We start from the raw sequence: 50,293 nt of genomic DNA, 5'->3' as shown, positions 1-50,293 counted from the left end.
TGGCTCCCCCCCGCCCGTTGTGGTGTTCTCACAAAAAACAACCCACCCCACAAACAACCACCCACTGGGGGGGGGGGGGGGGTGTTTCTTCTCCCCCCCCCCCCCCACTTCAGGTGCCCGTAACAGGCGTGACGCCTGTTGATCTCCTACTGGTCGCGGTACATCTCGGCGACGAGGAAGGCCAGGTCGAGGGACTGGCTGCGGTTCAGACGGGGGTCGCAGGCCGTCTCGTAGCGCTGGTGCAGGTCGTCGACGAAGATCTCGTCGCCGCCGCCCACGCACTCGGTGACGTCGTCACCGGTGAGCTCGACGTGGATGCCGCCCGGGTGCGTACCGAGACCCTTGTGGACCTCGAAGAAGCCCTTCACCTCGTCGAGCACGTCGTCGAAGCGGCGGGTCTTGTGGCCCGAGGCCGCCTCGAAGGTGTTGCCGTGCATCGGGTCGGTCACCCAGGCCACGGTCGCGCCGGAGGCGGTGACCTTCTCGACCAGCTCGGGCAGCTTGTCGCGGACCTTGTCCGCGCCCATGCGCACGATGAAGGTGAGCCGGCCCGGCTCGCGGTCCGGGTCGAGGCGCTCGATGTACTGCAGCGCCTCCTCGGCCGTCGTCGCCGGGCCCAGCTTGATGCCGACAGGGTTGCGGATCTTCGACGCGAACTCGATGTGCGCCCCGTCGAGCTGACGGGTGCGCTCGCCGATCCACACCATGTGGCCCGAGACGTCGTACAGGTTGCCCGTGCGCGAGTCGACGCGGGTCAGCGCCGACTCGTAGTCGAGGAGCAGCGCCTCGTGCGAGGAGAAGAACTCGACGGTCTTGAACTCCTCCGGGTCGGTGCCGCAGGCCCGCATGAAGTTCATCGCGTTGTCGATCTCACGCGCGAGCTGCTCGTAGCGCTGGCCGGACGGGGAGGACTTCACGAAGTCCTGGTTCCAGGCGTGCACCTGGCGCAGGTCGGCGTAGCCGCCGGTGGTGAAGGCGCGCACCAGGTTCAGCGTCGAGGCGGACGCGTTGTACATCCGCTTCAGGCGCTCGGGGTCCGGGATGCGGGACTTCTCGTCGAAGTCGAAGCCGTTGACCGAGTCGCCCCGGTAGGTCGGCAGGGTCACGCCGTCGCGGGTCTCGGTGCCCTTGGAGCGGGGCTTGGAGTACTGGCCGGCGATCCGGCCGACCTTGACCACCGGCACCGAGGCGGCGTACGTGAGGACGGCGCCCATCTGGAGCAGCGTCTTGAGCTTGTTGCGGATGTGGTCGGCCGACACGGCGTCGAAGGCCTCGGCGCAGTCGCCGCCCTGGAGAAGGAACGCCTCTCCCTTGGCGACGGACGCCATCCGGGCGCGCAGCTGGTCGCACTCGCCCGCGAAGACGAGCGGCGGATACGACGCGAGGTCCGCGATCACATCGCGCAGAGCCTCGGCATCGGGGTACTCGGGCTGCTGCGCCGCGGGCAGGTTTCGCCAGGTGTTGCCAGCGCTCGCGCTGGACTTAGCGTTCACGGTCACCCGGACAACATTACGGGGTCGTGTCGGGCGTCCCATCCACATGCTCATCAAGTGAGACGAACCGCGCTCGATCGGTGACTCTCCGGGCGGGCGCCGCGACCGTTCGCGGTGCCCGCCCGGAGACGGGGACGGGGGTCCTAGTCCACGTCGAGGCGGTCGCGGTCGATGGAGATCCGCACCCCGCCGTGGGTCTCGGTCGTGTCGCCCACGTACTGGTGGACGCGCTGGTGCTTGGACCACAGGGTCGAGGGGATCGAGGAGTCGGACGTGCTCGACACACGGTTCCAGCGGGCGAAGTGGATCACGTCGGGCAGGGTGACCCGGCTCTTGTTGGCGATCAGGTCGGACACCAGGGACGAGGTGTTGCCGTACGCGCCGGAACGGTAACCGAGCGCGTGCAGCCGCACGGTGTACGCCTGGAGGTAGGCGAGCACCGAGTCGGTGACCTTGCCTCCGGGCTCGTAGTGCTCCAGGTCGAGGTAGAGCACCGAGCCCTTGCCGAAGCCCAGCGCGGCCGCCTGCTTGACGGCGTCGTCGGCGCCCGCGGTGCCCTGCGACACCGGGCTGGTGATCGCCGCGCAGCCGCCTCCGCAGCTCCCGCCGTCGGAGGAGGGCTGCCGGCCGACGTACAGCGGGAAGAACCGCCAGCCGTTCGTGTACTGCGTCCGTACCCAGCCTGCGGTCAGGTGCTGCTGGGCGCAGGCGCGGTTGATGCCGCCGATGTAGACACCGATGGCGCCGTACGGGGAGTCGTCGCGCCAGGCGTTCATCGCCGACTGGCTCGGGGCGGTGCAGGCGTCGAAGCCCTCGCCGCGGAAGGAGGTCGCGTCCTTCGGCAGCGCGGTCACCGCGCGCTGCTGCGCGGGGTCCTCGCGCCGGGCGGTGGCGACGGGCAGTCCGGCGCTGCTCAGGACGTCCTGGATGCGCGCGCGGTCGTATCCGTAGGCCGCGGTGACGGCGATGCGGTCGGCGGTGGCCCGGTAGGTGCGGGCCACCGGGTTCTCGGTGACGGCCCTGGGGGCCACGGGGGCGGGCTGGACCAGCAGCGCCTCGGTACGGCCGCTGGCCCTGGCCGGGCAGTTCTGGTCGGTGCCCGGGGTGCCGAGGTAGACGGCGTGCCGGTCGAAGCGGACACAGGTGTCGGGATGTTTCCTCAGGTCCACGATCCGCCAGGAGTCGGGAACGGTGAAGATGTAGCCGCGGTAGGCGACCTGGGTCAGGTCCTCGGTGTCGCCCGTGCGCGGGGCGGAGCTCGCTGGGACGAGCGGTCCGGCGGCGAGGGCGGCCGCCGCGAGGAGCACGGTCAGGGCGCGGGCGCCGGTCCGGCGGGGATGGGACGAACGGCTTGCGTGCATGGTTCTCGTTTCTCGGTACGTTCGGGCTGTCTGGCCATCCATGGCCGGTGACCGGACGGTAGGAACGCCCCGGGGGGCCGTTTCACGCTGTTGCCCGCCCCTCACCGTCGGGTAAGGTGCGGCGCATGTTCGCGCATTCGAACCAGAACTGGTGGTGGACCGCTCATCCGGCGGCCCGCTGACTGCGCGTAGACACACGACTTCGCGAAGGCCGCCCGAGGGGCGGCCTTCGGCGTTCGCGGACCCGGGCCGTTCCTCTCCGAGATGCACGATTCGAGAGAAGGACCGCACCCGATGAATCTGCTCGACCTGCTGGACGATCCCCGTCCCTTCGCCCTGCTGCGCCGCCGCACGCCGGGCCGCGACCACGACATGGTCGAACTGCTGCTGGGGCCGGTGCGCGAGGTGGAGCGCCTCGCCGACATCCCCGACGAGGGTCTCGCGCTGATCCCGTTCCGGCAGATCCGGGAGCGCGGTTTCGACGTACGCGACGACGGCACCCCGCTCGCGGTGCTCGTCCCCGAGGAACGCCGTGAACTGCCGCTGGCCGAGGTGCTGGCCCAGCTCCCGGACCACGACGTACGGGTCGAGGGCGGCGGCTTCGACGTCGGTGACGAGGAGTACTCCGGGATCGTCGAGCGGGTGCTGCGCGAGGAGATCGGGCGCGGTGAGGGCGCCAACTTCGTGATCCGGCGGACGTACGAGGGCCGCGTCCCGGGGTTCGGACGGGCGGACGCCCTGGCGCTGTTCCGCCGGCTGCTGACCGGCGAGCGGGGCGCGTACTGGACGTTCGTGGTGCACACCGGAAATGCGCAAGGGCCCGAAGGGCCTTCCTTGGAAGGGCGGGGGCGGGAGACGGGTGGGCGGACGCTGGTCGGGGCGAGCCCGGAGGTGCATGTGCGGATGTCCGCCGGGACGGTCGTGATGAACCCGATCAGTGGGACGTACCGCTACCCGGCCGGGGGGCCGACGCCCGAGGACCTGCTGGCGTTCCTCGCCGACGGCAAGGAGATCGAGGAGCTCTCGATGGTCGTCGACGAGGAACTCAAGATGATGTGCACGGTCGGTGACATGGGCGGGGTGGTGATCGGGCCGCGGCTCAAGGAGATGGCCCATCTCGCGCACACCGAGTACGAGTTGCGGGGCCGCTCCTCGCTGGACGTGCGGGACGTGCTGCGGGAGACCATGTTCGCGGCGACCGTCACCGGCTCGCCCGTGCAGAACGCCTGCCGTGTCATCGAGCGTCACGAGGTCGGCGGGCGCGGCTACTACGCGGGCGCGCTGGCGCTGGTCGGGCGGCAGCGGGAGGACGGGCCGGACGGCGGGCCCGGGGCGCAGACCCTCGACTCCCCGATCCTCATCCGCACCGCCGACATCGACGCGGACGGCCGGCTGCGGGTGCCGGTCGGCGCCACCCTCGTACGGGGATCGGACCCGGCCGGCGAGGTCGCCGAGACGCACGCCAAGGCGGCGGGTGTGCTCGCCGCGCTGGGGGTGCGGCCCGGCCGGCCGCGGCTGGGCGACGATCCTCGGGTGCGGGCGTCGCTGGACGGACGGCGGGCCTCGCTGGCGCCGTTCTGGCTGCGGATGCAGGAGCGGTCCCGGGACCTGGCGGGGCACGCGCTGGTCGTGGACGCCGAGGACACCTTCACCGCGATGCTCGCGCATGTGCTGCGGTCGTCCGGCCTTGAGGTGACGGTGCGTCGCTACGACGAACCGGGGCTGCGCGAGGCGGTCCTCGCGCACGAGGGCCCTGTGGTGCTCGGCCCGGGTCCCGGCGATCCCTCGGACGGGGCGGACCCCAAGATGCGTTTCCTGCGCGGGCTGACCGCCGAGGTGCTGCGTGACCATCGGCACGGTGTGCTCGGTGTCTGCCTCGGGCACGAGCTGATCGCGGCCGAGCTCGGGCTGGAGATCGTCCGCAAGGACGTGCCGTACCAGGGCGCGCAGACCCGTATCGACCTCTTCGGGCGGGCCGAGACCGTCGGCTTCTACAACAGCTTCGTGGCGCGCTGCGACGACGAGGCGCTGGCGGAGCTGTCCGCGCACGGCGTCGAGGTCAGCCGGGCCGCGAACGGCGAGGTGCACGCGCTGCGCGGTCCCGGCTTCGCGGGTGTGCAGTTCCACCCGGAGTCGGTGCTGACGCTCGACGGGGCGGCCGTGGTGCGGGAGCTGACGGGTCAGCTACGGGGCACGAGCACGTTCTCCGAGCGGCGGCCCTCGGTGTAGTCGAAGACGTTCGCGGCGGTCGCGTCGACGATCTGGCCCACGGCGTCCCGGGTGTAGTACGCCTGGTGCGAGGTGACCAGGACGTTCGGGAAGGTGACCAGGCGGGCCAGGGTGTCGTCCTCGACGGTTTCGAGGGACTTGTCGAGGAAGAACAGCCCGGCCTCCGCCTCGTACACGTCGAGGCCGACGCCCGTGAAGCGGCCCGCGCGCAGTTCGGCGACGAGGGCCTGGCTGTCGATCAGGCCGCCGCGGCTGGAGTTCACCAGGATCGCGTCGTCCTTCATGGCGCGCAGGGCGTCGGCGTCGATGAGGTGCTGCGTCTGCGGCATCAGCGGGACGTGCAGGGTGACGAGGTCGGACTCGGCGAGCAGGCGCTCCTTGGAGACGTACCGCATGCCGAGTCCGAGGCACGCCGGGTTCTCGGCGATGTCCCAGCCGAGCAGGTTCATGCCGAAGCCGTGGGCGATCCGGGTGAAGGCCTCGCCGATCTTCCCTGTGCCGACGACCCCCGCGGTGCGGCCGTGCATGTCACGGCCCATCAGTCCTTCGAGGCGGAAGTCGAAGTCGCGGGTGCGGTTGGCGGCGCGCACGATACGGCGGTTGACGGCCATGCCGAGGGTCCAGGCGAACTCGGCCACCGAGTAGGGCGAGTAGGACGAGACCCGGGCGACCGTCATGCCGAGGCGCTCGGCGACGTCGAGGTCGATGTTGTTGAATCCGGTGGAGCGCTGGGCGACGAGCTGGGTGCCGCCGGCCGCCAGGGTCTGCAGAACGCGATGGCCCAGGGCGCAGTTGACGCTGGTGGACACGGCCTCGTAGCCGGCGGCGATGGGCGCGGTGTCCTCGCTGAGGAAGACGTCGAGGCTGCGGACCTCGTGGCGTCCCTCGAAGGCCTTCTCGAGCAGGGGCTTCTCGTCGGACTGGACGCCGAACGCCAGAATCTCCACCGGTCTCTCCCGTGCTGGGGTACGGGCCGAATATACGGCCCGTACCCCCGGAGCCGCTCGGGCGCGGCCGGGTGCCGCCGTCAGCCGAAGAACACCCCGACCTCCGTGTACAGGCCGGGGTCGACCGTCTTCAGCTTGGCGGTGGCCTCCGCGATCGGGACGCGGACGATGTCGGTGCCGCGCAGTGCCACCATCTTGCCGAAGTCGCCGTCGCGGACGGCCTCGATGGCGTGCAGCCCGAAGCGGGTGGCGAGCCAGCGGTCGAAGGCGCTGGGGGTCCCGCCGCGCTGGACGTGCCCGAGGACCGTGGTGCGGGCCTCCTTGCCGGTGCGCCGCTCGATCTCCTTGGCCAGCCACTCCCCGACGCCGGAGAGCCGGACATGCCCGAAGGAGTCCAGGGTGCCGTCCTTGAGGACCATGTCGCCGTCCTTGGGCATGGCGCCCTCGGCGACGACGACGATGGGCGCGTACGAGGCCTTGAAGCGCGAGGTCACCCAGGCGCAGACCTGGTCCACGTCGAAGCGCTGCTCGGGGATGAGGATGACGTTCGCGCCGCCGGCCAGGCCCGAGTGCAGGGCGATCCAGCCCGCGTGGCGGCCCATCACCTCGCAGACGAGGACGCGCATGTGCGACTCGGCGGTGGTGTGGAGGCGGTCGAGGGCCTCGGTCGCGATGTTGACCGCCGTGTCGAAGCCGAAGGTGTAGTCGGTGGCGGAGAGGTCGTTGTCGATGGTCTTCGGTACGCCGACGACGTTGATGCCGTACTCGTCGCCGAGCCGCGCGGCGACGCCCAGGGTGTCCTCGCCGCCGATCGCGATGAGCGCCCCGACCTCCTGCTTGGCGAGGTTCTCCTTGATTCTGCGGATGCCGTTCTCTTGCTTGAGGGGGTTGGTGCGCGAGGAGCCGAGGATGGTGCCGCCGCGCGGCAGGATCCCGCGCACGGCGGGGATGTCGAGCCGTACGGTGTCGCCTTCGAGCGGCCCCCGCCAGCCGTCCCGATAGCCGACGAAGTCATAGCCGTACTCCTGCACGCCCTTGCGGACAATGCCCCGGATGACGGCGTTGAGCCCGGGGCAGTCGCCGCCTCCGGTCAGTACTCCGACCCGCATGGAAAGTCCCTTCGCCACGTTTGGCTGTCGGACTCACGCTAATAGTGATCCACGTCACTTCGGCATGGTGCGGACGGGCTGTTCCGGTGAATTGTCGGGTGGTTGATCAATAGATCACCCGGAAGGTGGCATCCGGGGCGGTCACGCCCCGTCCAGGCCGCGCTCTATGGCGTAGCGGACCAGCTCGACGCGATTGTGGAGCTGGAGCTTGCCCAGGGTGTTCTGGACGTGGTTCTGGACGGTGCGGTGGGAGATGACCAGGCGTTCGGCGATCTGCTTGTAGCTCAGGCCCTTGGCGACCAGGCGCAGCACCTCGGTCTCCCGGTCGGTGAGCTGCGGGACCCTCGGCTCGTCGGTGCCCGTGGCCGGAGCGGGTTCCGAGGCCAGCCGGCGGTACTCGCCGAGGACCAGACCCGCGAGGCCCGGGGTGAACACGGGGTCGCCGACGGCCGTCCGGCGCACCGCGTCGGTCAGCTCCTCCGCGGACGACGACTTCAGGAGGTAGCCGGTCGCGCCGGACTTCACCGCCTCCAGCACGTCGGCGTGCTCGCCGCTCGCCGACAGGACCAGGACGCGCAGGGACGGGTCGGCGCCGACCAGTTCCTTGCAGACCTGGACACCGGGCTTGGCGGGCAGGTTCAGATCGAGGACGAGGACGTCGGGTGCGGCCGCCAGCGCGCGGCGCACGGCCTGTTCGCCGTCGCCGGCGGTCGCGACCACGTCGAACCCGGCGGCCTCCAGGTCCCGGGCCACGGCGTCACGCCACATGGGGTGGTCGTCCACGACCATCACCCTGATGGGGTTCTCCCCCGTCCGCGGCTGGTCCGCGGTCCCGCCCGTCATCGTCCTACCGTCGCCTTCGTCATCGTGTACTCGCCTTCCCCCGCGCGTCCTTCGGTACCTTCAGCTCGACCTCGGTGCCCTGTCCCGGGACGGAGATCAGCTCCGCCGTGCCGCCCAGCTCGCGCAGCCTGCCGCGGATCGAGAGCGCCACTCCGAGCCGCCCCTCGCCCTCGGCCTGCGCGAGCCGCCCCTCCGGGATGCCGGAACCCTCGTCGCGGACCGTCACGATCACGGCGTCCGGTTCGTCCTCGACCAGGATCCAGGCGCGGGCGTCCTCGCCCACGTGCCTGCGGACATTGTCCAGGGCGGCGCCCACGGCCGCGGCCACTTCCCGCGCGGCGGGCGGGTCGAGCGGCACCGGCGCGCCGGGCTCCGAGAGGGTCACGCGCGCGGTGGCGTACGGGGCGAGCAGGGCGCGCAGATCGAGCGGACCCCGGGGATCCTCGTCGTCCGGTTCGTCGACGGCGCGCACCAGCGCGCCGAGCGCGGCGTCCTCCGACACCCGGGAGACGGGCACCAGACCGCCCGACACCAGCGTGCGCAGCGCGGCCTCCTGTTCGCCGGCCATCCGGCCCAGCTCCGCGGCCTCGCCGCCGATCGCGCTGCCGCGCCGCTGCACCATGGCGAGGACCTGGAGCACGCCGTCGTGGATGTCCCGGGCGAGACGCTCACGCTCCCGGGTGGCCGCCTCGATCTCCAGGGCGCGGGCGAGGGTGCGCTCGGAGGCGCGGGCGACCTCGACGACGTAGCCGATGGCGATGGAGGCGACCCAGACGAGGATCACGTTGTGCACGGTGTCCCGGGTCGGGGCGCCGCGCTCGACGATGTTGGCCGCGGCGACGAGCGTGGAGGCGAAGGCCGCCCAGCGCCAGCCGCCCTTGATCGCGAAGGCCAGGACGGCGCCGGCCGTCCAGATCGACGGCAGCGTCGGGCCGCCCGCGTCGATGCGCGAGGCGGAGTCGGCGACGCGGGTGAGCAGGATGCCGGTCAGCGCGACGGTGAGGTCGGCGGCGAGGAACCGCTTGGTGCAGTTGGCCGCGCCGGAGACTCTGGGGAGCGTGGCCAGCGTCCAGACGAGCAGGAACGCGAAGAACGCGACGGCGACCCACGGGCGGTCGAACTTGTCGTACGTCGTGGCGAAGAGCCCGATCGCGTACAGCACGGTCAGCACCCGGTAGCCGGTCAGGGCACGCCACAGCGGCTGCTCGACCGACATCCTCATGACTCTCTCGCGCTTGGCCATGCCCCCCACCCCACCCTGCCCCGCCCCGCCTGCCGACGTCCCTACGGACGCTCCGGGGAGCCGGACCGTTGCCTGTCGGCCGACTCGGTCTCCCCCGTGTCCCCCGAACCGGCCGGCGGACCGGCCTGTTCCACGTCCTGCTCCGCGGCCTGCGCCTCGGGAACGGCCTGTACCTCGTCGGGAACGGCCTGTACCTCGTCAGGTACGGCCTGTACCTCGTCGGGAGCGGCCTGCTTCTCGGCCTGGGGCTCGGTCTGTTCCCCGGCCGTCTGCTTCTCGGCCTGCTCCGCCTGCTCCTCGGCCTGCTTCTCCGCCTGCTTCTCGGCCTGGGCGAGTGCCGCCCTGGCCGCCTTCTCGGCGTCCTTCTCGGCCTTCGCCGCGTCCGCGATCTGCCGCTTGGCGGCCGTCGCGTACATGTCTACGTACTCCTGCCCGGACAGCTTCATGATCTCGTACATGACCTCGTCGGTCACCGCGCGGAGCACGAACCGGTCGTGCTCCATGCCGCTGTAGCGGCTGAAGTCCAGCGGCTTGCCGATGCGGATGCCCGGACGCATCAGCTTGGGCATCAGCTTGCCCGGCGGCTGGATCTTCTCGGTGTCGATCATCGCCACCGGGATGACGGGCGCGCCGGTGGCGAGCGCCACGCGCGCGAGGCCGCCGGGCTTGCCTCGGTAGAGGCGGCCGTCGGGCGAGCGTGTGCCCTCCGGGTAGATGCCGAACAGCTCACCGCGCTCGATGACGTCTATGCCGCTCTTGATGGCCGCCTCGCCCGCGCCGCGCGCGCCGGAACGGTCCACCGGGAGCTGGCCGACGCCCTTGAAGAAGGCGGCCGTCATCCGGCCCTTGATGCCCGGGGTCGTGAAGTACTCGGCCTTCGCGATGAAGGTCACCTTGCGTTCGAGGACCGCCGGCAGGAAGAAGGAGTCCGAGAACGAGAGGTGATTGCTCGCCAGAATGGCCGGGCCCTCGGCGGGGATGTTCTCGAGGCCTTCCACCCAGGGTCTGAAGGCGAGCTTCAGCGGCCCTCCGATGGAAAACTTCATTGCGCCGTAGATCACCCGCGTGCCTCCTGTGTCGTAGATCAGACCTTAACCCGGAGCACCGTAGAAGGACCCGACGACCCTGGTCGGTGTCAGTACGGTCGCGTACGGTGAAGCACATCCGGAGTCGTTTTCCGCCCAACTCATGAACAGGAGACCGAGGTGCCGGTCCTTCCTGGAGCCGAGCCGTTCCGCCACGACGGCGGAGAGGTCGGCGTCCTTCTCTGCCACGGTTTCACCGGCTCCCCGCAGTCCCTGCGTCCCTGGGCCGAGTATCTCGCCGACCGCGGTCTGACCGTCGCGCTGCCGCTGCTGCCCGGGCACGGCACCCGCTGGGAGGACATGCAGCTCACCGGCTGGCAGGACTGGTACGCGGAGGTCGACCGCGAACTGCGCGCGCTGCGCCGGAACTGCTCGCGGGTGTTCGTCTTCGGGCTCTCGATGGGCGGCGCGCTGGCGCTGCGGCTGGCGGCCAAGCACGGCGACGACGTCGACGGCATCGTGGTCGTCAACCCGCTGAACAAGGTGCACGGCCCGGCCGCGCGCCTGCTGCCGGTCCTGCGGCACCTGGTTCCGTCGACGAAGGGCATCGCGAGCGACATCGCGAAGGAGGGCTCCGAGGAGATCGGCTACGGCCGGGTGCCGCTGCACGCCGCGCATTCGATGCGCCGGCTGTGCGCGGTCGTGGACGCGGAGCTGCCGCAGGTCACCCAGCCGCTCCTGCTGCTGCACAGCCTCCAGGACCATGTCGTCTCCCCCGCCGACTCGGCGCGCATCCTCGGGCGGGTGTCCTCCACGGACGTGACGGAGATCGTGCTGGAACAGAGCTACCACGTCGCGACGTTGGACCACGACGCGGACCGGATCTTCGAGGAGAGCCACTCCTTCGTCGTCCGGCTCGCGCCCGGTGCCGGCAAGGAGGCCGACGCCGGTCGGGTGGGCGGGCAGGAAGGGACGGCAGCCGGTGACTGAGCACGACGCGGACCGCGGCGATTCCGAGGAGAAGGGCGTGCCCGTGGGCGAGCCGCTCGACGGTGCCCGCGGCGAGGGGCTCGGCGACGCGCTCACCGAGTCCGCGGGGGACCCGCTCGGAGAGACGACGTCCGGTGACGCCCGCGGGAAGTCCGCCGACGACGAGCAGAGCGTGCCCTTCGACGAGGAGGCCGCCTGGAAGTCGATCGTCGAGGGATACGGCGAGGAGCCGGCGGACCCGCCCGGCTCGCGGCCCTTCCGGTCGATCGAGGACCTGGCACTCCCCGAGCCCGGTCCTGACACCGGCTCCGAGACCGGCGGCGCCGGCTCCGGGGACGGCACCGGCGAGGACGACGCCCCGGCTCCGGGAGCCGGGTCCGAGCCGGCGGCCTCCGGCGACCTGCCCTCCGCCGTCAAGCCGCTCGGCAGTTCGATCTCGTTCGCGCCCGGTGTCGGCGGCCCGCGGGACTACCGCTCGCCCGAGCCGTCCGAGGACGACTTCGACGAGGACGACGAGGGTCACTTCGTCCCGCCCGAGCCGCCCCCGCTGCCCGCCGCGGACACGACCGCCAAGTTCGCCTGGCTCGGCGTGCTCGGCGGCCCCGCCCTGCTGCTGCTGGCCGTCCTGTTCGGCTGGGACATGACCTGGTGGCTCACCACCCTCGGCATCGGCGGTTTCCTCGGCGGCTTCGCCACGCTGGTGACACGCATGAAGGACGACGACGAGGACCACGAGGACCCGGGGCGCGGCGCGGTCGTCTGACCGCGGCGGGGCGCTCCGGGTGGGGCAGGTGGTTCCGGGTGTGGCGGGACGCCCCTGGTGGGGCAGGAGCTTCCGGTGTGGCGGGACGCCCCGGGTGGGGCGGAACGCTCCCACCTGCTCCCTAGGACGCGGGCACTCGGAGGGCGGCCAGTACGGGCAGATGGTCCGTGGCCGCCCTCAGGTCCGCTTCGCTCACGCCGGGGAGACCGAGCGGCACTCCGCAGCCCAGCACCTCGATGCCGGGCGTGGCGAAGAGGGCGTCGATGCGCCGGTCGGGCCCCGCGAACGTCCAGGTGTGCTCCCCGCCCCAGGGCCGGGTCGCCCAGCCGTCCTGGAGCGCGCCCGCCAGACGGCGGAACGTCGGTCCCGCCGGGCCTTCGTTGAGGTCGCCGCCCGCGACGGCGTGCGGGGTGCCGAGACCGGCGAGCCGGTCGAGGAGCATGCCGCCCTGCTCGTGGCGCTCGTCCTTCCGGAGCGACAGATGGCAGCTCAGCACGCCGAGCCGGGCCCCCCCGAACCGCACGACCGCCGTGGCGAAGCCCCGGCGGTGCTGCCCCGGGGTGAGCGGGAGCAGGACGTCCTCGGTGCGCTCCACGGTGGCCCGCAGCGTGCACAGCAGCGCGGGCCCGGAGGCGGTGGCGCCCCCCGACAGGATGACGAGACCGGAGGCGGCGGCGAGACGCGCGAGCTTCTTGCGCCAGCGGAAGAAGCGGGGCGCCTCCTGGACCAGTACGAGGTCCGGGGCGCAGGCGCTGATCACTCGGGCGAGCGCGGCGGTGTCGTCGCGCATCGAGCGGATGTTGTAGCTGAGCACGCGGATCACGGCTGAGCCGTCGGCTTCGGTGCGGGACGCGGGCAGCGGACTGGCGGAGGACCTGGTCGGCATGGCGATCAAGATACGCGCCCGAAGCCCGCGGAAAGGGCCGAAGAGGCACATGCCTCGCCTTCGGGCGGCAGAAGGGGCGGACACGGCCGCGCCCGCCGTCCTGTGCGGGGGCGGCGGGCGCGATCGTGCGAGACGGGCAGGACCTACATGATCGGGTCGGGCTCCCGGGCCAGGTCCGCCGCTCCGACGAGACCCGCCTTGTTGCCGAGCTGCGCGGCGATCACTTCGGCGACCGGGCGCCAGTTGCCGCCGACCAGCCAGCGCTTGTACGACTTACGGATCGGGTCGAGGACCAGCTCGCCCTCGTCCGACAGGCCGCCGCCGACGATGAAGGCGGACGGGTCGAAGAGCGAGGCGAGGTCGGCCAGACCCGCGCCGGCCCAGCGGGCCAGCTCACGGTAGGAGTCCACCGCGACGTGGTCGCCCTGCCGGGCGGCCATGGAGATGTGCTTGCCCTCGATGCCGTCGGGGGTGCCGTCGCCGAGCCCCAGGAGGACCTCCGCCGCCTCCGGGGTCGCGTTGGCCCGCTGCTTCGCGTACCGGACGAGCGCGCGCCCGGAGGCGTACTGCTCCCAGCAGCCCTGCGAGCCGCAGCCGCACAGCAGTCCGTCCGGGACCATCCGGATGTGGCCGAACTCGGCGGCAACGCCGAAGTGGCCGCGGCGCAGCTTGTTGCCGATGATGATGCCACCGCCCAGGCCCGTGCCCAGGGTGATGCAGATGACGTTGCGGTGACCCTTGCCCGCGCCGAACTTGTACTCGCCCCAGGCGGCCGCGTTCGCGTCGTTCTCCACGACGACCGGCAGGCCCACACGCCGCTCGACCTCGGCCTTGAGCGGCTCGTTGCGCCAGTCGATGTTCGGCGCGAAGTAGACCGTCGAGCGCTGGCGGTTCACATATCCGGCGGCACCGATGCCGACACCGACGATGTCGTGACCGGCGCGCGCGCCCTCCACGGCCGAGGCGATGGCGTCCACGATGGCCTGCGGCGTGGTCGGGGTCGGCACCTTGTGCGTCGAAAGGATATTGCCTTCCTCGTCGACCACACCGGCCGCGATCTTCGTGCCGCCGATATCGACGCCGATGGTGAGTCCCATGAATCCCTCAGTTTCGGTCGAGCCCCGCTACGGCCAACCGTACCCGAGGGGTGATTAGTCCAGGTCGATGTGTTCGCCCGGACCGGACTCGTCGTCACGGGAACCCGTGTCCCGGGTGGTCCAGCGACGCTCCTGGTTCTCGACGGCCGAGCGGTAGGCGGCGAGCAGTTCCGAACCCGCGGCGGCGAGGTGGTCGAAGACCTCGGGGTTGCGCTCCAGCACCGGTTCCACGGCGGCCTTGGCCTGCTGCACGACCTGGCTGACCATCTGCTGGGCGGTGCCGGAGGCGACCGCGCCGAACAGCGGCGACTGGAGTCCGGAGAGCTTGTCGGCCACGGCGTCGACGAGTTTGCGCAGTTCCTCGGCGGCCGAGCCGGGCGGCGGGCCCTGCTCGGCGCGGCGGCGGGCCTTCTCCGCGGCGAGGTCCTCGGCGCAGGCCGTCGCCCACGCGTCGTCGTCGGTGGCGTGCGCTTCCTCGACGTGTACCTCGTCGACACGTACCTCGTCGGCCGTCTCCTCCTGAGCGGCCTCGGACGGTGGGCGCTCTTCGCTCATGGCGGGACTCCTGCCTACGTTTTCCTTGCTTTCGACGTTACCCGAACGGGGGTATCCCGTTCACCGTGCCGGTGCCCCGGATCGCGGCGCGGTCACTTCTCGCGCGGCCAGAGCCCGGGATCCGGCGTGAAACGGACCCGCAGCTCGCCCTCGCGCAGTGCGGCTCCGGCCACCGTGCAGCGGCGGAGCGCGGACGGCAGCGGGACGATCCTGCGGAACTGGCCGACGGTCACGACGAGCTCGTCGCCGCGCCGGATGAGGTCGAGTTCGTCGCGTATCGCGCCGGGCAGCGGAATGTGCCACACGAGCACGCCGTCGTCGGCGAGACGGTCGGTGACGGGCCACTCGACCGGGGTGGGCGCGGTGTTGACGCCGGGCACGGGGAGCCCGGCGAGGTCGTCGGTGCCGCGCGGGTCGTGGCCGCGGTGCGGGACCTCGTGGACCGCGTACGTCTCCCGCCACTCGTCCAGGGCCTTGCGCTGCTGGGCCGCGAGGGCTCCCAGCCAGGCGTCGTTGGTGGCGCCGGGCAGCACCCGGTTCGCCACGAGGCCCTCGACGGGCAGTCCGCGCAGGGCGAGGGCGGTGGCGGCGGTGCGGACGGCGTCCGTGCCGGCCGGTCCGGGTTCGGCGACGAGCCGTACGGTCGTGGCGCGGTCCTCGACCACCGCCTGCACGGCGGCCAGTTCGATGTCCCAGCGCCCCGCGGTCTCGTACAGCCACTCGGCGGGCATGGGAACCCCCGCGAGCCGTCCGAGGACCGGGCGCAGGGCTCGGGCCGCCTGTCGCTCCGGCGGGAGCAGGCGGCGCAGATAGCGGCGGAGCTCCTCGGGCAGGGCGAGGAGGGCGAGGGCCTGGGGGGCGGGGGGCAGGTCCACGACGAGCAGGCCGTACGACTCCGACAGTGCGGCGTCGCGCAGGGCGCGCAGGAGGGCGAGTTCCTCGGCGCCGGGGAGGGGGGTGACCTCCTCGGCGTCCAGGCGGGAGGCGCCGAGGAGGTCGAGGGCGGTGGAGGCGCGGCGCTGGAAGGCGGTGAGGTCGTCGCGGAAGCGGGCGGCGGCGTCGGGGCGCCATGCGGTGAGGCCGGGGGCGGCTTCCACGGGGTCGGGGCCGGTGGGGACGCCGAGGACGGCACCGAGGGTGTCGGTGCGGTCGGCGGTGAGCACCAGGGTGCGGGTGCCCTCGCGGGCCGCCCTCAGCGCGGTGGCCGCGGCGACGGTGGTACGGCCTGTGCCGCCTTGGCCGGTGATCAGGATGGTGCGCATGGGGGTGAACGCTACCGGGGCGGTGGCCTCGGCGGATTTCGGGTTGCCGTCCGGTGGGTGGGTCGGGGCCGTGCCGGTGCATCAGCCCGTCGCCGTTGGGTGAGGCGTGGGCGTCGGTGGCGACGGGCATCGATGTACCGGCACGTCCCCTCGCGCCGCATTCCGACTGCGGGTACGTCGTGGTGGCCGCGCCGACCCCTTTGGCGTTCGCCCGGCTGCGGGTGCGTCGTGGTGGCCGGTCCACATTCCAGCCCCGGGCAGCAGTTTCAGCCCCTCCGGCGTTTGAGGAGCGGGGTCCGGGGCGGAGCCCCGGGTTCGGGTCGGGTAGGGGCGGAGGGGGCGAAGACGTGGTTGTGGGGCCGCTGGACCTGGGGCGGGATGAGACGCCGGGCAGACCGGGCCGGGGTGTGAGGGTGGGCCCCCTTGGGGGACTAGGCCGTTTCCTCTACGCGCTTCTTCAGGCCGGCCAGGGCGCGGTCGATGATGACCTTCTCGGCCTTGCGCTTGATCATGCCGAGCATGGGGATCTTGACGTCGACGGTCAGCCGGTAGGTGACCTCGGTGGCCCCCTCGCCCGCGGGCTTGAGAAGGTACGAGCCGTCCAGCGACCGGAGCATCTGGGACTTGACCAGGGTCCAGGAGACCTCGTGGTCCCCGGTCCAGGTGTAACCGAGGGTCTGGTCGTCCTTGATGGCGCCGGCGTCCATGACCAGACGGACCTGCTCGGCACGGCCGAGGTCGTCCGACTTGAGGACCTCCGCCTCCTTCACCTCGCCCGTCCAGTCCGGGTAGCGGGCGAAGTCGGCGATCACCGCCATGACGTCAGCCGGTACCGCCTCGATCGTGATGCTCGAACTGGTGTGTTCCGCCATCGCGGTGGCTCCTCCAGATGCGGTCCGGTGAGGGAGGTTGGTGCGCACGTGTGTGCAGCGTGAAGGCTACCGCGCACGGCCGCGGGCGCCGTCACCCCACCTGGTCTTCAGCGCCGTCGCGGCGTCACCACTCCAGCACCCAGGGGCGGCCCGACCCCGCGAAGTGCCCCACATTGACGCATTCCGTCGCCCCGACACGCATCCGTCGGGCGAGGGGCTGATGGACGTGGCCGAAGAGCGCGTAGCGGGGGCGCGTGCGCCGGATCGCGTCCAGCAGCGCGCGGGAGCCCCGCTCGAAGCGGCGCGCGACGGTGTCGTACACGAGCTCCGGCACCTCCGGCGGGATGTGCGTGCACAACACGTCGACCTCGCCGACCGCCTCGATCTTGGCCGCGTACTCCTCGTCGCTGATCTCGTACGGCGTCCGCATCGGCGTCCGCAGCCCCCCGCCGACGAACCCGAAGACACGGCCGCCGATCTCGACCCGCTCGCCGTCGAGCACGGTGGTGCCCGGTCCGGCGTACTCCGGCCACAGCGTCGGCATGTCGACATTGCCGTAGGTCGCGTACGTCGGATTCGGGAACGCGGCGAACATCTCGGCGTACTGCTTGCGGACCGCCTTCTCGATCGCCGCGGCCCGGTCGGTGCCGATACCCGCCCACAGCCGGGCGCCGAACGCGCGCGCCTCCTCGAAGCGGCGGGCGGTGCGCAGCTCGACGATGCGGTCGGCGTTCTCCACGCCGAAGAGGTCCGGGAAGATACCGCGCGCGTGGTCGGCGTAGTCGAGGAAGAGGACCAGGTCACCGAGGCAGATCAGGGCGTCGGCGCCGTCACCGGCCCGGGCCAGGTCGCGGGCGTTGCCGTGCACGTCGCTGACCACATGAATGCGCGTCCTCGGACGGCCGACGGGTGTGGATGCCATGACGATCAAGCGTAGGCGCGTGCGGCAAACGTGAACAGAGGCGGCCGGACCTGCGATTACTGGCATGCCCGGAAGGGCGTGGACTACTGTGCGCGCAGGAACGCCACCACGTGTGACGCATGGAACATCTCGCCGGGACCCCCTGTCGAAGAGGCCATACCGGCGGGTAACGTCCGGGCAGTCCAGTCGTACTCGGGATTTCAACAAATGATCTCTTGAGTACTTGCCCGAGCCTTGGACCGCACCGTCGCATCACACAGAGTCGTGGCGTCGGCGCCCTATGAGGAGCAGCAGTCTTGCGCGAGTTCAGCCTTCCGGCTTTGTACGAGGTCCCTGCGGACGGAAATCTCACCGACATCGTCCGCAGAAACGCCGCGCAGCATCCCGACGTAGCCGTGATCGCCCGCAAGGTGGGCGGCACCTGGACGGACGTCAGCGCCACCACCTTCCTCGCCGAGGTGCGTTCCGCTGCCAAGGGCCTGATCGCCTCGGGCGTGCAGCCCGGTGACCGCGTCGCCCTGATGTCCCGCACCCGCTACGAGTGGACGCTGCTCGACTTCGCCATCTGGAGCGCCGGCGCCGTCACCGTGCCGGTGTACGAGACCAGCTCCCCCGAGCAGGTGCAGTGGATCCTCGGCGACTCGGGCGCGCGGGCCTGCATCGTGGAGCTGCCCGCGCACGCGGCCTCCGTGGAGTCGGTGCGCGACCGGCTGCCCGCCCTCGAACACGTCTGGCAGATCGAGGCCGGCGGCGTCGAGGAGCTGGGGCGCCTGGGCGCGGACGTCAGCGACGCGACCGTCGAGGAGCGCAGTTCGCAGGCCAAGGCGGACGACCCGGCGACCATCGTCTACACCTCCGGGACGACCGGCCGCCCCAAGGGCTGTGTCCTGACCCACCGCGCCTTCTTCGCGGAGTGCGGCAACATCGTGGAGCGGCTGCGCCCGCTGTTCCGCACCGGTGAGTGTTCCGTCCTGCTGTTCCTCCCGCTCGCGCACGTCTTCGGGCGGCTCGTGCAGGTCGCGCCGATGATGGCGCCGATCAAGCTGGGCTGTGTCCCGGACATCAAGAACCTCACCGACGAGCTGGCCGCGTTCCGGCCGACGCTGATCCTCGGTGTGCCGCGCGTCTTCGAGAAGGTCTACAACTCGGCGCGCGCCAAGGCCCAGGCGGACGGCAAGGGCAAGATCTTCGACAAGGCCGCGGACACGGCGATCGCCTACAGCCGCGCGCTGGACACCCCCGCGGGGCCGTCGCTCGGTCTGAAGATCAAGTACAAGACGTTCGACAGGCTCGTCTACAGCAAGCTGCGCGCGGTGCTCGGCGGTCGCGGCGAGTACGCGATCTCGGGCGGTGCCCCGCTGGGCGAGCGGCTCGGCCACTTCTTCCGCGGGATCGGATTCACGGTCCTGGAGGGCTACGGCCTCACCGAGTCCTGCGCGGCCACGGCCTTCAACCCGTGGGACCGTACGAAGATCGGCACGGTCGGTCAGCCGCTGCCCGGCTCCGTGATCCGCATCGCCGACGACGGCGAGGTGCTGCTGCACGGCGAGCACCTGTTCCAGGGGTACTGGAACAACGAGGCGGCCACCGCCGAGGCCCTCGCCGACGGCTGGTTCCACACCGGTGACATCGGCACCCTCGACGAGGACGGCTACCTCCGCATCACCGGCCGCAAGAAGGAGATCATCGTCACCGCGGGCGGCAAGAACGTCGCCCCGGCCGTCATAGAGGACCGCATCCGCGCCCACGCGCTGGTCGCGGAGTGCATGGTGGTCGGCGACGGGCGTCCGTTCGTCGGCGCGCTGGTGACGGTCGACGAGGAGTTCCTGACCCGCTGGGCCCAGGAGCACGGGAAGCCGGCCGGCTCGACCGCGGCGTCGCTGCGCGAGGACGCCGACCTGATCGCCGCCATCCAGGACGCCATCGACGACGGCAACGCGGCGGTGTCCAAGGCGGAGTCGGTCCGCAAGTTCCGTGTCCTCGCCCACCAGTTCACCGAGGAGTCGGGGCACCTGACGCCGTCGCTGAAGCTGAAGCGGAATGTGGTGGCGAAGGATTACGCGAACGAGATCGAGGCACTTTATCGGGGCTGATGCCCGAGCGACCGGGTTCCACCCCGGCCGGGAACTTCACGGCTCGGCCCCCTTCGCTGGAGGGGGCCGAGCCGTTTTCCGTCCCTGGGGTTGTTTGCCTTCCGGCGCGGGGTGAGGGGTGGGGGGCCGGCTCCCGCCGTGGGGAGTGGGGTTCGTCCCGGGCGGGAGGTGCGTTGTGGTTGCTCGCGCCGTTCCCCGCGCCCCTGAATGCGCCCTGCCGGGCGCCCCCAGGGCGCGGCGGTAGGAACGTGCCCGTCAGCGGCGCGTGCGCGGCCGGTAGGGGCGTGCCCCGTCAGCGGCGCGGGGAACTCCGCCGCCGGTAGGGCGTGCCCCGTCAGGGGCGCAGGAAACTGCGCGGGCGGTGAGGCGTGCCCCGTCAGCGGCGCGGGGAACTGCGCCGCCGGTAGGGGCGTGCCCCGTCAGGGGCGCAGGAAACTGCGCGGGCGGTGAGGCGTGCCCCGTCAGCGGCGCGGGGAACTCCGCCGCCGGTAGGGGCGTGCCCCGTCAGGGGCGCAGGAAACTGCGCGGGCGGTGAGGCGTGCCCCGTCAGCGGCGCGGGGAACTGCGCCGCCGTCAGGGGCGTGCCCCGTCAGGGGCGTGCCCCGTCAGCGGCGTGCCCCGTCAGCGGCGCGGGGAACTCCGCCGCCGGTAGGGCGTGCCCCGTCAGGGGCGCGGGGAACTCCGCCGCCGGTAGGGTGTGCCCCGTCAGGGGCGCGGGGAACTCCGCCGCCGGTAGGGGTGTGCCCCGTCAGGGGCGCGGGGAACTGTGCCGCCGTCAGGGGCGTGCCCCGTCAGGGGTGCGGGGAACTGCGCGGGCGGCCCATCGCGGCCCGCAGGCGCCCACCGGGCGGCAAGTGGCAGCCCGGTGGGCGGACCGGTAAACGCTAGAGCAGCTCTCGCAGGTGGGCTGCCAAGAGGTCCCAGCGCCATTTCTCCTCGACCCAGGACCGGCCTCGTTCGCCCATGCGGCGGCGGAGTTCGGGGTCGCCGAGCAGGGTGACGATGCGGTCGGCCGCCTCCTCGGCGGAGCCGCCGCGGACTACCCAGCCCGTCTCGCCGTCGAGCACGGCGTCGGGCGCGCCCCCCGAGTCGCCGGCCACCACCGGAAGGCCCGTCGCCGACGCCTCCAGGTAGACGATGCCGAGCCCCTCGACGTCGAGTCCGCCCCTGCGCGTCCGGCACGGCATCGCGAACACGTCCCCGGCCCCGTAGTGCGCGGGCAGTTCCGACCAGGGCACCGCCCCGGTGAACCGGACCGAGCCCGCGACCCCGGTCTCGTGCGCGAGCCTGCGGAGCTCCTTCTCGTACGGACCGCCCCCGACGATCAGCAGCACCGCGTCCGGCTCCTTGGCCAGGATCCGCGGCATCGCAAGGACGAGGGTGTCCTGGCCCTTGCGCGGGACCAGGCGGGAGACGCAGACGACGACGGGCCGGTCGGTGAGGCCGAGCCGGGCCCGGACCTCGTCGCCGCCCGAGCCGGGGTGGAAGGTCCGCTCGTCGACACCGGGCGGCAGGTGCACCATGCGCGCGGCGGCCTCGGGGGTCAGCGCGGAGGCGATCCGCGAGCGGGTGTACTCCCCGAGATAGGTGATCGTGTCGGTGGACTCACCGATCCGGCGCAGCAGCGTCCGGGCGGCGGGAAGCTGGGCCCAGCCGGCCTCGTGGCCGTGCGTGGTCGCCACGAGGCGGGTCGCGCCCGCTCTTCGCAGGGCCGGCGCCATCAGCCCGAGCGGTGCGGCCGCACCGAACCACACCGACGTACAGCCGTGCTCCCGCAGCAGGCCGACGGCCCGCCGGGTGGCACCCGGCGTCGGAAGCAGCATGGTCGTACGGTCCCGTACGACGGTGAAGGGCTGCTCGGCGTCGAACGCGGCGGTCGCCTCGGCGCCCTCGTGGCCGCGCTTCCAGGTCGAGGCGTAGACGACGAGCCGCTCGGGGTCCAGACGCAGCGCCATGTTGTGCAGAAAGGCCTGGATGCCACCGGGGCGGGGCGGGAAATCGTTCGTCACGATCAGGGTCTTGTGCATCGTGTTCGACACTATCGAACCTATACTCACAGCTCCGCGCGGCCGCGCTTGACGGCTCGCACACAGGCCGGTGCGTCACCCTTGGTCCGCGAAAAGCGCGATGGCGAGACACACGGATTCCGGATGATGAGGGCCAGGTGGGCATGACCGGGGCACGGAGCGCGAGGTTCCCCTTCGCCATGACCGCACTGCTGTTGATCTGGGGTCTGACCAGGCTGGCGCTGCTGCTCTTCGTGGCCAAGGTGTACGTCTTCCCCGGCCCGGACGTCACCAGCGACGTCTCCGTGATCTACCACGGCTGGTACGAGGTCCTGAGGGACGGCCGGTTCCCGCTGCACGACGTCACCTGGCAGTATCCGCCGGCCGCGTCCCTCGCGATCCTCTCGCCCGCCCTGCTGCCCTTCCTCGACTACCCGCACGCCTTCTTCGTGCTGGCCTTCGTCGCCGACCTGGTGGTCTTCGGGCTGCTCCTGTACGCGGGCTCGCGCTCCGGCAAGAGCGTGCGCGGCGCCTGGGTGTGGATGATCGGGGTTCCGCTGCTCGGGCCGACCGTGTACGCCCGCTACGACGTGATGGTGACGGCCGTCGCGGTCGCCGCGCTGCTCGCCGGCTCCCGCCACCCCCGGATGATGGGCTTCCTCACGGGCTTCGGCGCGATGGTGAAGGTCTGGCCGGTCCTGCTGCTGCTCGGCGCCGTGCGCCGGCGGGCCTGGGCCTGGGCGGCGGGGACGGCGACCGGGATCGCGGCGGTGTTCTTCGCGACGATGCCGGGCGCGTTCGCCTTCCTGACCTTCCAGCGCGACCGCGGCACCGAGGTGGAGTCGCTCGGCTCCCTCGTCTTCCACGTGGCCAGGCACCACGGCTGGAACGGGCGGGTGCTGCTCAACTACGGCTCGGTGGAGTTCGTCGGTCCCTACGTCGACGTGGTGAGCACGGCGGCCCTGGTCCTGACCGGGCTCGCCTTCGGCTGGCTCATCCTGTGGCGGCTGTGCGCCAAGCGGTTCCTGTCGCACACGCTCGCCGACGCGGCCTTCGTCGCCGTCCTGATGTTCACCGCGACCAGCCGGGTCATCAGCCCGCAGTATCTGGTGTGGCTGGTCGGGATCGCCGCGGTCTGCCTGTGCTTCCGGGCGAGCCGGATGGGGCTGCCCGTCTTCCTGGCACTGGTCGCGTGCTTCGTGACGGTGCTGGAGTTCCCGACCTGGTTCGGCGACGTCGTCGGCAGCACGGACCTCGGCATCACCCTCCTCGTGCTGCGCAACGGCCTGCTGGTGGCCGCCGCGGTGCTGGCCGGCCGGGAGCTGTGGCGCTCCACGGTCTCCCGGCCGGCGCCGGAACTCCCCGCTCAGGCCGCCCGCGCCAAGGAGACCCTGGCGTCCTCCTGACGCCCGGTCCGCGCGCTCCGCCGGGCCCACGGCCACAGGGCCGCGCACTGCACCGTCAGGGACAGCGCGCGGGCCAGGCAGATGCCCGCGAGCCCGAGTCCTGACAGGGCGAGGGCGAGGCGGAGCGGACCTGGCTCGCGGAGGCCATCCACCGGCTGGAGGGCGAACAGGCCTGAGCGCAGGCCGAGGCGGCCGCCGGGGCGTCGGGGCGTCGGGGCGTCGGCCCAGCCGGTCCCTGACGCGTCAGCCCAGTTGGTCGCCGAGGTACTGCCGCCACAGCGTGGCGAACCGCTCCGGCGTCGTGTGCAGGACCTCCCGCAGCGCGTCCTCGACCGCCCCCGCCCGCTTCCCGTGGTCGCCCACCGCCCGGTAGAAGTCGTTCAGCCGGACCTCGCCCCACCGGTCCGCGATCAGCCGGCAGGCCATCCAGCCGCCCTCGTACGCCCGCGCCAGCCGGCCCGCGTCCCCGGTGAACCCGAAGTCCTCGTCCTCGGGCAGCGCGGCCGGGACATCCCCCTCGGCCACGGCGCGCTGCAGTTCCGGGGCGACCTGCCCGGGCGCCCGCCCGCTGCCGCGATAGCCGGCCCAGTCCGCGTACCCCTCGGACAGCCACAGCGGGGTGGCGGCCGTGGTGTGGGCGCGGGTGGCGACGTGCGTGGTCTCGTGGGTGAGCACGACCTGCTTGCCGAGGTCACCGAGGACGCCGTACGCGTCCGGGTTGACGATGATCCGGTCCGCGGGCCCCTTCCCCGAGCCGCCCGCCTCACCGGTGGTGACCGCCGCGATCCCCCGGTACCCCGACGCCGGAGCCCCGAGCAGCCCCGCCATCCCCTCCAGCGACTTCGGTACGAGGACGACGACGTGCCGCACCCAGTCAGGTCCCCAGGCGTCCGACACGGCCGGCACGGCACGGTCCGCGAGGCCCGCGAAGGCACGCAGCCGCTCGCCGGACTGCCCGACCCCCAGGACGAGGCTGTGCTCACCCCGTACGGCCGTCACGGTCCCCTCGTCCCACAACTGGTCGCCGCCCTTGCCGGCCGGCTCGTCGGAGGTGACGCGCCAGGTTCCGCCGGCACGGGTCAGCCGCAGGGTGCGGTCCACCGTGACCGGCGCGGCGTCGTAGTCCGTGATGCGGTAGCGCAGTTCGGCGCGGGCGGTGGCGCGGTCGCCGGAGCGGCTCAGACCGGCCAGACGGTAGGACCAGGCCGAGAGCGGCACGTCACGCAGGTTCGCGAGCCCCCGTCCGGCACCGGCCGCGGCGCCGGTGGCGCGGAACTCGGCGTCGTCCCGGTCCAGGACCGCGGCCGCCCGCCGGTCCAGGACCCGCTGCACGTCCGCCGCCGCGGTGTCCGGCGCGGCCCTGCCGCCGCAGCCGACGAGCCCGGCGAACAGCAGCACCACGGAGAGTCCCGCTCGCGACGCGCACCTTCGACCAGCCATTCTCCCGATCGTACGGTGCCCGCGCGCACCCGCAGGAACGCCCGCCCGGCCCGTCCGGCGCCGGGACCGCGCCCCGTCAGACCCGGGTGACGGACGAGATCGGCATCATCCCGACCGGGTCGTAGCGCACCGGTGCGCCCGGGTAGGGCGCGTGGATCACCTGGCCGTTGCCCACGTACATGCCGACATGGCCGGCGTCGGACCGGTAGGTCACCAGGTCACCGGGCCGCGCCTGGGAGAGCGGGATCTGCCGTCCGGCGAACCGCTGGGCCTGCGAGGTGCGCGGCAGGCCGACCCCGGCATGCGCGTAGGACCACTGCATGAGGCCCGAACAGTCGAAGCCGCCGGGCCCGTTGGCACCCCACACGTAGGGACGGCCGAGCGCCGAGCGGGCCGCCGCGACGGCGACGGCCGCGCGCGACGAGGAGGCGATGGAGTCGTCGAGGCCCGGCAGGTCGCCACGGGACGCGCGCGACGCCCGGCCGTAGGCGGCGCGGTCGGCGTACGGCAGCGAGTTGAGCAGATGGCGCGCCTTGGCCAGTTTGCCCTCGATGACCCGCTTGTTCCGGGCGACGGCCGTGCGGGTGCGCTCCAGTTCGGCCAGTTTCCCGTCGGCCTCGCGGCGCTTCTGGGCGAGTTCGCGCAACGCGACCTGGAGCTCCTTGAGTTCGCCGGCCTGGCGGGTGCCGATCCGGTCGAGCGCGGAGGCCCGGTCGAGATAGTCGTCCGGGTCGGCGGAGAAGAGCAGCGCGAGGGACGGGTCGAGGCCGCCCGAGCGGTACTGCGCCCCGGCGAGCGAACCCAGCGCGTCCCGCATGGCGTTGACGCGGTCCTGCTGCCGGGCGATCTCGTCCTGTGCCGTGCCGATCTGCTCGCGCAGCGCGTCGCCTCGCTCGTCGGCCTTGTTGTACGCCTCGGTGGCCTTCTCCGCCCGGGCATAGAGGCGGTCCACCTCGGCCCGGGTCTCGTCGTGTGGCGCCGCCGAGGCGGGCAGGGTGCCGAGCGCGGCGGCCGCCGCGGACATCACGCAGGCGGCGGCACCGAAGGCGCCGGCGCCCCGGTGGAAGCCGGTCGGTGCAAGGCGGCGATGGAACCCCACGGGTGGCCGCACTCCCTTCCGCTGACGGTCCCCCGCCGTCGGGGGATCGCGGCAGACAGTAACCGCGCGAGCACACGTCGGCCAAAGACCCCCGCGGGCACACACAGTGACGCCCCGCCGGAGACGCAGGTCACCGACGGGGCGTGGGGTCAGCGCGAGTTGTCGCAATTCGCCCGTTTGGGCGGTGCGGCGGGAGGGCGCTCCGGGCGGCCCGCATCCCGTGCGGGACCGCCCGTCCGGATCAGATCCGGACGCCGAACTGGAAGGGCATGTTGCCGATCGCCTCGTAGCGGACGACCGCGCCGGTGTGCGGGGCGTGCAGCACCTGGCCGTTGCCCGCGTAGAGACCGACGTGGTGCTGGTCGCCGTAGAAGATGACCAGGTCGCCGACCTGGAGATCGCCCTGCGAGTAGATGCGGGTGCCCGCGTTGGCCTGGGCCTCCGAGGTGCGGGGTATGGTCACGCCGGCCTGGGCGTAGGCCCAGGAGGTGAGGCCCGAGCAGTCGAACGAGCTGGGGCCGGAGGCGCCGTAGACGTACGGGGAGCCGATCGCGCCCTGGGCGGCCGCGAACGCGGCGCCGGCACGGCCCGAGCCCTTGCTGTTGCCGAGGTCGACGCGCTCGCTGGCGCGGGTGGCGCGCTCCTGCTCCTTGGTGGCCAGCGCCGCCTTCTCCTGCGCGGTCAGCGTGTTGAGGAGCTTCTGCGCGGAGCCCAGCTTGCTCTGGACTTCCTTCTTCTTCTTGGCGAGCTCGGCCCGGGTGTCGGCGAGGTCCTTGAGCTTCGCGGAGGCCTCGGCGCGCTGCTGGGCGAGCGAACGCTGCTTCCCCTGGACCTTCTTGAGCGACTCGACCTGCTGAGCGCTCAGCTGGTCCATGGCCGAGGCCTTGTCCAGGAAGTCGTCCGGGTCCGAGGAGAGGAAGAGGGCCACGGAGGGGTCGATGCCGCCGGTGCGGTACTGGGCACTGGCCATCGAACCGAGACCGTCACGCAGCTCGTTGAGCTCTTCCTGGCCACGGGCGACGTTGTCCTGGAGAGCGCTGATCTGCTTCTGCAGCTTCTGCTGCTTCTCCTTGGCGCCGTCAAGCTTCTCCGTGGCCTGTTCGGCCTCTTCGTAGAGCTTGTCGACCTTGGTCTTGACCTCGTCCTTGTTGGGCTTCTCGGACGGCGCCGCGTTGGCGGCGTTGGCGCTGAGGACAACAGCGGCAGCGGCGGCGGTGGTGAGCACGGTCACACGGGTGCGGCTCGGCTGCTTGGGTCGACGGTGGGACGCCACGAAGGCGAGCTCCTTCTTCCTCCAGCCGCCTGCCGAAAACGCCGACGGGCGGTGCTCCTCCACCGTCACTCCTCATGAGTGATCACCCTAGTTGGAGGTTCGAGGCATGACCCTAGTGACCTACTTGTGATCAGTTCAAATCCAAACCTGAAAATTCTTTGTCACGGAGAGCATTCTTTGCCATCAACTCACCTGCAGTGATGTTCGATTGACACTACGTCGCGTGAAAGTCCGACGAATTCGGGCATCAGGCCTAGACGTTACGCATGGTACGTAGGGGGCTCACGCGACTTAGGGAACCGATCGCCGACCGCACGGAACCCACCCCGTGAAGCGGAGCGAAAAGGTCCGAAAGAGATGAAAAAGGAAAAGAACGCTCAGCCGCGCGAGCGGCGCATGCTCAGCCGCGCGAGAAGCGCTTGAGGAGCACCACCGACGCCACCGGCCGGGCACCCGCCTTGGCGATCCCGTCGGCCACCTCACGGTCGGTCGAGACGACGATGACCGGGCGGCCGGGCGGCTCGGCCCGCACGAGCTGACGGATCAGCTCGTCCGCCGTGACGCCGGGCTTGGAGAAGAGCACCCGCACCCCGCGCGGGGGCGCGAGCAGCACCGGCGCGGCCAGTTCGGCCCCGTCGAAGACACAGGTGACCTCGGCGCCGGTCTGCGCGGCGAGCTGCGAGAGCTGCCCGAGCAGCCGCAGCCGCTGCTTCTCCAGCGGCATCTGGGGATAGCCGGTCTTGGTGACGTTGTAGCCGTCGACGACCAGATGCGCCTGGGGCAGCGCGAGCAACTGGTCCAGGATCGCGGGGTCGTTCTCGGACAGCGCGCGGGTGGCGATGTCCTTCGGGGTCATCCGTCCCGGTTCGACCGCCTCGACCGTCTCCGCGGGCCGCACGGAGACGGGAGGCAACGCCAGTTCCCGGCGCAGCCCCTGGGCCGCCTCCAGGACCGTGTCGAGCAGCAGCCGCACCCGCATGTCCTCGACGCTGCGCCCCTCGCGGGCCGCCTTGCGGGTGGCCTCCAGGGCCGCCTCGGCCTCCGAGAGCCGCGCCTTGAGGCGCCGCGTCTCGCTCTCGGCCGCGGACACCTGCGCCTGGCTCTCCGCCTTCGCCCCGTCCGTCTCGGCCTGGAGCTTGCGCAGGGCCGCCTCACCGCGCTTGACGTCGCTGAGGGCCCCGCGCAGCTTGCGGTGAAGCGATTCCGCTTCTTTCCTGGCCGACTCCGTTTCCGTACGCAGCCGTTCGGTCTCGGCGCGGGTCTGCCCGCGGGCCTCCGCGAGTTCCGCGCGCAGCCGGTCCAGTTCGGCGCGGCTCTCCTCGCCGGCACGCTCGGCGTCCGCCCGCAGGGCCTCCTCGCCCGCGGCGGTCACGAGCTTCACCCAGCCGGCCGGGCGCACGACATAGGCCGCGGCCGCCACGTCCAGCGGATCCGCGGCCGGGGGCGGCGCGCCCGAGTCGAGAGCGCCGACGAGCTCGGACTGGGTCTCTCTGAGCTTCTCGGCGATGCGCTGTCTGAACAGCGGGTCCGTCTCCAGCGCCGCCGCCATCGCGTTACCGGCGAACTTGACGCGGCGATTGGGGGCGAACCGGGCGTACTGCCTCAATTGCACGGGCAGTTCGGACATCGTCAGTCCGCCGAAACCGTCCGAGACGATCTGCACGACCCGACGGCGCACGCCGTCGGGCAGCGGACGGTCGAGCACCTCGGCGGTGCCGTCGTCCGGCTCCCCGCCTGTGGTCTCCACCATCCGTTTCACCCCAATATCCGTGCGGGGCCCGCTCCGTCAGGAGCCGGCGCCCGGCCTGTCCACGAGTTCGACCTGATCCACCGCGTTGCACCAACGGCACCGCACCGCCTCGATGGTCTCACTGACCACCTCGCGCTCCTCGACCTTCGGCTCACCGGCCAGGTCCAGGTGCACATACTCGACGACCTTCGACGAGCGCGTCACGTCGAAACGCGTGAGGTTGCCGCAGAGGGTGCAGCGCCAGCGGGTCTTGGCATCGGGCAGGGGAACCGTCATAGGGCAGCCGCTTTCCTTCTAGTGTCCGTCCGGCGCAGGTTTCCCGGCGCTTTGGCTCGTAACCCTACGGCCTGGCGGGTACTCGACGCTCGGGTGTCCGTGGCGGCGAGGCGGTCTGTGTGCATTGGCGCGGTTACGTCATGCTCTGCACCATGATCGGCAATTGGAGTGCGACGGTCGGCAGGGCGCTGCGGAGCCGGTCCGCGCCGGTGACGTACGCACTGATCGTCCTGTGCTGTCTGATCTTCGTGATCGGTCCCGCCTCGGGGCTCGATCCCGCGTACGGCACCGGGGACGAGCTGCTGGTCGCGCAGCGGGCGTATTTCCGCCGCTGGGGCGTGGTGCCGTCCGCCCTGTTCGACGGGTCGCCGGGCGAGGCGCTCACGCCGGCGACCGCCCTGTTCATCCACGGAAGCTGGCTTCATCTCCTGGGCAACATGCTCTTCTTCTACGTCTTCGGGCTCATGACCGAGGAGCGCATGGGCCATCTGGAGTTCGCCCTCTTCTACCTGGGCTGCGGGTATCTGGCCCTGCTCGGGTACGCCGCCGCCAACGCGACCGCGCAGCAGTCCCTGGTCGGGGCCTCCGGGGCGATCTCCGCGGTGCTCGGCGCGTTCCTCTATCTTTTCCCCAAGGCCCGGGTGACCAGTCTCTTCCCGTTCCTCTTCTTCCTGCCGCTGCGGTTCCCGGCCTGGGTGGTCCTGCCGTTCTGGTTCACCCTGCAGTGGCTGGCGGCGGAGCGCAGCAGCTCGGGTCCCGGGGTCGCCTACCTGGCACACCTCGTGGGCTTCTCGCTGGGTTTCGTCTACGCGTGGGCGCGCTTCCGGCGCCGCCGGGCCGTCGTGCCCGTCCGGGGGGTCCTGCCGGGGCCCCCGGTGGAGCGGCCGGGTCCCGTGGACCGCGAGTAGGGTGAGATCCCCAGCAGCGGCCCCTAGGGAGAGAACCAGCCGTGATCACCGCGATCGTCCTCATCAAGACCAGCGTGGACCGCATCCCCGAGATCGCCGAGTCGATCGCGTCGCTGGAGAGCGTCAGCGAGGTCTTCTCCGTCACCGGCACCTACGACCTGATCGCCATGGTCCGGGTCCAGGCCCACGACGACCTGGCGGACGTGATCCCCGGCAAGATCAGCAAGATCCCGGGTGTCGAGGCGACGGACACGCACGTGGCGTTCCGTACGTACTCCCAGCACGACCTGGAGGCGGCGTTCGCGATCGGTCTCGACTCCTGACCGACGCGGCGCCGCCTCCGGGCGGAGCTGCCTCGGGCGTCAGACGGCCGGGACGCAGCGGCCGTCCTCGGTGCGGTACTGCCAGCGCGCGCCGTCCCTGACGAGTTCGCGCACCGCGCGGACGAACCGCTCGACGTGCTCGTCGGGGGTGCCGGCCCCGAAGCTGACGCGGATGGCGTTGAGGGACTTCTCGCCGGGGGCCGCCTCGGGGGCTCCGCACTCCCCCGCGGTCTCCGGGTCGCTGCCGAGCAGTGTGCGGACGAGCGGGTGGGCGCAGAAGAGGCCGTCGCGTACCCCGATGCCGTACTCGGCGGAGAGCGCGGCCGCGAAGTGCGAGCTGTTCCAGCCCTCGACGACGAAGGAGATGACGCCGACCCGCGGGGCGTCGTCACCGAAGAGGGAGAGGACGCGGACCTCGGGGACCTCGGCGAGTCCCTCGCGGACGGTGCGGATCAGGTGCTGCTCGCGGGCGAGCAGGTTGTCGAAGCCCTCGTCGGTGAGCGCCTTGCAGGCCGACGCGATCGAGTAGGCGCCGATGACGTTCGGCGAGCCGGCCTCGTGGCGGGCGGCGCTGTCGTGCCACTCCACGTCCACGCCGCCGTCCGCGCGCCGGGTGACCTTGCGGCTGGCCCCGCCGCCCGCGAGGTAGGGGTCGGCCTCGCGCAGCCAGTCGGAGCGGCCCGCGAGGACACCGGAGCCGAAGGGCGCGTACAGCTTGTGCCCGGAGAAGGCGACCCAGTCGACGTCGAGGTCCTGGAGCGACACCGGGTGGTGCGGGGCGAGCTGCGCCGCGTCGAGGACGATGCGGGCGCCGTGGGCGTGCGCGGCCGTGGCCAGCTCCCGCACCGGCCACAGCTCACCGGTGACGTTCGAGGCTCCGGTGACGCAGACCAGGGCCGGTCCGTGAGGGTCACGGGCGGCGAGGGCGCGCTCCAGGGTCTCGACGGCCTCGGCGGGGGTGCGCGGGGCGTTCAGGTAGGTCACCCGGGCGTCGCGCCAGGGCAGCAGCGAGGCGTGGTGCTCGGTCTCGAAGACGAAGACCTGGCAGCCGGCCGGGAGGGCCGCGGCGAGCAGGTTGAGCGAGTCGGTGGTGGAGCGGGTGAAGACCACCTGGTCGGCGGCGCGGCAGTCGAGGAACTCCGCGACGGTCCTGCGGGCGTTCTCGAAGAGGTCGGTGGAGAGCTGCGAGAGGTATCCGGCGCCCCGGTGGACGCTGCCGTAGTACGGCGCGTACGCGGCCACGTCGTCCCACACCCGCTGGAGGGCGGGCGCGCTGGCGGCGTAGTCGAGAGCCGCGTAGGTCACCTCGCCGCCGGTGACGAGCGGGACGGTGACATCCCGGCCGAGAACGGGCAAGGGGGCACAAACGGTCTGGTCGGCGGCAACGGTGGAAACAGACATGGCGAGCTCCTGTGAGAGGCAGGCGGAATCACCGCGCGAGCCGGCCGCCGGAAGACGGCGCTCAGCGCGGGAAAAGGGTGAAAAGGGCGTGCGGAGGCGGGGCTCGGCGCCCTAACGCATTCGCTTGCTCACAGAAGGCTCCCTCGAACGACCAGGACCCCTGGTTGTCCGCCCGGAGAGCGGGAGGGGTCCGCGCTTGCCGTAGGCCTCGCTGCCTACGACCTGGTCTTCACCCGGGGCACCCCGCCACGGACGGAGGGTTGCCGGACAGCCGGCCGGGGCCTGATGGCTGTCACTCATGACCTGGTACAGCATCTTGCCAGAGGATCTTCCCCGCGCAAGACGCAGTCCACGATCCGGACTGCGTCTCGCGCGGGATCCCGGGTGGCTCAGGCGTTGCTGGCGGCCACCCAGCGCTCCAGGGTGCGCTTGGCGGCGCCGGAGTCGATCGCCTCGGCGGCCTTCTCCATTCCGGCGCGGAGTTGGTCGGCGAGCGGCGCGCCGGCCGGCGACAGGGCCACCAGGGCGGCCGCCGAGTTCAGCAGGACCGCGTCCCGTACGGGCCCCTTCTCGCCGTCCAGGAGGCGCCGGGCGACCTCCGCGTTGTACGAGGCGTCGGCGCCCCGCAGGGCCTCCACCGGGACGATGTCGAGCCCTACGTCGCGGGGGTCGAAGCGCTCCTCGGTGACCTTGCCGTCGCGGACGACCCAGACGTGGGAACCGCCGGTGGTGGTCAGCTCGTCGAGGCCGTCGTCGCCGCGGAAGACGAGCGAGGAGTTGCCGCGCTCGGCGAACACGCCCGCCACGATCGGCGCCATCCGGGCATCGGCGACGCCGACCGCCTGGGCCTTCACCCGCGCCGGGTTGGTCAGCGGTCCGAGCACGTTGAAGGTGGTCCGGATGCCCAACTGGCCGCGGGCCGCCGCCACATGACGCAGCGCCGGGTGGAACTTGACCGCGAAGCAGAAGGTGATCCCGGCCTCCTCGGCCACCTGGGCGACCCGGCTCACCGGCAGTTGGAGATTGACGCCGAGCTTCTCCAGGACGTCCGACGCCCCGGACGCGGAGGACGCCGCCCGGTTGCCGTGCTTGACGACCTTGGCGCCGGTGCCGGCCACCACGATCGAGGACATCGTGGAGATGTTGACGGTCTTCGCGCCGTCGCCGCCCGTTCCGACGATGTCGACGGTGTGTCCGGGCACCTCGATCACATTGGCGTGCTCGTACATCGCCCGGACGAGTCCGGCGATCTCCTGGACGGTCTCGCCCTTGGCCCGCAGGGCCACCACGAACCCGGCGATCTGCGCGTCGGTCGCCTCGCCGCGCATGATGCGGTCCATGGCCCAGGCCGTGTCGTCCGCGCTCTGGTCGCGGCCTTCGAGCAGTCCGTTCAGTACCGCGGGCCAGGAACGGCCCGCCGCGGTGTCGCCTCCAGCGGGGTTCACAGCGCTCATGGTCGCTCCTGGGTTCGTGGGTCACGCGGTCGCGGGTGACACGGGTCGTGGGTGACGCGGGGTGGATCGCCCCGCACCACCGGGTGAGTCCACCCTATCCAGCCCGGGGGACGGCAAAGAGCCCCGTCCGTGTCATGGACGGGGCTCAAGCCGTGGCGATCAGCCGGGGATCAGTGGTGGCCGTGGCCGCTCGCGATCTCCTTGTACTCCTCGACGGTGGGCTTGGGGATCTGGCCTTCCTCCCCGTAGAAGCCCTGGCTCATCTTGGCGCGCAGCTTCTGCGTGCCCGAGACCTTGCGCTCGACACCGTTCTCGTCGACCGTCGGGCCGATCTCGGCCGGCTTGTACTGGTCGTGCGCGGTGAGCGTGTGCAGCGCGTCCTGGCTGAGCGGCTCGTGGACCTCGATGAACTCACCGTGCGGCAGGCGCTTGATGATGCCCGACTCGCGGCCGTGCAGCACCTTGTCCCGGTCCCGGCGCTGGAGGCCGAGGCAGATCCGCTTGGTGGCGATGAAGGTCAGCACCGGTACGACGAAGAAGGCGATCCGCACGAACCAGGTGATCGAGTTGATCGCCAGGTGGAAGTGCGTGGCCCAGATGTCGTTGCCGCCGCCGACGAGCAGGACGAAGTACCAGCTGATCCAGGCGACACCGAACGCGGTCCGGGTCGGGACGTTGCGCGGGCGGTCCAGGATGTGGTGCTCGCGCTTGTCGCCGGTGACCCAGGACTCGATGAACGGGTAGACCGCGATCGCGACCAGGACCAGCGGGAAGATGACCAGCGGGATGAACACGCCCAGGACGAGCGTGTGACCCCAGAGGTTGATCTCCCAGCCCGGCATGACACGGATCAGGCCTTCGGAGAAGCCCATGTACCAGTCGGGCTGGGCGCCCGTGGACACCTGGTCCGGACGGTAGGGGCCCAACGACCAGATCGGGTTGATCGAGGCGATCGCCGCGATGGCCGCGATGACACCGAAGACCAGGAAGAAGAAGCCTCCGGCCTTGGCCATGTAGACCGGCAGCAGCGGCATGCCGACGACGTTGTTGTTCGTCTTGCCGGGGCCCGCGAACTGCGTGTGCTTGTGGTAGAAGACCAGGATCAGGTGGCCGACGACCAGGCCGAGCATGATGCCCGGCAGCAGCAGCACGTGCACCGAGTAGAAGCGGGCCACGAAGTCGCCGCCCGGGAACTCGCCGCCGAACAGGAAGAACGACAGGTACGTGCCGACGATCGGCACGGACAGGACCGCGCCCTCCATGAAGCGGACACCGGTGCCGGAGAGCAGGTCGTCCGGGAGCGAGTAACCGGTGAAGCCGGTGAACATGCCGAGGACGAACAGCAGGAACCCGAAGACCCAGTTGACCTCACGGGGCTTGCGGAACGCACCCGTGAAGAACACGCGCATCATGTGCACGAACATGCCGGCGAGGAAGACCAGCGCGGCCCAGTGGTGGATCTGACGGATCAGCAGACCACCGCGCACATCGAAGGAGATGTGCATGGTCGAGTTGAACGCCTCGGACATCAGCTGGCCCTGCAGCGGGACGTAGCTGCCGTGGTACTCCACCTCGTTCATCGAGGGGTGGAAGAACAGGGTCAGGTACACACCCGTGAGGATGATGATGATGAAGCTGTAGAGGCAGATCTCACCCAGCATGAACGACCAGTGGTCGGGGAAGATCTTGCGCATGTTGGACTTGGCCAGGGAGTAGATCCCGAGACGGCCGTCCGCCCAGTCGGCGACCCGCTCACCGGCGGGTGCCTTCTCGCGCGAGGAGCGCGAGTCGGAGGTGGTGGTAGTGCTCATCCGCGCTCCCAGAATGCAGGACCGACGGGCTCCTTGAAGTCGCTGAGGGCTTCGAGGTAGCCCTCAGCGTTCACGCCGATCTGCAGCTGCGGCAGGGCGTGACCCGCCGGGCCGAAGATGACCCGGGCACCGTCGGAGAGGTCGAAGGTGGACTGGTGGCACGGGCACAGCGCGTGGTGCGTCTGCTGCTCGTACAGGGAGATCGGGCAGCCGACGTGGGTGCAGATCTTCGAGTACGCCACGATGCCCTGGTAGGACCACTCGAGTTCCTGCTTGTCCTTGATGTCGTCCGGCTGGAGCCGGATGATCATCAGGGCCGCCTTGGCGATCTCCTTCTGGAAGTCCTCGTCGTGCTCCTCCAGGCCCTCGGGCTTGGCGAAGGTGAGCGAACCGACGGCCAGGTCCGAGGGACGCAGCGGCTCGTTGGTGTTCATGTTGACGAGGAGCTTGCCCTTGGACCACAGCGTGTGGCGCAGCTTCGTGCCGGGCAGCGGGCCGAGGTCGCGCAGCAGGATGACGCCGGAGAGCGGGAACAGGGCCAGCGCGCCGAACATCGTGTTGCGGATCAGCTTGCGGCGGCCGAGCGCGGACTCCCTGGCGCCGTCCTTGAAGTCGGCCAGGACCTTGGCCTTGACCGCGGGCTCCGCCTCGATCGGGTGACGCTCGTCGGCGATCTCCACGTCGGACATCAGGGTGCGGGCCCAGTGGACCGCGCCCGCGCCGATCGCGAACAACGCCACACCGAGGCACATGCCCAGCGCGAAGTTCAGCGCGCTGATGTGCCCGATCGGGAACACGAAGATCGACTTGTCGTTCGGGATCGCCACGTAGGAGGCGATGAAGCCGACGGTGGCAACCATCGACAGCACGAACAACAGGGCGACCAGACGCTCGGACCGCTTGGCGGCCCGCTCGTCGATGTCCTGGATGCGGTGCTCGTGGGGCGGCAGCCCCGGGTCCGCGAACGGGTTCTGCTCGTCCGCGACGGCTACCGGACCGTGACCGTGACCTGCGTGGTCGTCGGAGGCCCGCTCGGCGGGCACGTTCTCTTCTGGAATGTCTTGGCTACTCATGACTTCTTGGCCTTTGCGGTCCGAGCGGCGACCCAGACGGCGACGGCGATCAGGGTTCCGAGACCGAAGACCCAGCCGAACAGGCCCTCGCTGACCGGCCCGAGGCCGCCCAGCTCAAGACCGCCCGGGCTCTCGGTGTCGTCACCGTTGACCGCGTCGAGGTACGCGATGATGTCCTGCTTGTTCTTCTCCGTCAGCGTGGTGTCGGGGAAGGACGGCATGTTCTGCGGGCCCGTCTGCATGGCCTCGTAGATGTGCTTCGGGTCGACACCCTCCAGGCTCGGCGCGAACTTGCCGTGTGTCAGCGCGCCGCCCTTGCCGGTGAAGTTGTGGCACTGGGCGCAGTTGCTGCGGAAGAGTTCACCGCCCTTGGCGATGTCCGCGCCCTCGGGGCTGACCTGGTTCTTGGTCGGGATCGCGGGGCCGGCGCCGAGCGAGGCGATGTAGGCCGCGAGCTGGTCGATCTCGGCCTGGGTGTAGATCACCTTCTTGCGCGGGATCTGAGCGCCGGGCTGCTGGGCCGGCATACGGCCGGTGCCGACCTGGAAGTCGACCGCCGCGGCGCCCACACCCACCAGGCTCGGACCGTCGGAGCTGCCCTGACCGCCGGTGCCGTGGCAGCTTGCGCAGCCCACGGAGTACAGCTTCTGGCCCTCGGTGATACCGAGGGACTGGGCGGTTTCGTCGGCCTGCGCCTTGCCCGCGGGTGCGAACGCGGCGTACAGCCCCCCGGTGGCCGCCAGCGCGAGGAGTAGGACGACGACCGCCGCCAGCGGATGGCGTCGTCGTGCGGAGAGCTTTTTCACGGATTACCCCGGTGTCAGGATCTTCTGCGTCGGTGCTTCTGGATGTTTCGGGCGGTGAGCCCGATTACTTGATCAGGTAGATCGTGGCGAAAAGGCCGATCCAGACGACATCGACGAAGTGCCAGTAGTAGGACACGACGATGGCGGCGGTCGCCTGCTCGTGAGTGAACCTCCGAGCCGCGTAGGTGCGACCGAGGACCAGCAGGAAGGCGATGAGTCCGCCCGTCACATGCAGTCCGTGGAAGCCGGTGGTCAGGTAGAACACCGAGCCGTACGGGTCGGAGGAGAGCGAGAGCCCGTCCTTCTTGACCAGTTCGGTGTACTCGAAGACCTGACCGCCGATGAAGATCGCACCCATGATGAAGGTGACGATGAACCACATCCTGAGCTTCTTCACGTCCCCGCGCTCGGCGGCGAAGACGCCGAGCTGGCAGGTCAGGGAGGAGAGCACCAGGATCGTGGTGTTCGTCGCCGAGAACGGAAGGTTCAGGCTGGACGCCATTTCCTTCCAGTGATCCGGCCCGGTCACCGATCGCAGGGTGAAGTACATCGCGAAGAGGGCCGCGAAGAACATCAGCTCGGAACTCAGCCAGATGATGGTTCCGACGCTGGTGAGGTTCGGCCGATTGACCGACGGGTGCGCGTGCCCGGTTTCTACTGTCGTTGCTGTCGCCACGACCGACATTATGTCGGTCGCTTATCCCGCCCTCACGCCGGGGGGTGCCGTTCGGGGTGTTGACCGGGTGTGTCCAGCCCGGATGGACCATCGAAGCCGTGTCCGAACCGGTGTTGACGAGGTGTTCAAGGGAGTAGCATCCGCGCATCGGGCCGGGGACGATCAGCCCGACCGCAGGATGTCCGTACGACGCTGACGTCTCGGAGGAAGAATGCAGCCGACCGCCACGGTGCTGGTCTACAGCGACAACTCCAACACCCGCGCGCAGGTGCGGCTCGCCACCGGGCGCAGGCCCGCCCCGGACGCTCCCCTCGTCGAGTTCGTCGAGTGTGCGACGCCGGACGCCGTCATCAGGGAGCTCGACAAGGGCGGCATCGACGTCTGTGTCCTGGACGGCGAGGCGGTGCCGATGGGCGGCATGGGGGTGTGCCGGCAGATCAAGGACGAGATCTTCAACTGCCCGCCCGCGCTGGTGCTCATCGGGCGCCCTCAGGACGCCTGGCTGGCCACCTGGAGCCGTGCCGACGCCGCGGTGACCCTGCCGGTCGACCCGGTGGAGTTCGCCGCCTCACTGGCCTCCCTGCTGCGTCGCAGGAATCTTCTGAGCGCCTGAGTCACCCGCGCCCCGCCAGGGCCTGCCCGCGCCCCTCCCGTCGTCCGTACGGCGGAGGATCGGCGGACAGGCCCAGGGGCGCGGTCTCACACGCTCTCGGGGCGCAGTCTGGCGCGCTGGGCGGGGCTGGGGGCGTCCGGGGAACCGGCTACGATCGCGCTGCCCTCGCGCCAGTTCTTCCAGTCGAGGTTCCAGTCGCCGAAGCCGTTGCCGAACGCGTCCATCGTCTTGCCGTCGGAGTTGACGACCTTGACGATGTCGCCCTCGTTGAACGTGTTGAAGAACCACTCGGCGTTCTCGGTGCTCATGCCGGTGCAGCCGTGGCTGACGTTGGCGTACCCCTGGGAGCCGGTCGACCAGGGCGCGGCGTGGACGTACTCACCGCTCCAGGTGACCCTGGTCGCATAGCGCACCTCCAGGTCGTAGGAGTCCGAACTGCCCTCGGCTATGCCGATGCTGGTACCGCGCATCCGTACGAGGGACTCCTTGCCGAGCACGACCTTGACGCCGTTGCGGGTGTCGAAGCCGGGCTTGCCCGTGGTGACGGGGATCTCCTTGATGTCCTGGCCGTTGCGGTAGACGGTCATGGAGTGGGTGGCGGCGTCGGTCAGGGCGACCAGGCTGTCGCCCGTGGTGATCTTCACAGTCTTGGCGTCGCCGCCCCACAGGCGTGTGCCGATCCTGAGGCCGGCGAGGTTGCTGTGGGCCGTGACGACGGCGTGGGCGGGCCAGTACTCCTTGGGACGGTAGTGCAGCGTCTTGTCGTCCACCCAGTGCCAGGCGCCGTCCACCGCGGGGGTGGAGTCGACCCGGAGGGCGCGTTCGACGATCGTGCGGGCCGCCTTGTCCTTGACGGGGGCGCTGAGTTCGGCGGTTATCGGCTGGCCGACGCCGTACTTGCCCGTCTTGGGCCCGAACTCGACGTTCAGCAGCTTCTTCGTCTTCGGCGTACTGGTGTCGAAGCCGATGACCTTGCGGCCGGGGGCGCCGTCCTCGTCCTCGGTGCTGACGCGCACCGTGTAGTGGGCGCCCGCGGCGAGGGGTGAGGTGCTGTGCCATCGGCTGCCGTCGGCGGCCAGTTCGCCCGTGACGTAGCGGCCCGACGCATCCGTGGCGGTCACGTCGGTGATGCGCCCCTCGTCACTCTCGGAGGTGATTTCCAGGGGCTTGTCGGGGTCGACCTTGGTCTGCTTCTTGCTGTCCTCGGAGAGGCCCTTGAACGAGATCTGTCCCGCCGCGTCGTACGGCTTCGCCGAGAGCGGGTGGTCGTCGGAGCCGCAGGCTGCGGCGCCCGCGCCGAGGGCGACCACCAGCGCGGTGCAGCTGACGACCGTGCGGATTCGCGGTGAGTGGTTCATGAGTCCACGCTATGGACGCCCGTCAAGGACGGCGCGCCGGGTGAGCCGAGCGAGGGACAAAAGTCGCGGCAAACGAGGGAGCCCGGACTCTCCTGACGGAGTGTCCGGGCTCCCGGGTGTTCAGCGCGTGCTACTGGGTGCGGTTCTCACCGTGGTAGTACTCGAAGACCCAGCCCCACAGGCCGAGCATGATCAGCGGCGCCGAGAAGTACAGCAGCCACCAGCCGAAGACGACGCCCAGGAAGGCGAGCGCGCCACCGGTGCCGAGCGCGAGCGGCTGCCAGCTGTGCGGGCTGAAGAAGCCCACCTCGCCGGCCTCGTCCGCGACGTCGGCCTCCTTGTCGTCCTGCGCCATGGCGTCGACCCGCCGGGCCGTGAAGGCCAGGTAGTAGCCGATCATCATGCTCAGGCCGAAGCCCATGAAGAGGGCCGTGGTGCCGGCCGGCTCCTTGGACCAGACGCCGTAGACGATCCCCATGATGAGGATGAACAGCGCCAGCCAGATGAACATCTTGCCTTGGACCTTCACTTGCCGGCCTCCTTTCCGCCAGGAAGGGCCGACGAACCGTGACCGGCGTTCTCGAGCTGGTCGAGGGCGGCGATCTCCGGGTGGTGCAGGTCGAACGCCGGGGATTCACTGCGGATCCGCGGCAGGGTGAGGAAGTTGTGCCGCGGCGGCGGGCAGGAGGTCGCCCACTCGAGCGAACGGCCGTAACCCCACGGGTCGTCGACCTCGACCTTCTTGCCGTACTTGGCCGTCTTCCACACGTTGTAGAGGAACGGCAGGATCGACAGGCCGAGCAGGAACGAGCTGATCGTCGAGACCGTGTTCAGCGCGGTGAAGCCGTCTGCCGCGAGGTAGTCCGCGTAACGACGCGGCATGCCCTCGGCACCCAGCCAGTGCTGCACCAGGAACGTGCCGTGGAAGCCCACGAACAGCGTCCAGAAGGTGACCTTGCCGAGACGCTCGTCGAGCATCTTGCCCGTCATCTTCGGCCACCAGAAGTGGAAGCCGGAGAACATCGCGAACACCACGGTGCCGAACACGACGTAGTGGAAGTGCGCCACCACGAAGTAGGAGTCGGACACGTGGAAGTCCATCGGCGGCGAGGCCAGGATGACGCCGGTCAGACCACCGAAGGTGAAGGTGATGAGGAAGCCGACGGCCCAGAGCATCGGTGTCTCGAAGGACAGCGAGCCCTTCCACATCGTTCCGATCCAGTTGAAGAACTTCACGCCGGTCGGTACGGCGATGAGGAACGTCATGAAGGAGAAGAACGGGAGCAGGACGCCACCGGTGACGTACATGTGGTGCGCCCACACGGTCACGGAGAGACCCGCGATCGCGATGGTCGCGCCGATCAGGCCCATGTAACCGAACATCGGCTTGCGCGAGAACACCGGGATGACTTCGGAGATGATGCCGAAGAACGGCAGCGCGATGATGTACACCTCTGGATGGCCGAAGAACCAGAAGAGGTGTTGCCAGAGCAAGGCTCCGCCGTTTGTCGCGTCGAAGACATGCGCACCGAATTTACGATCCGCCTCCAGGGCGAACAGCGCCGCGGCGAGGACGGGGAAGGCCAGCAGCACCAGAACCGCGGTGAGCAGGACGTTCCACACGAAGATCGGCATACGGAACATCGTCATGCCGGGAGCGCGCATGCAGATGATCGTGGTGATGAAGTTGACCGCGCCGAGGATGGTGCCGAAGCCGGAGAAGGCCAGACCCATGATCCACATGTCGGCGCCGATGCCCGGCGAGCGGACCGCGTCCGACAGCGGGCTGTAGGCGAACCAGCCGAAGTCGGCCGCGCCCTGCGGGGTGAGGAAGCCACCGACCGCGATCGTCGAGCCGAAGAGGTACAGCCAGTAGGCGAACATGTTCAGCCGCGGGAACGCCACGTCGGGCGCGCCGATCTGCAGCGGCATGATCCAGTTCGTGAAACCGGCGAAGAGCGGCGTCGCGAACATCAGCAGCATGATCGTGCCGTGCATCGTGAACGCCTGGTTGAACTGCTCGTTCGACATGATCTGCAGTCCGGGACGCGCCAGCTCGGCGCGCATGAGCAGCGCCATCACGCCGCCGACCAGGAAGAACGCGAACGACGTCACCAGATAGAGCGTGCCGATCGTCTTGTGGTCGGTGGTGGTGAGCCACTTGATCACAACGCTGCCGGGCTGCTTGCGCCGCACCGGCAGCTCGTTCTCGTACGAGTCTTCGGCGGCGGCACCCTGGGGTTCGTTGAGGATGCTCACAGGTTGTTCGTCTCCCGGTTCTTCTCGTGGCCCGTCTGCTCAATGCCGGCCGGGACGTAACCGGTCTGTCCCTTGGTCACGAGCTCCTTGAGGTGGGCCTCGTAGCGCTCGGGGGAGACGACCTTCACGTTGAAGAGCATCCGGGAGTGGTCGACGCCGCACAGCTCGGCGCACTTGCCCAGGAAGGTGCCCTCACGGTTGGGGGTCACCTGGAAGGAGTTGGTGTGGCCCGGGATGACGTCCTGCTTCATGAGGAACGGCACCACCCAGAAGGAGTGGATGACGTCACGCGAAGTGAGGATGAAACGGACCGTCTTGCCCTTGGGGAGCCAGAGGGTCGGACCCGGGTTGCCCGTCTGCGGGTTCCGCGTTGCGGGAGTGCCGACGTCGTAGACACCGCCGGCGTTCGCCGGGAAGTCCTTCTTGAACCGGTCCGGAATGGCGGCCAGGTTCGGGTCGGTCTTGGCGTTCCCGGAAGAACCGGGGACGTCCTCGACGTAGTTGAAGCCCCAGCTCCACTGGAAGCCGACCACGTTGACCGTGACGTCGGGCTTCGGCTTGAGGCTGAGAAGCTTCGTCTCGTCGCGTGCCGTGAAGTAGAACAGCACGGACACGATGATGAGCGGGACCACCGTGTACAGCGCCTCGATGGGCATGTTGTACCGGGTCTGCGGAGGAACTTCGACCTTGGTCCGGCTGCGCCGGTGGAAGATGACACTCCACAGGATCAGGCCCCAGACCAGCACGCCCGTGGCGAGCGCGGCCGCCCACGAGCCCTGCCAGAGGGAGAGGATCCGCGGAGCCTCCTCCGTGACCGGGGTGGGCATACCAAGGCGGGGGAAGTCTTCCCAGTTGTACGAGCAACCAGTGGCTGTCGCCAGGACCAGGCCCGCAGTCATTGCCTGCAGCAGCTTCCGCCGCATCGGGCGCCGCGGCGAGCGGTCGGAGCCGTTGGGACTCACGTAGCGCCTTCCCGAGAGTCTCGCCCGCGCTGTTGGCTGCGGCCTTCTCGCTGGTCGGTCGCCGCCCTGCGTCGGGCAGGGGTTTGGATGTTTATGCGGACCAAACCCTACTGGACGCTATTTGGGGTCGCGCGGGGAGGGTGCCCAACGCGCCGCCCGACTCCCCGAAGGAGTGCTGTTCGGCCTTCAATGCCTTGTCAGAGTACCTGGAATGCCCCGGTCCGGATGGCTTCTGACGCCCCCTTGGGAGGGCCGGCGGCGGGCGGGCACCTGCCCTCGCGGAGCTAGCGTGGGGGGCGTGTCCTACTTCGACGCCGCGTCCGCGGCCCCGCTGCATCCCGTCGCCCGGCAGGCCCTGCAGGCCTCGTTCGACGAGGGGTGGGCCGATCCCGCCCGTCTCTACCGTGAGGGAAGGAGGGCCCGGCTGCTCCTCGACGCGGCGCGCGAGGCGGCGGCCGAGGCGGTGGGCTGCCGCCCCGACGAGCTGGTCTTCACCCCCTCCGGCACCCACGCGGTGCACTCCGGGATCGAGGGTGCGCTGGCGGGCCGGCGGCGCGTCGGAGACCACCTGATCGTGTCAGCCGTCGAACATTCGTCGGTGCTCCATTCGGCGGACGCGCACGAGGCGTCGGGCGGTGCGGTGACCCGCGTTCAGGTCGCGCGCACCGGAAGGGTGTCCCCTTCTTCCTATGCCGAGGCCCTGGGCCCCGGCACCGCGCTGGCCTGCCTCCAGTCCGCCAACCACGAGGTGGGCACGGAGCAGCCGGTGGCCGAGGTGGCACAGATGTGCCGGGAGGCAGAGGTGCCGCTGCTGGTGGACGCGGCCCAGTCGCTGGGCTGGGGACGGGTGGAGGGCGACTGGTCCCTGCTGGCGGCGAGTGCCCACAAATGGGGCGGTCCCTCGGGTGTCGGCCTGCTCGTCGTGCGCAAGGGCGTACGGTTCGCGCCCCAAGGGCCAGCGGACGAGCGGGAGTCGGGGCGGGCGGCCGGGTTCGAGAACATCCCGGCGATCGTCGCCGCGGCGGCCTCGCTGCGTGCCGTCCAGGCGGAGGCGGCGGTGGAGGCGGCACGGCTGCGTGAACTGACGGAGCGGATCCGGACGCGGGTGCCCGCGCTGGTGCCGGACGTCGAGGTGGTCGGCGACGCGGTCCGCCGGCTCCCGGGGATCGTCACCTTCTCCTGTCTCTATGTCGACGGAGAGACTCTGCTGCACGAACTGGACCGCGCGGGCTTCTCGGTCTCCTCGGGCTCGTCCTGCACGAGCAGCACCCTGATCCCCAGCCATGTCCTGAAGGCCATGGGTGTCCTGAGCGAGGGCAATGTCCGGGTGTCGCTGCCGCCCGGCACCGCGGAGGAGGACGTCGACCGCTTCCTGTCGGTGCTCCCGGGTGCGGTCTCGGGCGTCCGCGAGAAGCTGGGGGCGCCGACGGCGGTGACGAAGGTGCCCGCGTCCGCCGACGCGCTGGTGGTCGACGCGCTGGGCAGGCGCTGCCCGATCCCCGTCATCGAGCTGGCCAAGGTCATCGGGGACGTGCCGCTCGGCGGCACGGTCCGGGTCCTGTCCGACGACGAGGCGGCCCGCCTCGACATCCCCGCGTGGTGCGAGATGCGGGGCCAGGAGTACGTCGGGGAGGAGCCGGCGGATCGCGGCTCGGCCTACGTGGTCCGCAGGCTGTCGTAGGCCGTCGCACCCCGTCGCGAACCGTTGCCCCGGCCTCCGCGGGAACCGGGCGGGCCCGCGCCCCCCGGACAGAGCTCCGGGCCCGCCCCCGTCGTACGGAGGCGGGCCCGGACCCGGTTCTGCCGAGCGGATGTCGGACAGGCTCTAGGACAGGTGCGCCCGGACCTCGGTGGCGGCGTCGTCGCCGTACGCCTTGGTGAAGCGGTCCATGAAGTGGGCACGGCTGAGCTGGTACTCCTGCGTGCCGACCGTCTCGATGACCAGGGTGGCGAGCATGCAGCCGACCTGCGCGGCGCGCTCCAGGCCGACGCCCCAGGCGAGACCGGAGAGGAAACCGGCGCGGAACGCGTCGCCGACGCCCGTCGGGTCCGCCTTGAGCTCCTCCTCGGGGCAGCCGACCTCGATCGGGTCCTGGCCGACGCGCTCGATGCGGACACCGCGCGAGCCGAGGGTGGTCACCCGGTGGCCGACCTTGGAGAGGATCTCCGCGTCGCTCCAGCCCGTCTTGGACTCGATGAGCCCCTTCTCGTACTCGTTCGAGAAGAGGAACGTCGCGCCGTCCAGCAGGACCCGGATCTCGTCGCCGTTCATGCGCGCGATCTGCTGCGAGAAGTCGGCGGCGAACGGGATCCCGCGCGAGCGGCACTCCTCGGTGTGGCGGAGCATCCCCTCGGGGTCGTCCGCTCCGATCAGGACGAGGTCGAGACCGCCGACCCGGTCCGCGACGGCCTTGAGCTCGATGAGGCGGGCCTCGCTCATCGCGCCCGTGTAGAACGAGCCGATCTGGTTGTGGTCGGCGTCCGTGGTGCACACGAAGCGCGCGGTGTGCAGCACCTCCGAGATGCGCACGGAGGCGGTGTCGACGCCGTGGCGGTCCAGCCAGGCGCGGTACTCGTCGAAGTCGGAACCCGCGGCTCCGACCAGGATCGGGCGGGTACCGAGCTGCCCCATGCCGAACGCGATGTTCGCGCCGACCCCGCCGCGGCGGACATCGAGGTTGTCGACCAGGAAGGAGAGGGAGACCGTGTGCAGCTGGTCCGCGACGAGCTGGTCGGCGAAACGGCCGGGAAAGGTCATGAGGTGGTCGGTGGCGATGGAGCCGGTGACTGCGATACGCACGGCTAGGACACGCTCCTGCGAGGGGAGGGGATTGACAGTTAACGCTACCGGGTCCGCACGCGACCCCTGAAGGGCCAAAACTACCCGATAGTAGATCTTTCTTCGTGACGGCAACGGTGCATACGGTTCCGGTATGACGAACCTCAAGGTCCACGGCACTGCTTCGCTCGGCCCGGTCGGCGACCTGGAAGGCGATCTGGCGTCGCTGCGCGGCGACTGCGCCCGGATGGCCGGTCACTGGTCGGCCCCCGCACCTGTTCCTCCGGTCCATGTCTCTCCCTCCCTCATCCACGGGGTGACCGTTCCGCCCGCCTCGGCGCGGCTGCTGGACGCGATGTCCGACTACGGCGACTGACCGGCGGCGTCCGTCCGGCGCCGCCGTTCGGGTGAGAGCCCGGCGGCGCCGAACGGGTGAGAGTTTCCGGCGGCGCCGAACGGGTGAAGAAGGGGTGCGCTCGCAGGGAACCGTGCGCTCCCCCGCTGCGTCCCATCGCCGTCCCCCGTAAAAGGGATGTGCCATACGACCCTGGAGTGCCCGTCATCGACAGGGCCGGGTCATGGGACTGCAGTGGAGCCGAAGGAGCGATGCGGTGAGCACCGAGCGACCCGACAACGACGCGACCGATCCCGCCGGGAGTCACGCCGAGGGTCCCGCCGAGGAGGCGACCGAGAACACCGCCGAGGCCGCCCCGGAGAACACCGCCGCGGATCCCGCCGGGAACCGGGCCGAGGACGCCGCCGCGGATCCCGCCGACAGCCCGGCGAAGGACCCCGCCGAGGACCGGACCGAGGTTTCCGCAGGGGACCGGGCCGAGAATCACGCCAAGGTTCCCGCAGGGGACCGGGCAGAGAGTTCCGCCGGGGACCGGGCAGAGGGTTCCGCCGGGGACCGGGCAGAGGGTTCCGCCGGGGACCGGGCAGAGGGTTCCGCCGGGGACGCGGCCGACGGGACGGTGGAGGCTGCCGCCGACGCGGCCGCTCCCGGCACGCGCGGCACCGTCGCGGGCTCCGGAGAGGAAGCCTCAGCGAATTCCGGCAAGAGCTCCGGCGAGGAAGCCGACGCGGGTTCCGGCAAGGGCTCCGGCGATTCCGGCTCCGCCGATTCCGCCGCTCTCCCCGCTTCCCCCGAGGGTGCCGACGCGGGTGTCCCGGAGGGCTCGGGCGACGGTGGGGCCGGGGAGGAGTCCCGGGACGAGCACCCCGAAGTCGCCGTCCTCGGGAACGGCTCGGGGACCGTCGACGGTGACGGGGCCGGTGGGGGCCGCCGGCGGAACACGCCGGTGCTCGTCGCCTCGGTCGTCGCCGCCGTGCTGCTCGTCGGGGGCGGCGGCGCCTACTTCGCCACGACGGCGTCCGGCGACGGCCGTTCCGGAACCCCCGGCGCCGACGGCACTCCCCCGCCGCTCGTCCTCGACGGCTACGCCGCGAGCACCACCGGCGACGGGTCCACGGGCGGTACGGCGGGCATCGCGCCCGGCGAGCCCAACCCCTACGGCACGACATACCGCGCGAGCGGCACGCTCCCCGCGGGCCCCGGCTCCGCGCACGTGCAGTGGGCCGAGGGCCGGGTGAGCCGCGCCGAGGTGGCGCGGCTCGCGAAGGCCCTGGGCCTGGCGGGAACGCCCCGGCTCGCCGGGGACGCCTGGACGGTCGGCACGGCCGCGGACGGCACCGAGCCCAATCTGCGGGTGACCGCGGACGCCCCGGGGACCTGGACCTACAGCTCCGCCCTGCCGGGAGGCGACAACTGCGTCAAGGTCACGGTCTGCGAGTCCGTGGGCTCCGGCTCCTCGGACTCCAGTTCCTCGGGCTCCAGTTCCTCCGGCTCCTCGGCCGGCTCCGCGCCGGGCCCGGTGAGCGAGGCGGCGGCCGAGAAGGCGGCGGCGCCCGTGCTGAAGGCGGTGGGCCAGGACGACGCGAAGCTCGACGCGAGCCAGCTCATGGACCGGGTACGGGTCGTGAACGCCGACCCGGTCGTGGGCGGACTGCCCACGTACGGCTGGACGACCGGCCTGCGGATCGGCACGGACGGTCATGTCGTGGGCGGCAGCGGCCAGTTGAAGATGCCGGTGGAGGGAGACGCGTACCCGGTCGTCGGCGCGCGGAAGACGCTGGACGAGATGAACGGGTCGGGGTCGGCGACGGGCGGCCACCGGCGCATGGGCATCGGCGGCTGCGCGAGCCCCGTACCGCTGAAGGACCGGGACGAGATGCCGTGCGAGCACCCCTCCCCGGAGCCGGGGGCGGCGGTGACCGTCGAGAAGGCCACCTTCGGACTGGCGGCGCAGCGCGCGAACGGGCGGCAGGCGCTGGTGCCGTCCTGGCTGTTCGAGGTGCGGGCGCCGGGCGCGCAGGACACGTACACGGTGACGCATCCGGCGGTCGACCCGGCGTTCCTGGCCTCGCCTGAATCGCCCGCGCCGCCGAGCGCGGACCCGACCGTGCCGGTGCCGTCCGGCGAGCCCTCCTCGCCGGCGGCCACGCGTGACGTCGGCGTCCAGGGCTACACCGCCGACGGCAGGGACCTGACGGTCGACTTCACCGGCGGGGTGTGCGCCCACTACACGGTGTCGGCGAGCGAGAGCTCGGGCAAGGTCACCGTGACCGTGACGGAGAAGCCCTGGAAGAACAAGGTCTGCATCATGATCGCCAAGTTCTACGAGAAGACCGTGCGCCTGGACGAGCCGCTGGGCGGCCGCGAGGTCGTCGGGAGCGACGGCAAGGCGGTGCACCACGGACACGTCGGCATCCCCGAGGCCTCGGGAGCCGCGTCGGCCGGGCCGCGGTAACGGCCGGCCGGTCCCGGACACACGAAGGCGGCGCCCCCCCTCACAGGGGGACGCCGCCTTCGTCCGTACTCCGCGTATACGCGCCTTCGCCACGGGCCGTGGACCAGGCCCCGGGGGCGGACTAGCTGAAGGAGTCGCCGCAGGCGCAGGAGCCCGTCGCGTTCGGGTTGTCGATCGTGAAGCCCTGCTTCTCGATGGTGTCGACGAAGTCGATCGAGGCGCCGCCCAGGTACGGGGCGCTCATGCGGTCGGTGACGACCTTCACACCGTCGAAGTCCTTGAGGACATCGCCGTCGAGCGAGCGCTCGTCGAAGAAGAGCTGGTACCGCAGGCCGGAGCAGCCGCCGGGCTGAACGGCGACGCGCAGCGCCAGGTCCTCGCGGCCTTCCTGGTCGAGCAGGGCCTTGACCTTGGCAGCGGCGGCGTCGGACAGGATGATGCCGTCGCTCACGGTGGTGGTCTCGTCCGATACGGACATCTGCTTCTCTCCCGGGTTGTACGGAGACTGCTTGCCGACGGTTGCAACCGGCGGGGCCGCGGATTCATTCCGGGCCGAGCTCATGTCTTGTGCCTTCTCTCTTCATGCTCGCACATGCTCCCGCGCACGAACACATGCCTGTGGACAACCCCACTGACACCCGGGTGTCACCCGCCGGAGAGGCAATCGGGATTCACGTCACATGGACGCTATGGCCATCGTCAACGTGACGTGAAGCGGTTATGATAGATAGCGTCAAATAGACGAAAAGGCATCGTACCGCCGGCCCGCTCCGCCAGGAGCCCGGCGACCCGCAGAACAGAAAGGGTGCGTGTCGTGACCACCGCCCAGACCCAGGAGCTCGACGTACAGCCGACGCCCCTCGCCCTGCTGCTGCTCGGCCGCCAGGCCGACCCGAAGAGCGAGCGTGGCGTCGAGTGCCCCGGCGACCTGCCCTCGCCGTCCGACCCGGACCTGGTCGAACGCGCGCGGGCGGCCAAGGAGAAGCTCGGCGACAAGGTCTTCGTGCTCGGCCACCACTACCAGCGCGACGAGGTCATCCAGTTCGCTGACGTCACGGGTGACTCCTTCAAGCTGGCCCGTGACGCGGCGGCCCGCCCGGAGGCCGAGTACATCGTCTTCTGCGGTGTGCACTTCATGGCCGAGTCCGCCGACATCCTCACGGGCGACGCCCAGAAGGTCGTCCTGCCGGACCTCGCCGCGGGCTGCTCGATGGCCGACATGGCCACCGCCGAGCAGGTCGCCGAGTGCTGGGACGTCCTGACCGAGGCCGGCATCGCCGAGCGGGTCGTGCCCGTCTCGTACATGAACTCGTCCGCGGACATCAAGGCGTTCACCGGCAAGCACGGCGGCACGATCTGTACGTCGTCGAACGCCCAGCGGGCCCTGGAGTGGGCCTTCGAGCAGGGTTCGCAGGTGCTGTTCCTGCCCGACCAGCACCTCGGCCGCAACACCGCCGTCCGCGACATGGGCATGTCCCTGGACGACTGCGTGCTCTACAACCCGCACAAGCCGAACGGCGGGCTGACCGCGGAGGAGCTGCGCGGCGCGAAGATGATCCTGTGGCGCGGCCACTGCTCGGTGCACGGCCGCTTCAGCGTGGACTCGGTGAACGACGTGCGGGAGCGCATCCCGGGCGTCAACGTCCTCGTGCACCCCGAGTGCAAGCACGAGGTCGTCGCGGCGGCGGACTACGTCGGCTCCACGGAGTACATCATCAAGGCCCTGGAGGCCGCCCCGGCCGGCTCCAAGTGGGCGATCGGCACGGAGCTGAACCTCGTACGTCGTCTCGCGAACCGGGGCGCGCCCGAGGGCAAGGAGATCGTCTTCCTCGACAAGACGGTCTGCTTCTGCTCCACGATGAACCGCATCGACCTGCCCCACCTGGTGTGGACCCTGGAGTCCCTCGCCGAGGGCAACCTCGTCAACCGCATCGAGGTCGACAAGGAGACCGAGGCGTTCGCGAAGCTGGCGCTGGAGCGGATGCTGGCGCTGCCGTAGCCGCCGCTGCCCCCGCACGTACGTGACATCGAAGAGGGGGGGGGGGGGGGGGGGGGGGGGGGGGGGGGGGTTTTTTTGTGGTGTGGGGGAGACAACCCGCCGCGCCCCGGCGGCGCGGGGA

The 50,293-nt window shown here is 70.9% G+C and carries 43 protein-coding genes, 1 pseudogene and 1 riboswitch; of the genes and pseudogenes, 13 read left to right on the top strand and 31 right to left on the bottom strand.

What is annotated here, in order from left to right:
• Positions 1 to 146: 146 nt before the first annotated feature.
• Positions 147 to 1,499 (bottom strand): class II 3-deoxy-7-phosphoheptulonate synthase, encoded by a 1,353-nt coding sequence (locus ACFXGX_RS05145; RefSeq protein ID WP_384784792.1) that lies wholly within the window; start codon positions 1,497 to 1,499, stop codon positions 147 to 149.
• A gap of 137 nt (positions 1,500 to 1,636) precedes the next feature.
• Positions 1,637 to 2,854, bottom strand: a complete 1,218-nt coding sequence (locus tag ACFXGX_RS05140) for a glycoside hydrolase domain-containing protein (protein ID WP_384784790.1) — start codon at positions 2,852 to 2,854, stop codon at positions 1,637 to 1,639.
• A 125-nt stretch (positions 2,855 to 2,979) separates the two neighbouring features.
• Between ACFXGX_RS05140 and ACFXGX_RS05135 the strand changes: the two genes are divergently transcribed.
• Positions 2,980 to 3,036 carry a trp operon leader peptide gene (locus ACFXGX_RS05135; RefSeq protein ID WP_351867684.1) on the top strand — a complete coding sequence of 19 codons (57 nt, stop codon included), beginning with the start codon at positions 2,980 to 2,982 and terminating at the stop codon, positions 3,034 to 3,036.
• 112 nt (positions 3,037 to 3,148) lie between these two features.
• Positions 3,149 to 5,083, top strand: a complete 1,935-nt coding sequence (locus ACFXGX_RS05130) for an anthranilate synthase family protein (protein ID WP_384784788.1) — start codon at positions 3,149 to 3,151, stop codon at positions 5,081 to 5,083.
• On the opposite strand, the gene ACFXGX_RS05125 is transcribed toward ACFXGX_RS05130, so the two are convergent.
• The 5 genes and pseudogenes from ACFXGX_RS05125 to ACFXGX_RS05105 all read right to left on the bottom strand — a co-directional run.
• Positions 5,035 to 6,030: a 2-hydroxyacid dehydrogenase gene (locus tag ACFXGX_RS05125; RefSeq protein ID WP_384784786.1), complete on the bottom strand. Its 996-nt coding sequence runs from the start codon at positions 6,028 to 6,030 to the stop codon at positions 5,035 to 5,037. The two genes, ACFXGX_RS05130 and ACFXGX_RS05125, sit on opposite strands and share 49 nt — an antisense overlap.
• 80 nt (positions 6,031 to 6,110) lie before the next feature.
• The gene (locus ACFXGX_RS05120) at positions 6,111 to 7,139 is read right to left on the bottom strand and encodes a 6-phosphofructokinase (RefSeq protein ID WP_384784785.1); all 1,029 of its coding nucleotides are present in this window, start codon (positions 7,137 to 7,139) and stop codon (positions 6,111 to 6,113) included.
• Between the two features lie 141 nt (positions 7,140 to 7,280).
• Positions 7,281 to 7,982, bottom strand: coding sequence for a response regulator (locus ACFXGX_RS05115; protein WP_384784783.1), 702 nt, complete (start codon positions 7,980 to 7,982; stop codon positions 7,281 to 7,283).
• Positions 7,983 to 8,001: 19 nt separating this feature from the next.
• Positions 8,002 to 9,225 carry a MacS family sensor histidine kinase gene (gene macS, locus ACFXGX_RS05110; RefSeq protein ID WP_384784781.1) on the bottom strand — a complete coding sequence of 408 codons (1,224 nt, stop codon included), beginning with the start codon at positions 9,223 to 9,225 and terminating at the stop codon, positions 8,002 to 8,004.
• Between the two features lie 290 nt (positions 9,226 to 9,515).
• Positions 9,516 to 10,271 (bottom strand): annotated as a pseudogene (locus ACFXGX_RS05105) (lysophospholipid acyltransferase family protein); the annotation flags it as partial.
• A 159-nt stretch (positions 10,272 to 10,430) separates the two neighbouring features.
• Here ACFXGX_RS05105 and ACFXGX_RS05100 point away from each other — a divergent pair.
• Both ACFXGX_RS05100 and ACFXGX_RS05095 read left to right on the top strand, forming a co-directional pair.
• A complete protein-coding gene (locus ACFXGX_RS05100) occupies positions 10,431 to 11,240 on the top strand; it encodes an alpha/beta hydrolase (protein WP_384784779.1) in 810 nt (269 codons plus the stop codon).
• Positions 11,233 to 12,003, top strand: coding sequence for a hypothetical protein (locus ACFXGX_RS05095; protein WP_384784777.1), 771 nt, complete (start codon positions 11,233 to 11,235; stop codon positions 12,001 to 12,003). Before ACFXGX_RS05100 ends, ACFXGX_RS05095 begins: the two co-directional genes overlap by 8 nt.
• Positions 12,004 to 12,124: 121 nt before the next feature.
• Here ACFXGX_RS05095 and ACFXGX_RS05090 read toward each other — a convergent pair whose 3' ends face one another.
• From ACFXGX_RS05090 to ACFXGX_RS05065, 6 genes are all read right to left on the bottom strand, one after another.
• Positions 12,125 to 12,889, bottom strand: a complete 765-nt coding sequence (locus tag ACFXGX_RS05090) for an endonuclease/exonuclease/phosphatase family protein (protein WP_384784775.1) — start codon at positions 12,887 to 12,889, stop codon at positions 12,125 to 12,127.
• A 143-nt stretch (positions 12,890 to 13,032) separates the two neighbouring features.
• Positions 13,033 to 13,986: an ROK family glucokinase gene (locus ACFXGX_RS05085; protein WP_384784773.1), complete on the bottom strand. Its 954-nt coding sequence runs from the start codon at positions 13,984 to 13,986 to the stop codon at positions 13,033 to 13,035.
• 54 nt (positions 13,987 to 14,040) lie between these two features.
• The gene (locus ACFXGX_RS05080; protein WP_384784771.1) at positions 14,041 to 14,541 is read right to left on the bottom strand and encodes a DUF5304 domain-containing protein; all 501 of its coding nucleotides are present in this window, start codon (positions 14,539 to 14,541) and stop codon (positions 14,041 to 14,043) included.
• 92 nt (positions 14,542 to 14,633) lie between these two features.
• A complete protein-coding gene (locus ACFXGX_RS05075) occupies positions 14,634 to 15,803 on the bottom strand; it encodes an ArsA family ATPase (RefSeq protein WP_384784770.1) in 1,170 nt (389 codons plus the stop codon).
• A gap of 431 nt (positions 15,804 to 16,234) precedes the next feature.
• Positions 16,235 to 16,675, bottom strand: coding sequence for an SRPBCC family protein (locus ACFXGX_RS05070; protein ID WP_384784768.1), 441 nt, complete (start codon positions 16,673 to 16,675; stop codon positions 16,235 to 16,237).
• A gap of 124 nt (positions 16,676 to 16,799) precedes the next feature.
• Positions 16,800 to 17,555, bottom strand: a complete 756-nt coding sequence (locus ACFXGX_RS05065; protein ID WP_382782718.1) for a metallophosphoesterase — start codon at positions 17,553 to 17,555, stop codon at positions 16,800 to 16,802.
• Between the two features lie 338 nt (positions 17,556 to 17,893).
• Here ACFXGX_RS05065 and ACFXGX_RS05060 point away from each other — a divergent pair, with 338 nt between their 5' ends.
• The gene (locus tag ACFXGX_RS05060; RefSeq protein ID WP_384784766.1) at positions 17,894 to 19,690 is read left to right on the top strand and encodes an AMP-dependent synthetase/ligase; all 1,797 of its coding nucleotides are present in this window, start codon (positions 17,894 to 17,896) and stop codon (positions 19,688 to 19,690) included.
• 884 nt (positions 19,691 to 20,574) lie between these two features.
• Here the strand turns inward: ACFXGX_RS05060 and ACFXGX_RS05055 are convergent.
• Complete coding sequence (locus ACFXGX_RS05055; RefSeq protein WP_384784764.1) at positions 20,575 to 21,717, bottom strand: glycosyltransferase family 4 protein; 1,143 nt, start codon at positions 21,715 to 21,717, stop codon at positions 20,575 to 20,577.
• Positions 21,718 to 21,896: 179 nt separating this feature from the next.
• Between ACFXGX_RS05055 and ACFXGX_RS05050 the strand changes: the two genes are divergently transcribed.
• Positions 21,897 to 23,102, top strand: a complete 1,206-nt coding sequence (locus tag ACFXGX_RS05050; protein ID WP_384784762.1) for a glycosyltransferase 87 family protein — start codon at positions 21,897 to 21,899, stop codon at positions 23,100 to 23,102.
• 243 nt (positions 23,103 to 23,345) lie between these two features.
• Here the strand turns inward: ACFXGX_RS05050 and ACFXGX_RS05045 are convergent, their stop codons facing one another.
• From ACFXGX_RS05045 to ACFXGX_RS05025, 5 genes are all read right to left on the bottom strand, one after another.
• Positions 23,346 to 24,542, bottom strand: coding sequence for a hypothetical protein (locus ACFXGX_RS05045; RefSeq protein ID WP_384784760.1), 1,197 nt, complete (start codon positions 24,540 to 24,542; stop codon positions 23,346 to 23,348).
• A gap of 76 nt (positions 24,543 to 24,618) precedes the next feature.
• Positions 24,619 to 25,641: an NlpC/P60 family protein gene (locus ACFXGX_RS05040; protein ID WP_384784758.1), complete on the bottom strand. Its 1,023-nt coding sequence runs from the start codon at positions 25,639 to 25,641 to the stop codon at positions 24,619 to 24,621.
• A gap of 241 nt (positions 25,642 to 25,882) precedes the next feature.
• Positions 25,883 to 26,914 carry an NlpC/P60 family protein gene (locus tag ACFXGX_RS05035; RefSeq protein WP_384784756.1) on the bottom strand — a complete coding sequence of 344 codons (1,032 nt, stop codon included), beginning with the start codon at positions 26,912 to 26,914 and terminating at the stop codon, positions 25,883 to 25,885.
• A gap of 400 nt (positions 26,915 to 27,314) precedes the next feature.
• On the bottom strand, positions 27,315 to 28,664 hold the full coding sequence (locus ACFXGX_RS05030) for an NYN domain-containing protein (protein WP_384784754.1): 1,350 nt from the start codon (positions 28,662 to 28,664) through the stop codon (positions 27,315 to 27,317).
• A gap of 36 nt (positions 28,665 to 28,700) precedes the next feature.
• Positions 28,701 to 28,940: a hypothetical protein gene (locus ACFXGX_RS05025; RefSeq protein ID WP_355765848.1), complete on the bottom strand. Its 240-nt coding sequence runs from the start codon at positions 28,938 to 28,940 to the stop codon at positions 28,701 to 28,703.
• A 152-nt stretch (positions 28,941 to 29,092) separates the two neighbouring features.
• On the opposite strand from ACFXGX_RS05025, the gene ACFXGX_RS05020 reads away from it, so the two are divergent.
• Positions 29,093 to 29,848: a rhomboid family intramembrane serine protease gene (locus ACFXGX_RS05020; RefSeq protein ID WP_384784752.1), complete on the top strand. Its 756-nt coding sequence runs from the start codon at positions 29,093 to 29,095 to the stop codon at positions 29,846 to 29,848.
• A gap of 41 nt (positions 29,849 to 29,889) precedes the next feature.
• Positions 29,890 to 30,171 carry an Lrp/AsnC family transcriptional regulator gene (locus ACFXGX_RS05015; RefSeq protein ID WP_037624013.1) on the top strand — a complete coding sequence of 94 codons (282 nt, stop codon included), beginning with the start codon at positions 29,890 to 29,892 and terminating at the stop codon, positions 30,169 to 30,171.
• A 39-nt stretch (positions 30,172 to 30,210) separates the two neighbouring features.
• On the opposite strand, the gene ACFXGX_RS05010 is transcribed toward ACFXGX_RS05015, so the two are convergent.
• From ACFXGX_RS05010 to ACFXGX_RS04985, 6 genes are all read right to left on the bottom strand, one after another.
• Positions 30,211 to 31,572 carry an aminotransferase class V-fold PLP-dependent enzyme gene (locus ACFXGX_RS05010; RefSeq protein ID WP_384784750.1) on the bottom strand — a complete coding sequence of 454 codons (1,362 nt, stop codon included), beginning with the start codon at positions 31,570 to 31,572 and terminating at the stop codon, positions 30,211 to 30,213.
• Positions 31,573 to 31,759: 187 nt separating this feature from the next.
• A riboswitch (SAM riboswitch) is annotated at positions 31,760 to 31,876 on the bottom strand.
• 85 nt (positions 31,877 to 31,961) lie between these two features.
• Entirely contained in the window at positions 31,962 to 33,026 is a 1,065-nt protein-coding gene (trpD, locus tag ACFXGX_RS05005) for an anthranilate phosphoribosyltransferase (protein WP_384784748.1), read from the bottom strand.
• Between the two features lie 170 nt (positions 33,027 to 33,196).
• On the bottom strand, positions 33,197 to 34,837 hold the full coding sequence (locus ACFXGX_RS05000; RefSeq protein ID WP_384784746.1) for a cytochrome bc complex cytochrome b subunit: 1,641 nt from the start codon (positions 34,835 to 34,837) through the stop codon (positions 33,197 to 33,199).
• Positions 34,834 to 35,910: a Rieske 2Fe-2S domain-containing protein gene (locus tag ACFXGX_RS04995; RefSeq protein WP_384784744.1), complete on the bottom strand. Its 1,077-nt coding sequence runs from the start codon at positions 35,908 to 35,910 to the stop codon at positions 34,834 to 34,836. The genes ACFXGX_RS05000 and ACFXGX_RS04995 overlap by 4 nt, the downstream gene beginning before the upstream one ends.
• Positions 35,907 to 36,716, bottom strand: coding sequence for a c-type cytochrome (locus tag ACFXGX_RS04990; RefSeq protein WP_384784742.1), 810 nt, complete (start codon positions 36,714 to 36,716; stop codon positions 35,907 to 35,909). The genes ACFXGX_RS04995 and ACFXGX_RS04990 overlap by 4 nt, the downstream gene beginning before the upstream one ends.
• A gap of 64 nt (positions 36,717 to 36,780) precedes the next feature.
• Positions 36,781 to 37,401 carry a heme-copper oxidase subunit III gene (locus ACFXGX_RS04985; RefSeq protein WP_328453310.1) on the bottom strand — a complete coding sequence of 207 codons (621 nt, stop codon included), beginning with the start codon at positions 37,399 to 37,401 and terminating at the stop codon, positions 36,781 to 36,783.
• A gap of 202 nt (positions 37,402 to 37,603) precedes the next feature.
• Between ACFXGX_RS04985 and ACFXGX_RS04980 the strand changes: the two genes are divergently transcribed.
• The gene (locus tag ACFXGX_RS04980) at positions 37,604 to 38,005 is read left to right on the top strand and encodes a hypothetical protein (protein ID WP_384784740.1); all 402 of its coding nucleotides are present in this window, start codon (positions 37,604 to 37,606) and stop codon (positions 38,003 to 38,005) included.
• 86 nt (positions 38,006 to 38,091) lie between these two features.
• On the opposite strand, the gene ACFXGX_RS04975 is transcribed toward ACFXGX_RS04980, so the two are convergent.
• The 4 genes from ACFXGX_RS04975 to coxB all read right to left on the bottom strand — a co-directional run bounded on the left by ACFXGX_RS04975 (position 38,092) and on the right by coxB (position 42,584).
• On the bottom strand, positions 38,092 to 39,363 hold the full coding sequence (locus ACFXGX_RS04975) for an Ig-like domain-containing protein (RefSeq protein ID WP_384784738.1): 1,272 nt from the start codon (positions 39,361 to 39,363) through the stop codon (positions 38,092 to 38,094).
• A gap of 130 nt (positions 39,364 to 39,493) precedes the next feature.
• On the bottom strand, positions 39,494 to 39,892 hold the full coding sequence (locus tag ACFXGX_RS04970) for a cytochrome c oxidase subunit 4 (RefSeq protein ID WP_355765877.1): 399 nt from the start codon (positions 39,890 to 39,892) through the stop codon (positions 39,494 to 39,496).
• The gene (gene ctaD / locus ACFXGX_RS04965) at positions 39,889 to 41,622 is read right to left on the bottom strand and encodes a cytochrome c oxidase subunit I (RefSeq protein WP_384784736.1); all 1,734 of its coding nucleotides are present in this window, start codon (positions 41,620 to 41,622) and stop codon (positions 39,889 to 39,891) included. Before ctaD ends, ACFXGX_RS04970 begins: the two co-directional genes overlap by 4 nt.
• Positions 41,619 to 42,584, bottom strand: a complete 966-nt coding sequence (gene coxB / locus ACFXGX_RS04960; protein ID WP_355765883.1) for a cytochrome c oxidase subunit II — start codon at positions 42,582 to 42,584, stop codon at positions 41,619 to 41,621. Before coxB ends, ctaD begins: the two co-directional genes overlap by 4 nt.
• 298 nt (positions 42,585 to 42,882) lie before the next feature.
• Between coxB and ACFXGX_RS04955 the strand changes: the two genes are divergently transcribed.
• Positions 42,883 to 44,265 (top strand): cysteine desulfurase/sulfurtransferase TusA family protein, encoded by a 1,383-nt coding sequence (locus tag ACFXGX_RS04955; RefSeq protein ID WP_384784733.1) that lies wholly within the window; start codon positions 42,883 to 42,885, stop codon positions 44,263 to 44,265.
• Positions 44,266 to 44,409: 144 nt separating this feature from the next.
• On the opposite strand, the gene ACFXGX_RS04950 is transcribed toward ACFXGX_RS04955, so the two are convergent.
• Complete coding sequence (locus tag ACFXGX_RS04950) at positions 44,410 to 45,384, bottom strand: carbohydrate kinase family protein (RefSeq protein ID WP_384784731.1); 975 nt, start codon at positions 45,382 to 45,384, stop codon at positions 44,410 to 44,412.
• Between the two features lie 133 nt (positions 45,385 to 45,517).
• Between ACFXGX_RS04950 and ACFXGX_RS04945 the strand changes: the two genes are divergently transcribed.
• Together ACFXGX_RS04945 and ACFXGX_RS04940 are read left to right on the top strand one after the other, a co-directional pair.
• Complete coding sequence (locus tag ACFXGX_RS04945) at positions 45,518 to 45,739, top strand: hypothetical protein (protein WP_384784729.1); 222 nt, start codon at positions 45,518 to 45,520, stop codon at positions 45,737 to 45,739.
• A 235-nt stretch (positions 45,740 to 45,974) separates the two neighbouring features.
• A complete protein-coding gene (locus ACFXGX_RS04940; RefSeq protein WP_384784726.1) occupies positions 45,975 to 48,173 on the top strand; it encodes a hypothetical protein in 2,199 nt (732 codons plus the stop codon).
• 121 nt (positions 48,174 to 48,294) lie between these two features.
• Here the strand turns inward: ACFXGX_RS04940 and ACFXGX_RS04935 are convergent, their stop codons facing one another.
• Positions 48,295 to 48,651, bottom strand: a complete 357-nt coding sequence (locus ACFXGX_RS04935) for an iron-sulfur cluster assembly accessory protein (protein WP_261706957.1) — start codon at positions 48,649 to 48,651, stop codon at positions 48,295 to 48,297.
• Between the two features lie 336 nt (positions 48,652 to 48,987).
• On the opposite strand from ACFXGX_RS04935, the gene nadA reads away from it, so the two are divergent.
• The gene (nadA, locus tag ACFXGX_RS04930) at positions 48,988 to 50,172 is read left to right on the top strand and encodes a quinolinate synthase NadA (protein ID WP_384784724.1); all 1,185 of its coding nucleotides are present in this window, start codon (positions 48,988 to 48,990) and stop codon (positions 50,170 to 50,172) included.
• Positions 50,173 to 50,293 lie beyond the last annotated feature (121 nt).

The sequence above is a fragment of the Streptomyces sp. NPDC059371 genome (assembly GCF_042751995.1).
Taxonomy (GTDB): Bacteria; Actinomycetota; Actinomycetes; order Streptomycetales; family Streptomycetaceae; genus Streptomyces.
This window is presented reverse-complemented; position numbering and strand designations above follow the sequence as displayed.

Excerpts from the sequence above, each read along its gene's own strand:
- ACFXGX_RS05025 (WP_355765848.1), bottom strand. The coding sequence starts at position 28,940 with ATGACGGTTCCCCTGCCCGATGCCAAGACCCGCTGGCGCTGCACCCTC.
- ACFXGX_RS05080 (WP_384784771.1), bottom strand. The coding sequence starts at position 14,541 with ATGAGCGAAGAGCGCCCACCGTCCGAGGCCGCTCAGGAGGAGACGGCC.
- ACFXGX_RS05045 (WP_384784760.1), bottom strand. The coding sequence starts at position 24,542 with ATGGCTGGTCGAAGGTGCGCGTCGCGAGCGGGACTCTCCGTGGTGCTG.
- ACFXGX_RS05130 (WP_384784788.1), top strand. The coding sequence starts at position 3,149 with ATGAATCTGCTCGACCTGCTGGACGATCCCCGTCCCTTCGCCCTGCTG.
- ACFXGX_RS05070 (WP_384784768.1), bottom strand. The coding sequence starts at position 16,675 with ATGGCGGAACACACCAGTTCGAGCATCACGATCGAGGCGGTACCGGCT.
- macS (WP_384784781.1), bottom strand. The coding sequence starts at position 9,225 with ATGGCCAAGCGCGAGAGAGTCATGAGGATGTCGGTCGAGCAGCCGCTG.
- ACFXGX_RS05140 (WP_384784790.1), bottom strand. The coding sequence starts at position 2,854 with ATGCACGCAAGCCGTTCGTCCCATCCCCGCCGGACCGGCGCCCGCGCC.
- ACFXGX_RS05120 (WP_384784785.1), bottom strand. The coding sequence starts at position 7,139 with ATGCGGGTCGGAGTACTGACCGGAGGCGGCGACTGCCCCGGGCTCAAC.
- ACFXGX_RS05000 (WP_384784746.1), bottom strand. The coding sequence starts at position 34,837 with ATGAGCACTACCACCACCTCCGACTCGCGCTCCTCGCGCGAGAAGGCA.
- ACFXGX_RS05055 (WP_384784764.1), bottom strand. The coding sequence starts at position 21,717 with ATGCACAAGACCCTGATCGTGACGAACGATTTCCCGCCCCGCCCCGGT.
- ACFXGX_RS04985 (WP_328453310.1), bottom strand. The coding sequence starts at position 37,401 with ATGTCGGTCGTGGCGACAGCAACGACAGTAGAAACCGGGCACGCGCAC.
- ACFXGX_RS04935 (WP_261706957.1), bottom strand. The coding sequence starts at position 48,651 with ATGTCCGTATCGGACGAGACCACCACCGTGAGCGACGGCATCATCCTG.
- ACFXGX_RS05090 (WP_384784775.1), bottom strand. The coding sequence starts at position 12,889 with ATGCCGACCAGGTCCTCCGCCAGTCCGCTGCCCGCGTCCCGCACCGAA.
- ACFXGX_RS05075 (WP_384784770.1), bottom strand. The coding sequence starts at position 15,803 with ATGCGCACCATCCTGATCACCGGCCAAGGCGGCACAGGCCGTACCACC.
- trpD (WP_384784748.1), bottom strand. The coding sequence starts at position 33,026 with ATGAGCGCTGTGAACCCCGCTGGAGGCGACACCGCGGCGGGCCGTTCC.
- ACFXGX_RS04975 (WP_384784738.1), bottom strand. The coding sequence starts at position 39,363 with ATGAACCACTCACCGCGAATCCGCACGGTCGTCAGCTGCACCGCGCTG.
- ACFXGX_RS05115 (WP_384784783.1), bottom strand. The coding sequence starts at position 7,982 with ATGACGGGCGGGACCGCGGACCAGCCGCGGACGGGGGAGAACCCCATC.
- ACFXGX_RS05050 (WP_384784762.1), top strand. The coding sequence starts at position 21,897 with ATGACCGCACTGCTGTTGATCTGGGGTCTGACCAGGCTGGCGCTGCTG.
- ACFXGX_RS05020 (WP_384784752.1), top strand. The coding sequence starts at position 29,093 with ATGATCGGCAATTGGAGTGCGACGGTCGGCAGGGCGCTGCGGAGCCGG.
- ACFXGX_RS04980 (WP_384784740.1), top strand. The coding sequence starts at position 37,604 with ATGCAGCCGACCGCCACGGTGCTGGTCTACAGCGACAACTCCAACACC.
- ACFXGX_RS05085 (WP_384784773.1), bottom strand. The coding sequence starts at position 13,986 with ATGGGACTCACCATCGGCGTCGATATCGGCGGCACGAAGATCGCGGCC.
- ACFXGX_RS04995 (WP_384784744.1), bottom strand. The coding sequence starts at position 35,910 with ATGAGTAGCCAAGACATTCCAGAAGAGAACGTGCCCGCCGAGCGGGCC.
- ACFXGX_RS05010 (WP_384784750.1), bottom strand. The coding sequence starts at position 31,572 with ATGTCTGTTTCCACCGTTGCCGCCGACCAGACCGTTTGTGCCCCCTTG.
- ACFXGX_RS05030 (WP_384784754.1), bottom strand. The coding sequence starts at position 28,664 with ATGGTGGAGACCACAGGCGGGGAGCCGGACGACGGCACCGCCGAGGTG.
- ACFXGX_RS04945 (WP_384784729.1), top strand. The coding sequence starts at position 45,518 with ATGACGAACCTCAAGGTCCACGGCACTGCTTCGCTCGGCCCGGTCGGC.